This is a genomic window from Erythrobacter sp. R86502 (assembly GCF_042466465.1).
In the GTDB taxonomy this organism is placed as follows: Bacteria; Pseudomonadota; Alphaproteobacteria; order Sphingomonadales; family Sphingomonadaceae; genus Erythrobacter.
Genome location: NZ_JAXHCJ010000001.1, coordinates 401,629 through 458,275, shown reverse-complemented (window position 1 = coordinate 458,275; position 56,647 = coordinate 401,629). Strand labels below are relative to the sequence as shown.

The window sequence follows — 56,647 nt, the reverse complement described above, 5'->3', positions numbered from 1 at the left end:
TCGAACAGATGGCATGCACAAGGTTGTGATCGAGCCGCACGGCGTGCAGCCCGCTGGCCGGGCCGCGTGACAGAATGATCGCGGCATCCAGCGTATCGCCAACGCGGTCTTCCAGATGCGGTGCTGTGTCGATGTCGATGTGGAGCAACGGGTGCCGCTTGCGCAGTTCGCCAAGGCGCGGAAACAACCGCTGGCTGCCAAACATCGGCAATACGCCCAGCCGCAAACGCAGCAGCGCGATGTTGTCAGACTGGCTTTCCACCGCCCGCGCCAGCGCTTCCATATGCGGGTTCACAGCTTCGTAGAACGCCTGACCTTCATCGGTGAGCTGCATCGACTGGCGGGCGCGGGTGAACAGTTTCTTGCCGACGAATTCTTCCAGATTGCTGATCCGCCGCGACAAGGCCGACGGGCTCAAACCGATTTCTTCCGCCGCCGCACGCGCCGATCCAAGTCGAACGGTACGCATGAACGCTTCGAGCGCGCGCAAAGGGGGCAAACGGCGTGCGGGCATCACATCTCTCTCCTGTTGTGAAGGGAGATACGCCCCAAAAATCATTCGGATGCAAAAAATCGAAGAAAAAATGCGATTTGGAGTGAATGCTTGCGCTTATTGCACGTCGTTCGCAACTTCGGGGGGATGGAGGCGCAAGCGTGTCACGTGGGTTTCGTCGCCCGCTGTCACTTCAATCCGCCATCCGCTGGTATGTTCCAGCACCGTGCCTACGGGCGGCACCTGTTCGGCCAGCACAAAGGCAAGCCCGCCCAGCGTATCGACCGCCTCATCAACTTCAGCAAGGCGCGGATCGATACGGTCGGCAATGTCATCAAGTTCGGCGCGCGCGTCGCAATCCCACATGCCTTCGCCAATCGGAACAATCAGTTCCTGCGGTGCCTCGTCATGTTCGTCTTCAATATCGCCGACGATTTCTTCGACCAGATCTTCGATCGTGATAAGCCCGTCCGTGCCTGAAAATTCGTCGAGCACGATGGCCAGGTGAACGCGCTGTGTGCGCATGTCGGCCAGCACGTCGAGCGCGCCGCGCGCCTGCGGCACGTAAAGCGGCTGACGCATCAGCGTGGTCCAGTCCGCAGGCGGAGGGGTGCCGTTGGCAAGGAAGGGGAAGACATCCTTGATGTGGATCATGCCGACCACGCTATCGAGCGTTTCGCGAAACACGGGCATCCGCGAATGTCCGTGTTCGCTGAAGGCTGCGACCATATCGTTCCAGCTGATCCCGGCTTCGACCGCGATGATTTCTCCGCGGGGAACGGCCACGTCATCGGCATCGTGTTCGGAAAAGTGGAGCAGGTTGCGCAGCATCTGGCGTTCGACCCGCGACAGGTCCCCGCCATTGCCGGTGTTCCCCGAATCCGAGCCCGACGCGCCGTTTTCGTCCTCGTGCTCGTCAATGGCTTCCTCAAGCTGTTCGCGCAGCGAACGCGCCGCTTCAAGCCCGAGGATCTTGCGAAGCGCAGGCCAAAGCCCGCTGCTACTGTCCGCGTCTCCGGTTTGAGATGCGGGCGAATGGGAATCGGCCATGGCCTTCGAAACGGCTCCTAGTTGGTTTCAATCGCCATATGGGTCAGCGATACCCAGTTTGGCAAGTATCGCTGTCTCCAGCGCCTCCATCGCTTCGGCCTGCGCATCGGAATCGACATGATCGTGGCCGGCGAGATGGAGCAATCCGTGGACGATCAGGTGCGCGGCGTGGGCTTCCAGATCGACACCCTTGTCCGCCGCTTCACGCGTGCAGGTTTCCAGCGCCAGCGCAATATCGCCCAGCATCACCGGGGGGCCACCGGGAGAAAGGTCTGCCAGTTCTTCGCGTTCCAGCATCGGGAAGCTCAGGACATTGGTGGGCTTGTCGCGGTCGCGCCATTCGCGGTTCAGCGTATGGACTTCGGCGTCACTGGTGAACAGCAGGCTGGCGACCAGACGCGGGTTCGCCAGCAGCGGATCGCCCTGCGCAGCGGCGAGTGCTGCGCGGGTGGCCAGGGCCTCCCACGCGGCGTCCGGCCAGTCTTCGATGTCGATATCCAGATCCATGATGCCGCGCCCCTTAGCGCCAAACACGCGCCCGCGAAACGCCTGCCTGCACGCAGACGCCTATTCGTGGCGCAGCGCGTCGATCGGGTCGAGCCTTGAAGCGCGGCTTGCGGGGTAATAGCCGAACACGATCCCCATCCCGGCCGCAAAGCCGAAACTGACGATGTTGATCATGGGATCGAACCGGAAGGGCACATCGATCAGCGCCGCCAACCCGATTGATGCACCAAAACCCAGCGCGATCCCGACCAGCCCGCCCAGTGCGCACAGCACCACAGCCTCGGTCAGGAACTGCAGACGCACTTCGCGGGCAAGTGCGCCGATCGCAAGGCGGATACCGATTTCGCGGGTGCGCTCGGTCACGGAAACGAGCATGATATTCATGATTCCGATCCCGCCCACCAGCAGGCTGATCGACGCAATCACCGCCACCATCGCGGTCAGCGCTCCGGTCGCAGCGCCCAGCGCCTGATTGATCTGCGCGGTATCGATCACGTTGAAGTCGTTGGGTTCATCGCCCTGCAGCAACCGGCGTTCGCGCAGCAGGCTGACCAGCGAATCCTGAATTGCTGATGCCGCATAGGCCGCGTCGTATTTCACCACGAAGTAATCGAGGTTTTCATTGCCCCGGAAGCGCCGCTGTACGGTCTTCAGGGGCATGAACACCACATCGTCATCATCCGCGCCGCCCCCGCCCTGGCCGCGTTCTTCCATCACCCCGATGACCATGCAGGGCGTATCAGCCAGCCGCATCCGCGCGCCGACAGGGCTGGTGCCTGCGGGGAAAATGGCGTCGCGAACCTTGAGGCCGAGCAGGCAGACATTCTTGCCCGCTTCTTCTTCATCGCGGCTGAAGGGGCGCCCTTCGGCGATCGTGATCGATTGCGCGTCGAGCAGCGCATTGGTGCCGCCTTCGACGCGGGTGTCCCAGTCCTGCCCGTTGTGGAACGCAGTGGTCGCGGCGCCAACGCTGCCTGCGGCCAGCTGGACCCCGGCAATCTGTTGTTCCACCGCACGCACATCGGCCTCGACAAAGGGGCGGATCGTGTCACGCGTGGTGCGCACCGGGAAGACGATGAAGTTGCTCGCGCCAAGAGAGGAAATCTCTTCCTGAACCGATGCGGTCACGCCGTTGCCCAGCGTCACCATCGTCACCACTGCAGCCACACCGATGATGATGCCCAGCGTCGTCAGGATCGACCGCAAAATATGGCGGCGGATTTCGCGCAGCGCGAGCAGGATGGTGGTACCCAGCATCAGGCTACCCCGCCTTCAGGCATCAGCGCGCCGCGTTCGATGCGTTCCACCAACCCATCGCGGAACCGCACGATGGTTTTGGCGTAGGCGGCCATTTCCTCTTCATGCGTCACCATCAGCACGGTAATGCCCTCGCTATTCAAGCGTTGCAGCAATTGCATGATTTCGACCGATCGTTCGCTGTCGAGATTGCCGGTCGGCTCGTCCGCCAGCAGCACATCAGGCTGCGTGACCAGCGCCCGTGCGATCGCGACGCGCTGTTGCTGCCCGCCCGAAAGCTCTGCCGGACTGTGCGAAGCCCAGGGCACCAGCCCCACCTGGTCAAGCGCACGCATCGCGGATTCGCGGCGCTGGGTCTTGCTTTCGCCGCGATAGAGCAGCGGCAATTCGACGTTCTCGAGCGCGGTGGTGCGCGCCAGCAGGTTGAACCCCTGAAACACAAAGCCGAGATAGCGGCGGCGCAGCAGGCTGCGCTGATCGCGGTCGAGCTTCTGCACCTCTACCCCGCGGAATCGGAACACGCCGCCGCTGGGCACGTCCAGACAGCCAAGTATGTTCATCGTCGTGGACTTGCCCGATCCCGATGGCCCCATGATCGCGACAAATTCGCCGCGATCAATGGTGAGGTCGATCCCTTTGAGCGCCTGAAACGCAGCCGCTCCGTTGCCGAAGGTTTTGGTGATGCCTTCCAGCCGGATCAGGGGTTCTTGTGTCACTGCTCGGCCGCCTTGATCCCGGTGACGACCTTCATCCCCGGTTTGAGCGCGCTGGATCGCACCACGGTGCGGCGCCCGTCACTGCGCCCGGTGATGACATCGATTGCCTTGAGCGTGCCGTCCGCTTGCAACACCTGTACCTGCTGGCGGCTGCCTTCGCCGATGCTGGCTTGCTGTTTCTGATCCTCCAGCCCGATTTGTGGATCGAAGACACCGCCGCCCGCCTCCTCCTCGGTTTCGGGACGGAATCGCAGCGCGGCGTTGGGCACCAGCATCGCAGACCCGGTGTTCTGCGTGGCAATGGTGGCGGTTGCGGTCATGCCGGGGCGCAGCAGGCCATCAACGTTCTGCACATCCAGCCGCGCTTCGTAGCTGACCACCTGTCCGGCCACGCCAGCCGCAGCCGCGCCTGCGCCGGCTTGCGCCTGCACTGTGTTGCTCGACGCCAGATCGACCCGTTGCAACGTCGCGGGGAAACGGCGTCCGGGATAGGCATCGACGGTGAAGGTCGCCTGCTGACCAGCCTTCACCTGCCCCACGTCCGCTTCGTCGATCGAGACGCGCAGCTGCATTTCGGACAGGTCTTCGGCGATCACGAACAGCGTGACGGTGTTGAAGCTGGCGACCACGGTCTGCCCCGGTTCGACCCGGCGGGCGAGCACCACGCCGGTAACCGGTGCACGGATCACGGCGCGGGTGCGGGTGGTGAGGTTGCCCCTCAGCAACGCTTCGGCCGCCTCGATATTGGCGCGGGCTGACGCCACCGCCGCGCTATCGCGCTCAACCGCGGCTTCAGCCTGTTCGACTTCAATCTGCGATGGGACGCGCCCGCCGGACAGTCGCCGCACTTCCTGCAAGCGGGAAAGTTGCACCTTGTCGATATCCAGCACCGCCTGCGCCTGCGCCCGCGCTGCGCGTGCAGCGTTCAGGTTGGCGCGGGCCTGCGCGATCTGCTGGTCGATGATTTCGGTGTTGATGACGGCAATCACCTGCCCCTTAGTCACGCGGTCGTTCACATCGACGAGCACCGAATCGAGCGGACCGGTGACTTCGGCGCCGACTTCGACCTGATTCGTGGGGCGCAGGTTGCCCGTGGCGGTGACTGACAGCGATAGCGATTCCTGCGCGACGGGTGTAGTGATGTAATCGGGCTTGGGCCCATCCCCCGTGCATTGCACGACCGCCAGCACCAACAGCAGCAATAGCAGCGCAGGCAGCCAGTATTTCATCCACCGCCGCCAACGCGGGCGCGGCTTGGTGCCGAGGAACTCGTCCACGCTGGGCTGTTCGACCGGATTGTTCAATTCGCTCACTCGTCGGGCCCCCTTGCCGCAATGTCTTCGATGCCGGCGCCTTCGGGCACCGACCAGCCTCCGCCTAGCGCCCGCGCCAGGTTGATAAATGCAACCGCGCGCGATGCTTCTGCGTTGACCGCAGCCGTGCGCGTGTTGAGCAGCTGACTTTCAATCACCAGCAAAGTCTGAAAATCGATCAGGCCTGCCTGATACTGGCTGCGGGCCAGCAGCGCGGCGTTCTGCGCGCCATCGGCCGCTTCGTTCAGCGCCGCGACGCGCTGACCGCTAGTGTCGAGATCGACCGCCGAACTTTCCACCTCTTCCAGCGCGATCAGGATGCTTTGCCGCCAGGCGGCCAGCGAACCATCCGCGATCGCCTGCGCGCCTTCGATCTGGCCGCGCACGCGCCCGCCATCGAATATCAACTGGGTGAGACCGGCAAAGACATTGCCTGTGACGATATCAAGCAGGTTGCCGAAGTTGGTCGCATTGGTGCCGATCGTGCCGCTCAACCGCACCAGCGGGTAAAGCTGCGCACGGGCTATGCCCACTCTGTCGAGATCGGCCGCAAGCCGCGCTTCCGCGGCGCTGACATCAGGGCGGCGGCGCAGCATATCGGCCGGCACGGCCAGCGCGACATCAGCGGGCGGGGTCGGTACATCGCGGGGCGCTTCGACCAGCGCAGTGTAGACGCGGCCCGGCGGCTCTCCGATCAAGGTGGAGATGGCATTGGCCACGGCGACGAGATCGCCTTCCAGCAGCGGAATGGTGGCCGCTGTCTGCGCACGCTGGGTACGGGCCTGTTCGACATCGAGGCTGGCGACCAGACCGGCCTGATTGCGCCAGCGAGCAATCTGAAGATTATCTTCCTGATTGGCGAGCGTTTCGCGCGCGATGGCAAGCTGCGCGGACAGCGATCGTGCGGTGACAACCTGACTGGCGACCTGCGCCACGATCAAACGCTCAATATCCGCGACAGAATAGCCAGCGGCCTGAAGGTCGGCGCGTGCCGCATCGACCCCAGCGGCAAGCCGTCCGAACACATCGGCTTCCCACGCGGCATCCCCGCCAACCGAAAACACCACGTCGTCCCCGGCGAAGTCGCCAATATCGCGGCCTGCGCCGGCGCTGCCGGTAATTTGCGGCAAGCGGGCCGCGCGGGCCTGACGCAAACCGGCACGGGCTGCCCGCAGGCGCGTGACAGCCTGCGCCAGATCAAGGTTGCCGATCTGCGCATCGGAAACAAATCGCGCGACCAGCGGATCATCAAGCAAAAGCCAATATTGATCGAGCGGAATGTCCGCCCCAAGAGGTTCCGCAAGAACCCAGCGGTCCGGGATCGGCTGCACGCTGGCCATAGGCGGCGGCGTATCGCGGGGAATGGCACAGCCTGCCAGCATGGACGCAGCCAGCGACATCGGCAGAAGAACGTGACGAGCCGCCATCAGCCGCATGCTTTCGCAAACCGCCATGCCCAACCCGATTGATGTCGCTGTATCAACGCCCTGCCCCCTTGACCCGCACTTGCCCCGATTCGCGTTCGGGCGTTTTGCCCTGAATGCGTGCCGCGCCAAGCCCGGCATTAAAATCATTATGTTACTAGCAGTCCGTCCGATGCCGCACAACGCGGCTTCGTCGGGCGGACTGCAACGTTGATCGAGCAGATTATGCCGTGCGACGTCGTTCGTCAGGCATCCTCGCCGCCGCCTTCGTAAGCCTCGACGATGCGCCCCACGATCGGATGGCGCACCACGTCGGCGGCGGTGAAGCGGATCGTGCCGAAGCCGTCCACGCCTTCGAGCTTTTCCACAGCATCGTTCAGCCCGCTCATGCGCGGGCCGCCCGGAATATCGACCTGCCGCGGATCGCCGCAGATCACCATCCGGCTGTTCTGGCCAAAGCGGGTGAGAAACATCTTCATCTGCTCGCGGGTGGTGTTCTGCGCTTCATCGAGGATGATGAAACTATCCGCCAGCGTGCGCCCGCGCATGAAAGCGATCGGCGCGATTTCGATCTCGCCATTGGCCAGCCTGCGTTCGACCTGTTCGGGCGGCATGCAATCGTTCAGCGCATCGTAAAGCGGGCGAAGATAGGGATCGACCTTTTCCTTCATATCGCCCGGCAAGAAGCCGAGCTTCTCCCCCGCCTCCACCGCCGGGCGCGACAGGATCAGGCGCTGGACGCTGCCGGTGATAAGCTGGCTGACCGCCTGCGCCACCGCGATGTAGGTCTTGCCCGTGCCTGCCGGACCCAGCGCAAAGATGATGTCATCCTTGGCCAGGCTGCGCATGTATTCGATCTGCGTCGCCGAACGCGGAACGATGGTTTTCTTGCGCGTGCGGATCATGATCGGCGGGCCGTCCATGTCGCCCGAAATAATCCCTTCCAATGTCGGTTCGGCCGACATCGCGATCATCGATTCGATCGCGCCGCTGTCCAGCGCCTCTCCCCGGGCCAACCGGTCATACATGGTCTTCAGCGTTTCGCGGGCGCGCGCAACATCGTCTTCCGGGCCTTCGATGACCACCTGATGACCCCGCGCGTGGATATACACCCCGAGCCTGTTTTCGACCTGCACCAGATTGGCATCGAACTGACCGAACAGCGGACCCAGCAAGGACTGATTTTCGAAGGTCAGATCAACGCGCGCGCGCCGCTGTTCGGGAATACCGCGCGGATCGGGCGAGAGCGCCGGGTGTCCGGCACGAGAGGGTCTGCGGCCCATAGGTTCCTTTGGCTGCGGCCGAGGGACAATCCCGCGGCCCTGAGTCGGGAAAGTAAGGGTCGCCATGCGCAAAGCAAGAAGGGTGCGACGAGATGGTGGTGGAAAGTTGCGCAGCCCGCCTTGCGGCGCATCGCGCCCGGTCAGTCGAAAAGCACCTGTGTCCGTTCCCCGCGGAGCGAATTGGGCCCTGCATCGGCCAGCCGGACTTCGACCAGATCGCCAAGAGCATGATTGTGCCCATGCTCTTGGTCGAGCCATACCGATTGCAGCCAGGGCGACTTGCCGAGCCATTGTCCGGGATCACGACCGAGCCGATCGATCAGGATTTCGCAGGTTTGGCCCACGCTATCGCGGTTGAAGGCGAATTGATGCTGACCCAGACGCGCCTGAAGCCGTTGTAGCCGGTCATGCATCACTTCGGGATCGATCTGACCATCCATCGACGCAGCAGGCGTGCCGGGACGCGGCGAATATTTGAAGCTGAAGGCGTGGGCATAGCGCACCTCGTCCACGATGCGCAGCGTGTCTTCGAAGTCCGCTTCGGTTTCGCCGGGAAAACCAACGATGAAATCGCCCGACAGCGCAAGATCAGGGCGCACGGCGCGAAACCGTTCGATGATCCGCACATAGCTTTCGGCGCTGTGCTGGCGGTTCATCGCCTTGAGCACGCGGTCGCTGCCGCTTTGAACAGGCAGATGCAGATAGGGCATCAGCTTGGCCACCTCGCCATGCGCGGCGATCAGGCTGTCTTCCATGTCGTTGGGATGGCTGGTGGTGTAACGGATGCGCGCCAACCCATCGATTGCGGCCAGCGCATGGATAAGCCCGGCAAGTCCCGTCGCCCTGCCCTTGTGATCTTCCCCGCGCCACGCATTGACGTTCTGGCCCAGCAGCGTGATTTCCTTCGCCCCCGCCTCTACCAGCGTGTGCGCTTCTGTGATCAGGTGGGCAAAGGGCCGCGAAATTTCGGCGCCCCGCGTGTACGGCACCACGCAATAGGTGCAGAACTTGTCGCAGCCTTCCTGCACCGTCAAAAACGCGCTGGCCCCGCGTTTGCGACGTTGCGGGAGCGCATCGAACTTGGCGATGGCGGGCATGTCGGTATCAGCGGCGCGTTTGCCGCTGACCGCGGTGTCGAGCATGTCGGGCAAGCGGTGATAGGCTTGCGGACCCACGACGATGCTGACCGCAGGCGCGCGCCGCATGATCTCTTCACCTTCGGCCTGCGCAACGCAGCCAGCTACGGCGATCAGCGGCGTTTTGCCCGATCGCCGCCCTGTGGCTGCCAGGCGGCCAATGTCGGAATAGACCTTTTCGGCGGCCTTTTCTCGGATGTGGCAGGTGTTGAGTACGACAAGGTCGGCATCCTCCCCCTCCGGCGCGGGCACGATGCCGCGTTCGGCCAGCAGTTCGGCCATGCGTTCGCCATCATAGACGTTCATCTGGCAGCCGAAGCTTTTGACTCGGAAGGTTTTGGGAGGCGCAGCAGGTTCCATGAGGACCGCGCCTTTAGCGCGGGTGGCAGCCCGATTCAATCGCCGCTGCGCTTGTCCTTTTTGCTCTTGCGCAGACCGTTGTGCAGGCACGGCTCCCCTTTGGCCGCCACGGGGCCGGGATGCGTGCGATCATCCGGTCCGCATTCGACAAAGGGCTTGGGAATGGCGTTGGCCTTCACCACCTCGTGCGCGTCGGCGCTGGCGTAGGCGGCAATCCATGTCAGGCAATCGGCCAGCGGACGCACCGCATGCTTGGCCAGGGTGTTCTTGCGCGGTTCGCAGTTGAGGGTGAAGACATTGGCCGCCGGCGGTTCATCATAACGGGCAAAGCGGCGCAACACCTCTCCGCGTTCGTTGAACACCGTACGGCGCAGCGCGTTTTCACGAATCTCGCTGCGATAGAACGGCGATGTGTTGAAGAGATAGGCGCGCACATCGGGGTTCGCCACCGACACCTCGGTAGCAAGGGCACCGCCAAGCGAATGCCCCGTCACAACCCAGGGAATATCCGATCCCAGCCGCGATTTTTCGGCTTCGAAATAACGCAGCGCCAACTCGATCTGGTCATCGCGCAGCGTGCCGTAAAACACATCGCTCAGACTTTTCATGTCAGTCCCGCGAAAGGCGATGATCCGCGCCACCGGCTTGCGGTCCGCATTGCTGCCGCTGCCGCTTTCGTACTGATTGAAGATTTCGTAGCTGAAGCCTTTTTCAGCATCTTCCGGCGCGATCGGTATGTGGCTGACCCGCTGCAATACCCGGCCCGGTTTTTCAAACAGGTCATCATCGCCGGTGTAGGCGTTGGTCGAAGCCAGCGCATAGGGGAAAGCATCAACCGCGGCGTCGCGCACAAAGCTGCACCACCCACCAGGTTCAAGCTGGCAGGGGGAGCGCGATTGTGAGATATCGGGGAACGTGGCGCAGCCCGAAAGCAGCACCGCGCCCAAAGCCGCCGCAAACAATCTCATCGCTGCCCCCCTGTACCCTGCGCGTCTTAAGCGACGGTCGCCTTGACGATCTTGCCCGGATTCTTCGGCGGTTCGCCCTTGGGAAGAGCGTGGACATGTTCCATGCCGCTCGTCACCTGACCCCAGACGGTGTATTGCTTGTCAAGGAAGCGGGCATCGTCAAGGCAGATGAAGAACTGCGAATTCGCACTGTTCGGGTTCTGCGCGCGGGCCATCGAACACACGCCTTCGACGTGCGGTTCGGCGTTGAATTCCGCTGCAAGATCAGGCTTGTCGCTGCCGCCCATGCCGGTGCCGGTCGGATCGCCGCCCTGCGCCATGAAACCGTTGATTACGCGGTGGAAGATCACACCGTCGTAAAAGCCTTCGCTTGCCAGTTCAGCGATACGCGCAACGTGGCCGGGCGCCAGATCGGGGCGCAGCTTGATCACGACGTCCTTGGGTTCGCCATCGCCTGTATCGAGCGTGAAGGTAAGGGTATCGGCCATGTTCGTGTCTCCTGAAGGAATTTGCCCGCGCTTTTAGCAGGCAAAACCCGCCTGTCACCTCCCTGCTTGCTTTTCACCCCTCCGTGCCTAAACCGCCTCGTTATGGCCGATGAACGCATCTTCGATGATGACCTGCTGATCGCTGATCCCGGCGATGCCGAAGTGCGCCCGGATGACCGGGTCGATGATGAACGCCATGATGAGGAAAACCGCCTCAAACCCAGCTTCGTCAGCGCCGTTCACGATGCACTGTCCGCGCGTGACAAGGGCGCGGTCTACAATCTCGTCGAACCGCTTCACGCTGCCGATATTGCCGATCTGATCGAACTGCTCGACAAGTCGGAACGCGCGCTGCTGGCGTCGGCGATCAGCGACCTGATGACCAGCGATGTCATCGCCGAACTGAACGATTATGTCCGCGAAGACCTGATGGATTCGCTGTCGGCGCAGGCGGTTGCGGTTATCGCCGAACAGCTCGACACCGATGATGCGGTGCAGCTGATCGAGGATCTGGACGCGGCCGATCAGGCAGCCGTCATGGCCGAGCTTGAACCCGAAACCCGCGCTGCGGTGTCGAGCGCGCTCGCCTACCCCGAAGAAACCGCCGGCCGCTTGATGAGCCGTCATTTCGTGGCTGTTCCCGAACATATGACCGTGGGCGATCTGATCGATTACCTGCGCGAAAACGGCGATATCGACCACGATTTCTTCGAAGTCTTCGTGATTGACGAAAGGCATCATCCGGTCGGAACCTGCGCGCTGAACTGGATTCTTACCACACCGCGCAGCGTACGTCTGACCGACCTGATGAAGCGTGACCAGACCTTGATTCCGGTCACGATGGATCAGGAAGAAGCGGCGCTGATGTTCCAGAAATACGCACTGATCTCCGCGGCGGTGGTGGATGAAAGCGGACGGCTGGTCGGCCAGATGACGGTGGATGATGTCGTTCACATCATCTCCGAAGAGGCCGGTGAGGATGCGCTGCTGATGTCGGGCGCGGGTGATGGCGACATCAACGAACCGCTGCGCGAAGCCTATTCCAGCCGTGTGCGATGGCTGATCGCCAATCTGGGGACAGCCGTGGTCGCTTCTTCGATCATCGCTTTGTTCGGTGCGGCAATCGAAGAGCTGGTGGCGCTGGCCGTACTGATGCCGATTGTGGCGAGCATCGGCGGCAATGCGGGCACGCAGACCATGGCGGTGGCGGTGCGCGCGATTGCAACCAATCAGCTTACCCGGTCCAACACCAAGCGGATCCTGTGGCGCGAATTTCGCGTAGCCTTGATGAATGGCGGCACGATCGCATTGCTGATCGGCGCGGCGACATCGCTGCTGTTTTCCCCCATGATGGGACTGGTCATTGCCATTGCGATGGTCGTCAATATCGGGGTGGCCGGATTGGCCGGGGTACTGGTGCCGGTGATTTTCGAACGGCTTGATCAGGACCCCGCGGTCGCCAGCAGCGTCTTTGTCACGATGATCACCGATTCGATGGGTTTCTTTGCTTTTCTGGGTCTGGCGGTCGCCATGGGCCTCGCCCCCTTCTGATACCGGCCGCGGCGCGAAGGTTTGCGCCGGGTATCGCAATTGCTCGCGATGCCACCTAGATGCGTTCAATGCCGCTCAATCTTACCAAGATCGCCTTCGGGGCGAAAAGCTATGACGATCTGGCCCACAGATACGAAGGGCGGCGGGAAATCCGCCTGACGACGCGCAACCGTCCGACCCGGCATGAAGAATGTGTGGGCGGATCGCTGTACTGGATCATCAACCACGCCATCGTGGGGCGTTCGCGCATAACGGGCTTTGTAAAAACTGATGACGGGCGCTGGAATATCGTGCTGGAAGCGCGGCTGGTTCGCGTCCACCAGCAGGCCAAGCGCGCCCATCAAGGCTGGCGGTATCTGACAGAGGACAAGGCCCCTGGCGATGTGGCCGAAGGCGAAGACATCGGCGATGCACTGCCGGGCAAGCTGGCGATGAAACTGGAACGGCTGGGACTGGTGTAACCACACACAAAGCCATAAAGCCCTGCTGATTACAGGGGGAATATTGCACATGAAGCACAGGCCAATCCGCTTTACGCTGACCACGGCTTTCTTGCTGTTGACCGCGGCATGCGTGCCGGCCCCGGAATCGGCGGCGCAGCAGGATGCGCAGACCGCTGCACCCGCTACGCCCGCGCTTACCACCACGACCATATTGACAGCCCCCGATGGGCGGAAGATCGACATGACAGTGATTGCGCCTGCAAATCCACGCGGCGTCATCCTGTTTTCGCACGGTGGGAACAGCAATCCTCTGGCCACCAACGTGCTTCATCAAAGGCTGACGGCGCGCGGCTTTGCGGTGATCGCGCCAACGCATACCGATTCGCTGAGCTTGCCGCCCGAACGGCGCACCGACCTGCAATCCGCGCTCATCACCCGCGTAACCGACTTGAAGGTCGCAGCGGAATTGGCCGCTACCCGGTTTCCCGATCTGCCAACCGCGCAGGTAGGCTACAGCTATGGATCGCTGGTTTCGCTGATGGGTGTTGGCGCTTTTGCCGCGATGATCCCTGCCAGCAATCCGGATGTAAAGGCGGCGGTCATGTTCTCATCCCCTGGCCCCATTCCGCCGTTAACGGGCGCGCCGGGTGCTTTTGACGCCGTGACGAAACCCACCCTGCTTGTCACAGGCGATGCAGACATCGTGCCCGGCTTCGCTGAAGACCCGACCCAGCATCTCATCTATTGGGAAAAGCTACCTGCTGGCGATCACACCGCGGCGATCGTAGCGGGGGCCACCCATGAATTTGCTGGCGGCACGCAGCCCGGCTGGGATGCTGTTGCCGCGATGGTGGACGATTTTCTGGCAGGACGCGTATTCGGTGACGCGGCCGCTGACGCACGCTTCGATGCAGCCGCCAGCAACGATGTCGTCACGATCAGACGCAGGTAATCGGCGCAGTCAGGCGCGGATTTTTTCGGCCACGCGCCGCAAGGCGTTGACGTAAACTTCTGGTGCCTGCGCGCCGGGGATCAGAAACTTGTTTGCGACGATCATTGCCGGAACGCCTGAAATGTTCAGATCCCAGGCCTGCGCCTCTTCGGCGACGACGCGGGCTTCAAGTTCGGGGTCGGCGAGCGCGGCTTTGGCCGCTTCACGGTGCAGACCGACATCGGCGGCGATATTTAGCAGAACGGCGTGATCGGACAGATTGCGTCGTTCGTTGAAATGGGCGCGAAACAAGGCCAGCTTCAGCGCGGTCTGCACCGAAGGCCCAGCGTGTTCGAGCGCGAAGGTCAGCAATTTGTGGCAATCGCGCGTGTTCCACATCATCGCAGGTGGCGCATCGCCGCCTCCTTCATAGGCCAGAGACACCCCGGCCGCTTCGGCGATTGCCTTCATCTGGGCGCGAATGCCTGCGCCTTCCTGTGCCGATCGGCGATATTTGCGTTGCAGATGCGCTTCCTGCTCCTCACCACCGGCGGCCATGTCGGGATTGAGTTCGAACGGCCGCCAGCGAATCTCCGCCGCGATTTCGCCTTCGAGTTCGCCCAACGCCTTGGTCAACTGACCATAACCGATCAGGCACCAGGGGCACATGACATCGGAATAGATATCGATGGTGAGGGTCAAAGGAGCTTGCGCTGTCATCGGTCTAGCCACCATGTCACAAGGTGATGCGCAATCGCAAAGGGACGCGGGAAATACAGCAGTTCGGTGCCGTGCTCCCCTGCGGTGCGGGCGTCTTGCAGTTCGGCCCGGCTAAACCACCGCGCATCTTCCAGCTCGGTGCGATCAATGGTGATCTCCGGGTCATCAGCCACCGATGTGCAGCCAATCATCAGCTGGCTCGGAAACGGCCATGGCTGGCTGGCGATATAGCGCACATCGCGCACCCGCACGCCGGCTTCTTCGTGGATTTCGCGCGCCACGGCCTCTTCGATCGTTTCGCCGGGTTCGACGAAGCCGGCCAGCGCCGAATACATCTTGGGGGGGAACCGCGGCTGGCGTCCCAGCAGCAGCCTATCTTCATGTTCGACGAGCATGATCGTGACAGGATCGGTGCGCGGGAAATGGTCTGCACCGCATGCATCGCAATGCCGCTGCCAGCCGCCCTTGACCAGTCTCGTCGCGCCGCCGCACCGCGCGCAGAAACGGTGCCGGGCATGCCAATCGACAAGGCTGCGCGCCCCGCCATAAATCGCCAGGTCGGGGGGCGCGAGCAGTTGCATCAATTGCCACGCTGCGGGCTGGGCATAGGCCGGACCGTCAGCGCCAGCAGGTGGCACCGGCGCAAAATGCGCCTTGCCGTCAAGCATGCCCAAGAACACCAGTTCAGTCTCCGGAGTCACATCGGCAAGGCTGCCCCACACGAGGTTGCCCGCCTCTTCAACCCCCGGCAGCAACCCGTCGAGCAGCAGCACCCGAGCGCGCCAGTTCATCAGATCGGCCAAGGCCGCATCATCGGCGCGGATATTGTCGGCACGGTCCATTGGCGAACCGGAGAACGCCATCAGCACATCAGCGGCGGGCCCGTGCATCATGCTGCCTTCTTGCGCGCGCGCATCGCAGCCAGATCGGCCTCCATCGCGGCGAGGAATTCGTCGCGGATCGGATAGGCTTCAGATGGCATGTACTGCGTGAACAGACCTGTGCGCAGGTTGAGATCGAAGTCGACCGCGCCCAACGTCCCCGCAGCGCCGCCCCAGCCGAAGGTTGCGCCTTTCGAACGGCCGCCTGCTCCATGGCCCTCACCTTCGATCCAGCTGCCTGTCAGATCCACGCTTGAAGGCACCAGATCGGACACGCCCACCCGCACGGCATTTTCGCTCATCACAACGGTACCGTCGATAGTGCCGTAACCCAGCAGCATTCTGAGAAAGCGGTCATAATCCCGGGGGCTCGACACCAGCCCGCCGCCGCCTGCAGCCACTTCGGGCGCGTCGAGGAAGATCGAATTGGCCGCCGGATCAAGCGGGAAGACATTACCGCCCAACACGCCGTAATTGTCGGTCAGGCGGTGGGCCTCGCTCGCGGGAACCTGCATCCAGGTGCTCGTCATCCCGCACGGATCGAAGATGCGCGCCTTGAGAAACGCTTCAAATTCCATCCCGCTCACCACTTCGATCACGCGGCCCAGCAGATCGATCGAACACGAATAGCTCCATTTTGTGGCGGGCTGATACATCAGCGGCAATTCGGCCAGACGATCGGCCCAGACCGCCAGCCCGGGAGCAGGTGTCACCGCAGGGAACCCGGGGATCGCCATCCGGCTGACCCGGCCGCCGACAAGGCCCTGTTCGTTGTAGGCCGCCTGGAGCGGACCTTTGCTGATGATCTGATAGCCAAGACCCGATGTGTGCGTAAGCAACTGGCGAATGGTGATCGGGCGGTTTGCCGGAACCGTGTTGTCGAGCGACCCGGCAGGATCCACAAGCACCTGCATATCACGGAATGCCGGCAGAATTTCCGCAAGCGGCTGATCCAGCCCCAACTTTCCTTCATCGATCAGGATCATCGCCGCCATGCCAGTGATCGGCTTGGACATCGAATAAATGCGGTAGAGCGAGTTTTCGTCCACCCGATCCGGTTTGGCGAGCGACAGCGTTCCGCCGCCCACCGTGTGGGCGTGATCTTCCTGCGCCCAACCGAAGGTCAGGAACAGGTTCGCCAACTTGCGCTCCGACACGTAGCGATTGGCCATCGCTGCCACATTGGGCCAGTTTTCCGCAACATCGTGCGCCAGCAATTGCCGCCCGAACGGCAGACCTGTCATGGCGGCACCGCCAGCCAGAAGCGCGGTGCGGTGAAACAGCGAACGGCGCGACAAGGCAGGCGATGCGATTTCGTGGAAGGGCATGGGCGCAGAATCTCCAAAAAAGGTACGGCGCCATGTCTGCGGCAGCCGGCAGCGCGGGTCAATCGGCAGGCTTGCAATCGCAAGGTGTCTTGCCCATACAAGACACATGCTCAATATTCTTGCCTATCTCGTCGGCCTGCTCAGCCTGGTCATCGTCATCCCGGCACAGATCCCGCTGCTGGGATGGGCCAATTGGGTTGGCCTTGCCGCTGATCGTGGTGGGTATTGTTCTTGGCGCGCTGTCGCTGAAGAATGGCGGGCGCAACTTCTGCCTTGTCGTTTTGCTGGTTGCCTCGGTGCGTCTGGCACTGGGCGGCGGCATCATCTAACCAACGGCTATCGCAATCTGCGCAGCCTTGGCAAACAAGGTTGCAAGACCGGCTTCGCCAATATCGCTGACGGGCCACCATACGCCATCACCCACCATTTCAGGTGAGTTTTCGCCCCTGCTTTCCAGTCTGCGCACCTCCAGCGTAAGATGCGCATGGGTGAAACCATGCCGCACGGCTCCAACGGTGTGCCACGCGCCGGGCAACGGCGGCTGCCCTGACCCATCGCGGCGTGCGGTCCAGCCATCATCAGGCAAGGCGCGCATGCCGCCCAACATTCCTGTGTCCGGACGCGTGACCAGCCATACCTCGCGCCCTGCCTTGCGCGTAATCCAGAACGCTGCACCGTATCGTTCGGGGACTGCCTTGCGCGCTGGCTTGATCGGCAGACGTTCCGGTTCCCCCGACTTTCGCCCTTCGCAATCATCATGAAGCGGGCACAGCAGACATCGCGGTGCGCGACTGGTGCAGATGTGCGAACCGAGATCCATCAGCGCCTGCGCGAAATCTCCTGCGCGCTTGTTCGGGGTGATCGTGTCTGCGGCGGCACGGATCGCCTTGCGCGCCCCAGGCAGCGGCGTGTCGATGGCAAACAGGCGCGCCACCACCCGTTCGACATTCGCATCGACAACCACTGCGCGCTGACCAAACGCGATCGCGGCGACTGCGGCCGCTGTATAATCACCCAGACCGGGAAGCTGTCGAAGTTCGCTTTCGGTCTGCGGAAAGCCCCCGCGATCCGCCACCACGCGCGCGCACTTGATCAGATTGCGTGCGCGCGAATAATAGCCCAGCCCTGCCCAGGCCGCCAAGACGTCGTCGTCGGCTGCGGCGGCAAGTGCGTCGACCGTGGGCCACAACGTAAGGAATTTCGCAAAATAGGGCTTCACTGCAGCAACCGTGGTTTGCTGCAGCATCACTTCAGACAGCCACACCCGGTACGGCCATGCCGCATCATCGGGGCGCGCGCTGCCCGGCGCCTGCCGCCACGGCAGATCGCGGGCATGAATGTCATACCATGCAAGCAGATTGTTCGAGATGCTGGCGATCACTGGCCGCCTATGGCATGGGGCAGGCAATCATGGGAAGTGACAAGAAACCACCATCTGGCACAGGCAAGGCGCCCGGCAAACGAAGCGCGTCGCCTGCGACGGGCGCCTCCAAACCGTATTTCCGCCCTCGCGGGAAAGGTGCACGGGCGATCGGGGACCTGATGCCAGAGATTGGCCGGACCGCCTTCCGCCGTTTCGGCTTTGTACAAAGTTCGGTGGTGACGCGCTGGCCCGAGATTGTCGGGCCCCAACACGCCCGGGTCTGCTGTCCCGAAGCGATCCGCTTTCCCCCCGGCGAAAAGTCCGATGGGATACTCGAACTGGTGGTGGTTCCGGCCCATGCGCCGCTGATCAGTCAGGTCATTCCTGAAATCATCGAACGCGTGAATCGCTTCTTTGGGTATCGTGCGGTGGCAAGGGTGAAGCTACGGCAAGGTGTGGTTACTCCGCCCACCGATGGCCGGCCTGCGAAACCGCCGCCATCGCTGAAACCGATCCCGCTGGAATTGGGCGACAGCTTGCGCGATATCGGCGACCCGGAACTGCGTACCGTGCTCGAATCGCTCGCACGCAGTCTCGGCAATCGCGAACCAGCGCCCCTACAGGATGACGACCTGCCATGATCAAGTCCGTTCTTTTCGCCATGACTGCGACTGCCGCTGCGCTCATGGCCGCGTCGGCCCCCGCATCGGCCGGTCAGGATCTGTCGGATACCGGCAGCAGGCTAATGACGCTCGACAACCCCGAAAACTGGCAGGGCACGATCCTGCGAACAGAGCGGGGCCATCTGATCGGCAACCCCAAGGCCGATGCGCAGTTGATTGAATTCATCAGCTACACCTGCCCGCACTGCGCCGATTTCACGGCACGCGGCGAACCGGCGCTTGAACTTGCGCTGCTGATGCCCGGCAAGATGAGCCTTGAAGTGCGGCCTGTGATCCGCAACGCGCTTGATCTTACGGTGACGCTTCTGGCCCAATGCGGCGATCCTGATGGCTTCAAGGGACGCCATCAGGCGCTGATGCTGTCGCAGGGGGAATGGCTTGGCAAGGCGCAAGGTTCACCCGTAAGCCAGCGCGCCATCTGGAGCCGGGGTGACAAGGCGTCGCGCATGAATGTCGCCAGCGCGCTGGGCCTGACCCGCCTGCTCGCCGACCGCGGTCAGGCGCAGGTCGAACTGGATGCCTGCGTGAGTAATGATGCTGCTGCAAGAGCGCTGGTAAACAACGGCCGCGCTGATTTTGAGGAGTTCGGGGTTCAGGGCACTCCCAGTTTTGCGCTCGATGGCAAGCTGCTTGAAGGCGCGCACAATTGGGATTCGCTGTATCCTGCGCTTTCGGCGAGGTTCGCAGCAACCCCTGCGGTAAGTCTCGAGCAGGCCGATTAAGACCCTTTCTTCACAAGGCTGATGCACGGTGCTTGCCGCGCCGGTCTTTCACGCGCTAGGCTTTTGCTTCGATATGCCGAGGATTGATACACCGATGATGACTTCCCGCCTGTTTTCGCTTCCCCTGCTTGCGCTTGCCCCGCTGATGCTGATCGCCTGCGACGATGCGGCCACCACTGATGCGACCGGCGTTGCGTCGGGAGAAGCCTTGCCAGCCATGGCAGCACCCGCCGGAACCAACTGGACGGAAACCGTCACCGTGACGCCCGAAGGCGGGTACAAGATCGGCAACCCCGATGCGCCGATCAAGCTGGTGGAATATGCATCGCACACCTGCTCGCATTGCGCCGACTTTGCCAAGACGGGCAAGGCCCCGCTCAAGAACCAGTACGTGGCCAGCGGCAATGTCAGCTTTGAACAGCGCGAGGTGTTCCTCAACCCGTTCGACGTCGTGATCGCGGGGCTCACGCAATGCGGCGTCAAGGAAAGGATGCAGCCGCTGTCGGATGAAGTGTGGCAAAATCTGGATAGCGTTTTTGCCGGCCTTCAGGGCAACCCTCAAGCTGTTCAGGCTGCGGCGCAATTGCCGCTGAACCAGCGTTTTGCCGCTATCGCGGAGGCAACCGGCCTGCTTGAATTCTTCGCCGCCCGCGGTCTTTCCGCCGATCAGGCCCGAGCCTGTCTGGCCGATTCCGCCAAGATCGAAGAGCTGGTGAAAACCGCCGAAGCCAACAACGCACGCGATCAGATACAGGGCACACCCACCTTCTTCATCAACGGCACCAAGGTTGATGGCACGACGTGGGAAATGGTCGAACCTGCGCTCAAGCGCGCTGGCGCGCGCTAAGACAACGCGGGGGCGATCAGCCACCTGATGCAGATCCACCGGCTCAAGCTCAGCGGTTTCAAGAGCTTTGTGGAGCCGGCGGAACTGCGTATCGAGCCGGGGCTGACCGGCGTTGTCGGCCCCAACGGCTGCGGTAAATCCAACCTTCTCGAAGCGATACGCTGGGTCATGGGGGAAACCTCGGCCAAGTCGATGCGCTCGGGTGGGATGGAAGATGTCATCTTCGCAGGCACATCCACCCGGCCGCCGCGCGACTTTGCCGAGGTTGTTCTGCATGCGCAGGACGACAGCGGGGACGAACTGGTCGTCACCCGGCGGATCGAACGCGGTGCCGGAAGCGCCTATCGGGTCAATGGCCGCGATGTACGGGCCAAGGATGTGGCGCTGACCTTCGCGGATGCAGCCACAGGCGCGCATTCCCCCGCCCTCGTCAGCCAGGGTAAGATCGCGCAGGTCATTGCCGCCAAACCGGCCGAACGGCGCGCCATGTTGGAAGAAGCCGCGGGGATCGCTGGTCTGCACGTCCGCCGCCGTGATGCCGAAAGCAAACTGCGCGGAGCAGAGGCCAATCTGGCGCGGCTAGAAGACCTGATGGCAGGTCTTGATTCGCAGATTGCATCTCTCAAGCGGCAGGCCAAGCAAGCCGAACGTTACACCGAACTGACCAAGCTGATCCAATCGGCCGAAGCGCGGCTGCTTTATGCGCGTTGGCGCGAAGCAGCCGCGGCAGCAAAGTCGGCCCGCGCCGCTGCCGAAGCCGCCACGGCGGCCGTCGCTACAGCACAGGCGGCAGCCGCTATCGCCCAGCAGGAACAAGCCGCCGCCGCAACGGCGCTGACCGCTGCCCGTGATGAACTGGCGGATCGGCGCGATGATGCCAATGCGCATGGGCACCGCATGGCCGCACTTGCCGAAAAGCTGGAGGCGGCGGAAAATCGCCTCGCCGATCTGGTGCGCCAGCAACGCCGGCTGGAAGATGATCGCAGCGATGCCGACCGCCTGACAAGCGCAGCCGTAGAGGCGTTACAGCGTCTTACAGGCGAACTTGCCGCCAGCCGCAGCGCAGTGGCCGCTGCAGATGCCGCTCGCCCCGCTTTGGCTCGCACGGCTGAAGACCGCGAACGCGCCAGCCGCGCAGCTGAACTTGCGCTGGCAAAGGCGACCGCCGATCATGCCGGGGTCGAAGCGGAATGGCGTGTGGCGGAAGCCGCTGTCGAGCAGGCCGAACGCCGCCTCGCCCGGATTGAGGCTGACGCCGATCGTATCGCGCGGGCTCAGGCAGAACTGACCGCCAGCAGGGATGCGGAAGCTGAAGCAATGGCGGCAAGGGACGCCGCAAGGGGCGCCGCCAGTAACGTCGGCACAATGCGGGTGCAGCTTACCGAACAACAGGCGCGCAAGGCCGAATTGCAGTCTGCGCGGGATAACGTGGCCAGCGCGCTTGCAGCCGCACGGGCCGAACTTGCAGGGATTGAACGCGAACATGCCGCTCTTGCCCGCGACCGCGACGCCAGGGCTAAGCGCGAGGCCGGACGACAGGGTATGCCGACCGCGCTTGACCGGGTGCGGGTGGCGCCGGGATATGAACGCGCACTTGCCGCGGTATTGGGGCGCGATGGGAAATCGCCACTGGGCGCGCCCGCCGCTGTGCAGGATGGGCGGTTCTGGACGGGCGGTGCCGCACCGTCGCAACCTGTGCCCGACAGCCTGCTCGCCCATCTTTCCACTTACCCCGACGAACTGGCCCCGCGCCTTGCGCTTGTGCATTGTGTCGATGCCGATGACGGACGCAGACTTGCTGCGGGCGAATGGCTCGTCACGCTTGCGGGCCATTTGCGGCGTTGGGACGGTTTTGTGGCACGCGGAGAGGGCGCGGCTGAGGCTGCGCAGCTGGAAGCCGCGAACCGCTTAGCGGAGCTGGACGCAGCCCTTCCCCCTTTGCGCGACGCTGCGCGCCGCGCCGAAACCGAAGACAAGGCGGTTCGCGATGAACTTGCCGCGCTGCAAACCGCACTGATAGGGCAGGAACGCAGTCTTGCAGCAGCCATCGATGCCGAGCGTCAGGCGCTGCGCAGGCTTGATGCCGCTGAAGCCGCAAAGGACCGTCTCGCCGCTCGGCTTGCCGAACTGTCGGCCAGCGCCAGCGATATCGCATCGCAGATTGCCAGCGCCCGTGATGAGGTCGAAACGGCGCGGCTGACCCGTGATCGCTTGCCTGCCCGTGATGCTGAACGTGCGGCACTGGAAGCTGCGCAGGAACGGAACGCAGCAGCGCGCGCTGCAATGCAGGCCGCTTTTGCCGAACTTGCCGCGCAGGATCAGGCGCTGGCTGCTGCGCGTGAGAGGCTCGCCGCGCAAACAGCCGATCACGCCGGATGGCAGGCACGATCATCCGATGCCGAAAGACGAGTGGCCGAAACCTCGCGGCGCTTGGCGGAAATCGCCGAAGATCACGCGATCCACGCAGCCAAGCCCGCTGCGTTGACCACCGAAATCGAGGCAGGCGAAGAGGCGCGCACAAGGATCGCCGCCGATCTTGCGGCCGCCGACGCCTTAATGCGCGATGCCGAAGCCTGTCAGCGTGTCGCCAACACAAACCTGGCTGGGCTTACCGAAACGCTTGCGCAGGCGCGCGAAGCCCGTGCCAGCCTTGCCGCACGCGCCGAAAACGAAGAATTGCGCCGGACCGAAATGGCGCGTATTTCGGGTGAACGCTTCCAGTGCCCGCCGGCGTTGCTCGCTGATCGTTACGGGTTTGCAGAAGCGGACCTTGCCCCCGCGGCTGACGAATCCGCCGCACTGGAAAAGCTTACGGCAAGCCGCGAACGGATCGGTCCGGTCAACCTTGTTGCTGCCGATGATCTGGCCCGGATCGAAAGCGAACATGGAACCAGCGCCGAAGAGCAGGCCGAACTTGTCGAAGCCATTGCGCGTTTGCGGGGATCAATCGGCAGCCTCAACCGCGAAGGTCGCGAACGACTGCGCGCCGCTTTCGAGGAGGTGGACGGCCATTTTCGCGTCCTTTTCACCCGCCTGTTCGAAGGAGGGCAAGCCCATCTGGCCTTGGTTGACAGTGACGATCCGCTCGAAGCGGGTCTTGAAATCTACGCGCAACCGCCCGGCAAGCGGCTGCAGTCGCTTTCGCTGCTGTCGGGCGGAGAGCAGGCGCTAACCGCAACAGCTTTGATCTTTGCGTTGTTTCTCACCAACCCTGCGCCAATCTGCGTTCTGGACGAGGTTGATGCGCCGTTGGACGATGCCAACGTCGAACGCTTTTGCGATTTGCTCGAATCGATGGTGACAACGACGACGACCCGTTACCTGATCGTGACCCACAACGCCGTTACCATGAGCCGGATGCACCGCCTGTTCGGCGTGACGATGGCGGAAAAAGGGATTTCGCGCCTTGTGAGCGTTGATCTGGGTGAGGCTGCATTGCTTGCTGCGGAATAGAGCTCAAACGTCCAGAGCAGCAGCCAATTTTGCGCGGACGGCCTTTAACGCGGCGATAGCTTCATCCATTTCGGGATTGTTTCCCACGATCAGCGGTTCGCCTGCAGGGGTTTCTTGTGGTGGTTCTATGCGGCGATCTGTGCTGCGGCGATTGTCCTTGCGGCGATCGACATCGGATTTCGCAGCAGTGCGCAGGACAGCTTCCGCGCCTTTCAGCGTGTAGCCTTCGGCGTTGACCAGACGGTTGATGGTCTCAACCAACGCGACATCAGCCGGGCGGTAATAGCGCCGCCCGCCGCTGCGCTTCAAAGGCTTCAGCAGCGGAAACTGGGCTTCCCAGTAACGCAGGACATGCGGTTTGATGCCCAGCGCTTCGCTGACTTCGCCGATCGTGCGCAGCGCGCTGTCATCCTTGCCGTCATCGAAGGCGGTCATCAAACCTCACTTTGGCCTATCATCTGCGGCCATCACCAGTCGGCGCCATTACCCCTTGGTAATGCGCTCCTTGAGCAGTTGGCTCGCCCGGAATGTCATCACCCGGCGCGGTGTGATCGGCACCTCGATCCCCGTTTTGGGATTGCGGCCGATCCGTTCATTCTTGTCGCGCAGCACAAAACTGCCAAATCCCGAAATCTTGACATTTTCGCCCCGCGAGAGCGCATCGCTCATTTTGGCGAGGATTGCCTCGACCATGTCAAGCGACTCAGCCCGGCTGAAACCCATCTTGCGATTGATGGTTTCCGCCAAATCGGCGCGAGTCAAAGTACCAACCGAACGCATCATGGATATTCTCCTTCGCGGCGCGACCCGAAAGAAGACCTGCAGATTACAAATTTTCTGCGCTTTTGCAATGCGATGCTACATAAGTTAGGCAGTTTTCAGCAATTGCATCAGTAAACAAGGCAGCCCGCCCCCTGCACGGGTCACATCCTGATCAGGCTGGCACCCCATGTAAAGCCGCCACCCATGGCTTCCAGCATAACGAGATCGCCCGGTTTGATCCGGCCATCCTTGCGCGCCACATCAAGCGCCAGCGGGACCGAAGCGGCAGAAGTATTGGCATGGCGGTCCACCGTCACAACCACCTTGTCTGGCGAAATGCCAAGCTTTCGTGCCGTGGCGTCAAGGATCCGGGCATTGGCTTGGTGCGGTACGACCCAATCGATATCCGATACGGAAATTCCTGCATCGTCAATAACTTCGCGTAAAACTGATGCCAAGTTGACGACCGCATGACGGAACACCTCGGGCCCTTTCATGCGAAGATGCCCGACTGTTTGCGTGGTCGACGGCCCACCATCAACATACAGCAGATCATGGCATGCACCATCGGCATGAAGGCGGCTTCCCAGAATACCCGGGGCCATGCTCCCCTCATGATCAGCAGCAGGCGCTTCAAGCACGACAGCCCCTGCTCCATCGCCGAACAGCACGCAAGTCGTACGATCATCCCAATCAAGGATGCGGCTGAAGGTTTCAGCGCCGATAACCAGCGCGCGTTTGGCCATGCCCGTCTTCAACAGCGAATCAGCGACGCTCAGCGCGTAAAGAAAGCCCGAACACACCGCCGCGACATCGAACGCGACCCCGCCGTTGCAGCCCAGTGCGTGCTGGACCTTGGTGGCGGTGGCGGGAAAGGTATTGTCAGGCGTTGCCGTGGCCAGCACGATCAGGCCGATGCTGGCGGCATCTACGCCCGCATCATCCAGCGCTGCGCGTGCGGCGGCTGTTGCAAGGGTCGCCGTTGTTTCATCGGGATCGGCGATATGGCGCTGGCGAATACCCGTACGCGCGACAATCCATTCATCCGAGGTGTCCATCCGTTCGGCCAGCTCGGCATTGGTCACCACCCGGCGCGGTAGCGCCGATCCTGTGCCGAGCAACCGCGAACCGTTCACGTCGGCGTCTCGCTTCCCTTGGCGCTCACAGAGCGCTTGGTCTTTGTCAGCGCGCCTTCGCCGAGCTGCGCAAGATCATGCGCGATCCGTTCGGTCAGCTTGTTTTCCAAAAGTCGTGCGGTCACCGCCACAGCATGTGCAACCCCGGTCACCGTCGCGCTGCCGTGGCTTTTGACCACGACACCGTTCAGACCCAGGAAGACGGCACCGTTGTGATTGTTGGGATCAAGATGATGCTTGAGCAATTCGGTCGCGGGCCGCGACACCAGAAAACCGATCTTCGAACGCAGCGATGATGTGAAGGCCTGACGCAGCAGGTCTGTGACGAAGCGGGCTGAACCTTCGATCGCCTTTAATGCAATGTTGCCGGAGAAACCATCGGTCACCACCACATGGGTTTCACCGCGATTGATCTTGTCGCTTTCGACAAACCCATCAAACACGAGCGCCAGCCCGCCATCCTTCTGTGACGCTGCCGTCAACATCGCAGCGGCATCGCGCAGCTCTTCGGTGCCTTTGATTTCCTCGGTCCCGATATTGAGCAACCGGACAACCGGCTTTTCAAAACCGGTCACGATCCGTGAATAGGCAGCCCCCATCACCGCGTATTGCACAAGGTTGCGTGCATCGGCTTCGGTATTGGCACCAAGGTCCAGCATGACGACATCATGCGCCTGCAAGGTCGGCATGATCGCGGCAAGCGCCGGACGATCGATCCCAGGCATGGTGCGCAGCGCAAGCTTGCTCATCGCCATAAGCGCGCCGGTGTTGCCGGCACTGACAGCGGCGCCGGCATCGCCGGTTTTCACCGCGTTAACGGCAAGCCCCATGCTGGTGGTCTTTGCACGGCGGATGGCGCGGCTGGGCAGTTCATCACCGCCCACCACGTCATCGCAGTGCAGGATTTCGGACGCCGCACGCAGGTTCGGGTGATGTTCAAGCGCCGCTTCGATCCGCTTGCCATCACCGACAAGCAGAAAATTGAAGCTGTCATGGTTGCGACGCGCAAGCGCAGCGCCTTCTACCATGACACGGACGCCCTCATCGCCGCCCATCGCATCAATAGCGATACGCGGGAGGTTCATCGTGCGGAACTCCGGTCTAGGATATAAGCCACCGGCAATCAGCCGACGGCGACAACCTGACGTCCGTTGTAGTGGCCGCAATGGCCGCAGATGTTGTGCGGGCGCTTCAATTCGCCGCAGTTGCCGCATTCACCGAAGGCTTCAACCTTCAGCGAATCGTGCGACCGACGCATGCCACGACGGGAAGGCGATACTTTTCTCTTGGGGACAGCCATGGTGGCACCAATTCCTCAAATAAATGCAGTTGCTCGCGCCACCGGCACTCTGGATTGCGAAGGCGTGATTCTCGAAGGCCGCCCATAGGACAAGGAAGACGACCGCACAAGCGTTGCAGGTGCGCGTATTCCTTGGCCAGCAGCGGCGGGAAGGCGCGCGCTATACCGAAAAAATCGCGCGTTGCAACCCGCGCATCACCACCCTAGCACCGCGATCATATTATTGAGGGGATCTTTTCATGCTTGTTCTTCCGGTCACGCTCGCCGCTGCTGCAGCTGCCACCGTGCTCAATATCTGGCTGATGCTTCGCGTCGGAGCAGTGCGCCGTGCGTTGGGAATCAGTGTGGGCGATGGCGGCAGCGACGCCTTGCAGCGCCGCATGCGGGCGCAGCTCAACTATGTCGAAAACACCGCCTTTGTCCTGATCCTGATTGGCGTGATCGAGTTGTCGGGACGTGGCAGCTGGTGGCTGAGTGTTGTTGCCGCCGTCTATTTCCTTGGCCGCTTGCTGCACGGGTTCGGGATGGATGGCGGAAACCTGGGCTGGGCGCGCGTGATTGGCATTATCACCACGATGTTCACGCAACTCGCCCTTGCGGTGGTTGCAGCGATGGTGGCCGCAGGCGTGCTGTAGGTTCCCGCCTTGCCCGCCACATTCAGCTCAGGGCATAATCCGAAACAAACGCATTGGTCTTGCGCTCGCGTCCGAAGGTGCTGGTGGGGCCGTGGCCGGGGATGAACATCACGTCCTCGCCCAGCGGCCAAAGGCGCTGGGTGATCGAATCGATCAGATCCTCGTGATTGCCCCGCGGGAAATCGGTGCGGCCGATGCTCCCCTGGAACAGCACATCGCCGACGATCGCAAAACGGCTCGGTGCATGGAAGAATACCACATGGCCCGGCGTGTGGCCGGGGCAGTGGATCACATCGAGCGTCAGGTCACCCAACGTCACGGTGTCGCCGTGCTGGAGCCAGCGGGTCGGCACGAAGCTTTTCGCCACCATTCCATAACGTGCGCCATCGTTATCGAGCTGCTCGATCCAGAACAGGTCGTCTTCGTGCGGGCCTTCGATATCGAGGCCCAATTCGTCCGCCAGCATCCCTGCTTGACCGCAATGGTCAAGGTGCCCGTGGGTGATAAGAATCTTTTCCAGCGTCACGCCCGCCTTGGCGACGCCTTCTTTCAGCTTGTCGAGATCCCCGCCCGGATCGACCAACGCCCCGCGCATGGTGGCGGTGCACCAGATTAGTGAGCAGTTCTGCTGAAGCGGCGTCACCGGGATGATGGCGGCGCGCATGGGGGGCGTGGTTGTTTCGTTCATAGGGGGATAATTTAGACACGCCCCCCCTTCCACACAACCCGCCCGATGATGACAACTTCCTCGGCTGCAACCTCCACCGGCGGGTAGGCGAAGTTCTGCGAAAGCAGCGCAATCCGCCCCGGCCCGGCGCTCGCCACGCGTTTCACCATCAGGGTATCACCAAGGCGCACCACGTGGATACCGTCACGGAACGGACGAGGCGAGCAATCGACGAGGATTTCGTCGCCGTCGTTGAGCAACGGCTCCATTGAATCCCCCTCAACCCGGATCGCCGATAGCTGCGCGCGGGCAAGGCCCTGTTCTTGAAGCCACCGCTGCGAAAAACGGAAGATGTCGAACGCCGCCTCGCTGCCCGGCAGTCGCCCGGCGCCGGCCGCGGCCCCCAGATCGATCCTTGGTACTTCCACCCACTTGTCCGAGTTGCGTGGCTCGACGGGTGTTGCATAGGAATTATCCTGCGCTTCTCGCAACTCATCTTCCGTCGCACCCAGAAACCGGGCGAGTGTTGCCCGGTCCTGCTCCTCCAGCTTTCGCGGGCTTCCCTTGCGAATGAATTGCTGAAGATACGAGGGGTTTCGCCCCAATAGCTCCGATAGCGCAGCAAGGCTGACACCGCGTAATTGCGACAGTTCAAGCAGCCGTGCACGTGGTCCTGCTGGGACGTCGCGCTGAAAATGTTGGGTTTGCCTCATAGCCACTTCCTACACGAAGGATTTTTCCTAGACAAGAGAAAAGAAACATGGAACATTTTAGGAACATCGGGCGATTCGCCGGGTGTCACACCACTCGCAAGCTTCAACAGGGACGCAAACCATGCTGCTTCGGACCATCGAAACCTTCCTCAGTGAACACAACCTACCCGCGACGCGTTTCGGGCGCCTGGCCGCCCATGATCCGCGTTTCGTGCTTGACCTGCGCATGGGCCGAAACCCGCGCCGCGACACGGAATTGCGAACCCGGGCGTGGATGCAGGGCTACGCCGATTGCGCTGCCGTGCAAGTGAAGGAGATCGCATGATGCTGACCCTGTCCCTGCGCGATCCGTTCGCGCATATTTTCGCTGATTTTGATACGATCGAAGTGAAGTCCGCCACCAATGTCCGGCGCGCCTGCGTGCGCCCTCGCCGAACGCTGACAGACCGCGTGCGGTCTGCTCTTATGCAGATTACTGGCGGCGCAGGAACCGTTCTGAGCCACGAAGAAAAGGCGTGGGCTTCCATCACCTTTACGGGCACCCGGCACGAGATAGTGCTCGAATTTTGTGGAACGGATGCGGTTGCTGTCGGAGAGGAGCTGATCGAGCGGCTGCCCGATCACGAATTTGCTCTCCCAGGTCAGCTTGTCGCAGATGCGACGATCATCAAGGTCGATCACCGATTTGGCGCGATGGAGCGGCTCGAAGTGACGGCCGTGATGCTATTGCTGGAAGAAAGCTAGACGATTTGGCAGCGAGTGTCTCAAAGATGGCACCTTAATCACGAGGGGGGGCGTCGATGAGACATTCTGCTGCGGTCGCCGCCGATGCGAAACGGCAGTCCGCAGTGGTTGGCACAGACTATGCCGTGGAACTGAAGGGGCTCAACATGCCAGTGCAATGGGTTCGGTCAGGCCCGGGCGAAGTGCTGCTGTTCATCCCTTAGGAACTTACGGTCCGGCCGCGCTGACAAGATGCCAGTATCACCCCCGCCGGACGATCAAATTGCGAATCTCGCTCATATCCTCCATCGCAAAGCGGATACCTTCGCGGCCAAGCCCTGAATCCTTGACGCCGCCATAGGGCATGTTGTCGACCCGGTAGCTGGGCACGTCGTTGATGACGATCCCGCCGACATCAAGCCTGTCCCACGCATCGAACATCTGGAACAGATTGCGGGTGAAGATGCCGGCCTGCAGGCCGAACCTGGAATTGTTCACTTCATTCAGCACAGCGTCGAAATCGTCGAAGCGCCCAAGGATCGCAAGCGGGCCGAAGGCTTCCTCGTCGCGTGCTTTGGCGCCTTCCGGCACGTTTTCGAGCAAAGTTGCCTCCAGCATGTTGCCGCGCGACAAACCGCCGCCGCACAGCAGCGTTGCGCCTGCCTGCACCGCTTCATCGATCCAGCCTTTCAACCGTGTCGCTTCATCTTCGGAAATCATCGGGCCAATGAAGGTGTCGCGGTCCTTGGGATCGCCCGCCACGAGCGTTTTTGTTTTTTCGACCAGCATAGCCTTGAACCGGTCATAGATCGCGGCGTGGATCAGGATACGCTGCACCCCGATGCAGGACTGCCCCGATTGGTAGAAGGCGCCAAAAACCACCCGCTCCAGCGCATCGTCGAGATCGGCATCCTTGTCGATGACCACGGCCGCATTGCCGCCAAGTTCGAGGATCACCTTCTTCTTGCCAGCCTTGGCTTTCAGATCCCAACCTACGCCCGGTGAGCCGGTGAAGCTGAGCAGCTTGAGGCGTTCGTCTGTGGTGAACAGATCCGCGCCGTCGCGGCTGGCGGGCAGGATGCTGAACGCGCCTTCGGGCAGCACGTCGCATTCGGCCAGCACCTCGCCCATGATGATCGCGCCCAGCGGGGTCTTGCTCGCCGGTTTCATCACGAAGGGGCAGCCCATTGCAATTGCCGGTGCGATCTTGTGCGCGGCTAGGTTCAGCGGGAAGTTGAACGGCGAGATGAAGCTGCACGGCCCGATCGGCACGCGCTTCCACATCCCCATGTAGCCCTTGGCGCGCGCCGAGATGTCGAGCGGCTGGACCTCGCCATAATTGCGCACCAATTCCTCGGCCGCGATGCGGAAGGTGTCGATCAGCCGCGTGACTTCACCCTCGGCATCCTTGATCGGCTTCCCCGCCTCAACGCACAGGGCATAGGCCAGCTCATCGAAACGCTCCTTGAACCGCGCAACGCAGTGCAGCAGCACATCCTGTTTTTCATAGGATGCCAGCTTCGCCATCGGTTCGGTCGCACGCACCGCGCCCGCAATCGCCTCTTCAATCACGTCCGGTGTTGCCAGCGCAGTGCGGAATGCGATGTCGCCGGTGTATTTGTCCGTCACCGCAAGGTCGGTGTTCGGCTGCTCCGCCTTATTGTTCAGATAAAGCGGGTATGTGTCCTTGAGTTTCATCGGTTCCTCCCGGCGCGGGGCTTAGAGCTGCTGGCTCAATCGTTTGATATCGTGGTTCAGAATTTGGTCGTTCTCAGTGTAGTCAACCGGACAATCGATCAGATGCACCCCCGGCGTGACGAGGCAATGGGTCAGCAGATCGGTGAGATGTTCGGATGATGTCACGCGGTGCCCGTTGGCGCCGTAACTCTCGGCATATTTGACGAAATCGGGGTTGCCATAGGTCAGCCCGAAATCGGCAAAGCCCATGTTCGCCTGCTTCCAACGGATCATCCCGTAGGCATCGTCGCGCAGAATCAGAACCGTCAGATTAAGGCCCAATCGCACCGCGGTTTCCATTTCCTGCGAATTCATCATGAACCCGCCGTCGCCGCAAATCGCCATGACCTTGCGTTGCGGATACAGCATTGCGCTCATCATCGCAGACGGCAGGCCAGCCCCCATCGAAGCCAACGCGTTATCCAGCAGCACGGTGTTGGGCAGGTAGGCATCATAGCCACGCGCAAACCACAACTTGTACACCCCGTTATCGAGGCAAATGATCCCGTCTTCCGGCACCGCTGCGCGCACCTGCGACACAAGATGCGGGGGAAAAATCGGAAAACGCGTATCTGCGGCAAGCGGCTGATTGTGCGCCATATCGGCAGCGCGGTATTCCAGCATCCGCCGGAAATCCCACCGCCCCTGCGGCATCACGTCTTCCTTGATCTGCCAGATCGCGTTGGCAATGTCGCCGATCACTTCGACCTGCGGGAAATAGACTGGGTCGACTTCGGCCGTCCTGTTCGACACGTGGATCACGGTGGGCCCTCCTTGCTGCATGAAGAAGGGCGGCTTTTCGATCACGTCATGGCCGATATTGACGATGCAATCGGCATCGCAGATGGCGCGATGAACGAAATCGCCGGATGACAATGCTGCGCAACCCAGAAACAACGGATTGCGTTCATCAACAACACCCTTGCCCATTTGGGTGGTGACGAATGGTATGCCCGTCTTGTCGATGAACTGCCGCAGCATCCGGCTTGTCATCTTGCGATTTGCGCCTGCTCCAATGACGAGGATCGGTGCCTTTGCACCTTCGATCGCCAACACAGCCTGACGCACGGCCTTTGCCTCAGCCGATGGTCGCCGCGCGACACTGGCGGCGATAGGGCGGCTGGTGGTGCGTTCTTCGGCAATATCTTCAGGCAATTCGAGATGGACCGCGCCGGGCTTTTCCTCTTCGGCCATCCGGATCGCTTCTCGCACACGGCTGGGGATGTTGTCTGCGCTGGCCAGCTGGTGCGCATATTTGGTAATGGGGCCCATCATCGCCACCACATCGAGGATCTGGAACCGCCCCTGCTTCGATGTCTTGATTGGTTTTTGCCCGGTGATCGCCAGCGTTGGCATCCCGCCAAGCTGGGAATAGGCAACTGCGGTCACCATATTGGTCGCCCCCGGTCCCAACGTGGCAAGGAACACGCCGGTCTTGCCCGTGTGCCGCCCGTAAGTCGCCGCCATGAAACCAGCACCCTGTTCGTGTCGGGTGAGGATTAGCTTGATCTTGCCGGACTTCGACAGGCTTTCGAGAAAATCGAGATTTTCTTCACCCGGCACGCCGAAGATGTATTCGACCCCTTCGGCTTCGAGACATTCGATGAAAAGATCTGAAGCCTTTTGAGGTTCGCTCATGCTCGCACGTGCCCCTGTCGCTGCCTATGCCGCTGCACGGCTTTGGCGTGATGCCGGACCATAGCTGCCGTGTGTGGCAAAACAATGCCATGCGCTACCCGGGTCGGATCAGTAGCCCAGCGTCGGATCAAAGATCGGCGCAACAGGTGCGCCGCGCAGATATTTCTCAAGATTGTCGAGGAATCGGTCACCGCTGCGACGGAACATCAGCGATTGCGCGCGGCCCGACAGGTGCATCGACACATGCGCATTGTCGAGGCTCCACAATTCATGATCGGCGGGCAAGGGTTCCGGTGTGGTGACATCGAGAAAGGCACCGCCAATCGTCTTGTTCTTCAACGCATCTACCAACGCTGGTTGGTCGATGACGCTACCGCGCGCGATGTTGACGATCACGGCGTCGGGCTTCATCGCGGCCAGTTCCTGCGCGCCAATCATGCCTTCGGTTTCGGCCGTCGCGGGCACGGCAAGGATGATCCAGTCGAAATTGCCCAGACGATCACGCCATTCATCGGGGCCGAGTATGTTCTCGCCAGCACTACGGCGGACCACGCTGACATCGACATCGAAGGCAGAAAGGCGCGGTTCGATCAGCTTGCCGATCGCGCCGTAGCCGAGCAGCAACGCCTTCGATCCCGCAAGCTCGCGCTTGCCGGGGCTATCGAGCAGCCAATCATGCCGATCCTGCGCACGCACCACCTCGCGGTAACCCTTTGCGATGTTGAGCATCCCCATCACGACATATTCGGCGATGGTGATCGCGTTGATCCCCGCCCCATTGGTCACGGTGATGTCGCGTTCGATCAGCACATCCATCGGCAGGAAATCGAGACCCGCGTAGATCGAATTGAGCCATTTCAGCTTCTTGGCCTCACGCAGGGTTTCGGCCATCGCGGCCTGATCGTTCATGTCGAACCAACCGATTTCAGCATCCGCCACAGCCGCTTTCGCTTCGTCGGCGGACATGAACCAGCGCACATCCAGTCCAGCGGGCAAGCGTGTTTCCAGCATCGGGCGGATCATGCCGGAGATAGCCAATATCGTTGGGCGTGTGGTCATGGTGTGTCCTCAATTCCCCGCCCAGGTCTTGCCCCCGGGGTTCAGCATCATCGGCTACCGGAGTGAAGCCAGCGGGGTTTGGGGTCAAGCCCATGGCCAGAAAGGTTAGCCGAGGCGCCACTCCCAGCCGAGCGGATCGCCGTCCATCACCTCGACGCCCTGCGCGCCAAGTTCATCGCGGATCGCGTCTGAGGCGGCGAAGTCCTTGGCGGCGCGTGCATCCTTGCGGCGGTCGAGCGCGGCTTCGATTTCGGCTTCGGTGATGGTGGCGGACGCGGGCCGGATACGCAGATCAGCGCGGGAAAGGCCAAACAGCCCCAGACCCAGAACGGCGTCCATATCCTCGATCACCGCGCGCTTGATGCCGGCATCGACCTTCTTCATCGCCAGTGCCTCGTCGAGCGCGGTGAGCGCGACCGCGGTGTTGAGGTCATCCGCCATCGCTGCATCGAACCTGGCCAGCACGGGCGCAAACTTCTGGTGCTCCGCTTCGGGCTGCGGAGCGACATCGGCGAGCGGCCCCACTGCCATCACCATCCGCTTCAACCGCGTCAGCGCCGCGCCAAGGCCTTCCCAACTGAACTCCAGCTCGCTGCGGTAATGCGCCTGCAGGCACATCAAGCGGTAGGCGAGCGGGTGATAGCCCCGGTCGATCAGCAATTGCAGCCGCAGGAACTCGCCCGACGACTTGCTCATCTTGCCGCTGCGTTCGACCAGAAAGTTGTTGTGCATCCAGATGCGTGCGCCCGAATTCCTGGGTTCGTCGAGGCCATTCGTGCAGCAATGCGCCTGGTTCTGCGCGATTTCATTCGGGTGGTGAATTTCGCGGTGGTCGATCCCGCCGGTGTGGATGTCGAACGGAAAGCCGAGCACTTCGCCGCTCATCACCGAGCATTCGAGATGCCAGCCCGGCGCGCCGCGGCCCCACGGCGAATCCCACTCCATCTGCCGCGTCTCGCCCGCCGGGGTCTTGCGCCAGATCGCAAAGTCGGCGGCGTTGCGCTTGCCTTCGACGGCCTCGATCCGCCCCTCGCCGTCTTCGGTATTGGCGCGCGCCAACCGCCCGTAATCCGCCACGGTCGAAACGTCGAAATAGAGCCCGCTATCCAATTCGTAGCAGTGCTTGTCCGCAATGCCCTTCGCGAATGCGATCATCTGCGGGACGTAATCGGTGGCGACCGTCCATTGCGCCGGCTGGCGGATGCCCAGCGCGCGCACATCGGCCCAGAAGGCCTGCTTGTAATGCTCGGCAATGTCCCAGATCGACTGCTTCTGCGCCGCCGCCATCCGCTCCATCTTGTCCTCGCCCGCGTCGGCGTCGTCGGTCAGATGGCCGACATCGGTGATGTTGATGACGTGGGTGAGCTTGAGGCCCTTCGAGCTCAGCGTCCGCCCCAGCACGTCGGCGAAGACATAGGCGCGCATGTTGCCGATATGGGGGTAGTTGTAGACCGTCGGCCCGCAGGTATAGACGCGCGCCTCACCGGGGTGAACGGGCGCGAACACCTCGGTCTGGCGGGTAAGCGAATTGAACAGCTTGAGGGGCGCATCGGTCATGGGCGCAGCCTTTGCCCCAATCGGTCACTCCTGCGCAAGCCGGGTCACTCGAACCCGATGAACTTCACATGCTCGTCCAGCGGCACGCGCTGGCGTTCGAAATTGTTCACCGGCGCTTCCGGGTCGCGGTAGCCGATCGCCATGCCGCAGAAGAACATGTAGCGTTCGTGATCGAGGCCGAGGAACTCGCGGATCGTGTTGGCATAAAGCGCCATGTATTCCTGCCAGCAAGAATCCACCCCCTCTTCGCGCAGCAGCAGCGCAACCGTTTGCAGCCACATGCCGACATCGGACCACTGCGGCTCCTTCATCAGGCGCGGGAAATAGACGAACATCACCGCGGGCGCATCGAAGCTGACGGCATTGCGCATCATCGCCGCCATCCGGCCGGCACCATCATCGCGGGCAATCCCCATCGCGCCGAACATGCCGGCAGACACGCGGTTGAGGCGTTCCTTGTAGGAGTCCTCGGTGCCCGGCGCGGCCCAGTCATATTCGGCGGCCTGTGGCCCATCGGCGACGATCTTGGCCTGCAGATCCTTGAGCGGCTGGCCGGTCAGGATGCTGGCTTCCCACGGCTGGTAATTGCACCCCGACGCCGCCCAGCGCGCCGTGTCCATCACCCGGCGGATCGTGGCAAGATCGACCGGCTTGTCGAGGTAGTTTCGGATCGAGCGGCGGGTGGTGACGGCTTCGGTGACGTTCATTCAGAGTTCCCCAATTCGAGAGCTTTGCGCTGTTGATTGTAAGCGAGGAGTATGTCCGACGACCGTTCATGCTCAGTCACATCGAGAATTGTCACGAGCTCGAGATCCAGCATCGGGTGCCAAGCACACATCTGGTTGAAAAAGAAGACCTCGGACAATGGCTCATCGGCGTGCCAAGTCGTCATTACATGGTTCTCGTCTGTAAGCTCAGCCTCGCCGATGCGGTCGCGGTTCGCCCAGTCGACGCTGTCGTCCCACGACGAGCAGTCGCGGCCCCAAGCCATCATATAAAGGCAGCCGGTATCGACGATCCATTTGCTGACCTCGTCCTGCCAATCGCTGGAAACGTCCTGTTCAACGATCACGATGACACGGCGGGGGGTGGGCTCAAGCGAAGGCAGAGGCGAACCGGTAGGCAGGTGGATATACTCCACACGTTCCTCGCGCAGGCTCACCGCTTCTTCACGCCCTTCTCGTCCTCGAACAGTTCCGCGAGCTGCTCCATGATCGTGCCGCCCAGTTGCTCAACGTCCATGATCGTCACCGCGCGGCGATAATAGCGGGTCACGTCGTGGCCGATCCCGATCGCCACCAGCTGCACCGGCGAGACCTTCTCGATCCACTCGATCACGCTGCGCAAATGTGCTTCGAGATAGCCCGCGCTGTTCACGCTAAGCGTCGAATCGTCCACCGGCGCGCCGTCGCTGATCACCATCAGGATGCGGCGCTCCTCGGGGCGGTAGAGCAGGCGGCTGTGCGCCCAGATCAGCGCCTCGCCGTCGATGTTCTCTTTCAGCAGGCCTTCACGCATCATCAGCCCGAGATTGCGGCGCGCGCGGCGCCACGGCTCGTCGGCCTGCTTGTAGATGATGTGGCGAAGATCGTTGAGGCGGCCGGGGTTCTGCGGCTTGCCATCGGCGAGCCAGGCTTCGCGACTCTGCCCGCCCTTCCACGCGCGGGTGGTGAAGCCGAGGATCTCGGTCTTGACCCCGCAGCGTTCGAGCGTGCGCGCCAGAATGTCGGCGCTGATCGCAGCGATGCTGATCGGGCGGCCGCGCATTGAGCCTGAATTGTCAATCAGCAGAGTGACGATCGTGTCCTTGAACTCGACATCGCGTTCGACCTTGTAGCTGAGCGCCGTGCCGGGCGAGATAATTACGCGGGCAAGCCGCGCCGCATCAAGCACGCCTTCTTCCTGATCGAAGTCCCAGCTGCGGTTCTGCTGCGCCATCAGGCGCCGTTGCAGGCGGTTGGCGAGCCGCGTCACCACGCCCTGAAGGCCGGTCAGTTGGCTGTCGAGATAGGCACGCAGCCGGTCCAGTTCTTCTGCATCACACAGCTCGGGGGCGGACACCTCCTCGTCAAAACGGTTGGTGAAGTATTTGTAGTCGACACTGGCGGGAATGTCGGCTTGCGGGCGGTTGGGGCGGACCGGTGCATTGGAGGCATCGCCTTCTTCGCCCGGTTCGCCTTCGGACATCTCGCCGTCGGTGTCGGCATCGGACGACTGTTCTCCATCGCCTTCACCCTCGGCCATTTCGCCCGCCATTTCAGCGGACTGCGGATCGCCATCGCCCTGATTTTCGTCTTCGCCCTGATCCTCGTCGCTGGGCGCATCGTCGTCGTCAGCGTCGTCAGTGTCGCTTTGATCGGGGTTTTCGGTAGGACGGGTCAGATCGAGTTCGCGCAGCATGTCCAGCGCCAGCTTCTGAAACGCTTCCTGATCGGCGACGGTATCCGCCAAGGCGGCAAAATCACCGCCGACCTTTTCGGTCAGGAAATCGCGCACCAGCTCGATCCCGCCCTGCGCACGTGCCGGAACCGCTTCCCCCGTCAGCGCCTCGCGTACCAGCAAGGCCAGCGCCGTCTGCAACGGCACTTCGGACGAATTTTGCGCACGCACAATCTTGTCGCTGGCGGTGCGCAGTTCGGTTGCCGCGTCCAGATTGGCGCGCATCCCGCCAAAACGGTTGGCGCCCAGAGCCTCGTATCGCACCTGCTCGATCGCGTCATAGCACGCTCGCGCAATCGGTTCAGGCGGGGCGGACTTTGCGTGCAGCGCCGCATTGTGGTGCCGCAATTTCAGCGCAAAGCTATCGGCAAAGCCGCGCGCCTCCGTCACCTGATCGGCTGGCAGATCGCGTCCGGGCAGCGGCACCCGGAAGCGATTGCCCGCTGCGCCCGGCACGTCCGCGCTCCACGCCACCTCGACCTCAGCGTCGCGTGCGATCGCACGCGACGCGCCGGTCAGCGCCTGCTTGAACAGATCGAGCGGGGACTGGTCTGCCATTACTTGAGGATCGTCTGCCCAGTCTTGGCCCAGTCGGCCATGAAGCCTTCGATGCCCTTGTCGGTCAGCACGTGCTTGAACAGGTCATGGATGACCTTGGGCGGCGCGGTCATCACGTCGGCGCCGATCTTGGCGGCCTGCAACACGTGGGTGGTGTGGCGCACGGAAGCGACGAGGATTTCGGTGGCGAAGTTGTAGTTGTCGTAGATCAGGCGGATGTCCTCGATCAGGTCCATCCCGTCAAAGCCGTTGTCGTCGTGGCGGCCGACGAAAGGCGAGATGAAGCTCGCCCCCGCCTTGGCCGCCAGCAGCGCCTGGTTGGCCGAGAAACACAGCGTCACGTTGACCATCGTGCCTTCGCCCGTCAGCGCCTTGCAGGTCTTGAGGCCATCGACCGTCAGCGGCACCTTGATGCAGACATTGTCCGCGATCTTGCGCAGCACTTCGGCTTCTTTCATCATGGTCGCATGATCCAGCGCCACCACTTCGGCGCTGACCGGACCGTCGACCAGCCCGCAGATTTCCTTGGTCACTTCCATGAAATCGCGGCCCGACTTGGCGATCAGCGAAGGGTTGGTTGTCACCCCGTCGAGCAATCCGGTGGCGGCGAGTTCGCGGATCGGTTCGATCTCAGCTGTGTCGACGAAAAATTTCACAAGAGTCTCCTGGTATAAGTTTGCCTGCCGGAAGGGCGGCGCATAAGCGGCAGTCATGATTCCCGCTGCTGCCCGGTATTTGCTGCTGCTTGCCGCCACGTGCGCGGCTTGGCAACCATCCAAAGCAGTTGCAGCCGAAGAAGATACGCAATTCTGGCTCAATGCCGTGGCAACAGGCGAAATGGTCGAAGGCACCACCGTCACGATCGATACAAGTCAGCGATGGCGCGGGAATGCTGTCGGTGGTGATCTGCAGAATGTTCGTGTGACGCTGGAACGCGCGCTCGATGATGATACCCGGATCGGGGGAGGCATTGGCCTTTTTGAAGCCGAAAACGGCTTCAGCGAGGTACGGGTACATCAGCAAGCCGTATTTACCCCGGGCCGCTTCGAACTGCGAAGCCGACTAGAAGAGCGGTTTTTCGATTCCGCCGACCGCGTCGAGCTTCGTCTGCGCCAGCGGATACTTTATCGACAACCGCTTGGACGCAACTGGCGCGCCGCGGCGGGCGGCGAATGGCTCGTTCTGTTGCAAGCGCGAAGCCACGGACGCAACTTTTCCACCGATCAGTGGCGGGCACAGGTGGGCATCACGCACACCTTAAATGCCAATCTGGAGGTTGGCGCGATCTATTGGCTTGTCCTCTCGCCCAATGGAATCCGGCGCGACCGAATAAACCATATCCCACAGGCGACAGTGACTTACCGGTTCTAGATTTGCCCCAGCCCGCCGAATACGCCGATCAGCACCGGATCGCGAGTGCCTTGCGGATTGGCGCGAATGGCGGCTTCCTCGCGCGCAATTTCGCCCCAGATCGCATCCTCCACCTCCCGGCCGAGCCGATCGGCGACACCGATGGTGTCCACCCCGGTCAGCGCCGAGAGGGTTTGTCCGATCAACGGATCGCGGCTTAACCGAATGGCCTCTCCCAGTTCGGGGATGACGGCATCGATCAACGCAGTGCCGACTTCTCCGCGCAAGTATGTGCTGGCTGCGGTGGGCCCACCGCGCACCAATGCAACCGCATTCTCGAAACCGATCATCTGGATCGCATCGGTCACAACCGGCGCCGCACGGAAGCTGGCATCAATGGCAAGCGTAGCGAAACGCTCCTCCAAGCGATCTTTCACGAACGCCGAGGTGAGGATGCGCGACAAAACGTCGCCGCGGGTACCCATCAGGTTGGCAAGGCCCAACTGTGCGACCTGTTCGTCCCAGAAGCCACCGGGCTCCGTCAGGCGCGCAAAGGCGTTTTCCGAAGCGAGCAGCAGCATCCGTCGTACCGCCTCGACGATGCTGAACCCGCCTGTGCTGGCGCAAGCGGGCAGCAGCAGCAACGCGCCGCCGCCTGCGGCCCCTGCCAGAAGCGTGCGGCGGGTCGGACGAGCCGTTTTCACGAGAGATGCGGTCATTTGTGAAGTCTCCATGCTTGCCCTTGCCCTATGGCAATCTCCATATAGCGCCAAGATGAACCGTATTCGCTTGCTCGTTTTGAACGCTGCGCTTGGCCCGCTTGACTACCGCCTGCCTGAAGGCGTGGCTGCGCCTGCGGGAAGCGTGGTGATTGCGCCGCTGGGGCCGCGGAAGGTCACAGGTATCGTGTGGGACGAAGGCCGGCTTCCGGGAAACGAGATCGCCTTCGAACGGTTGCGCCCGATCATCGAAGTGCTGCCAGTTCCCCCACTGCCTGCGCCCCTGCGCCGTCTGATCGAATGGACGGCCGATTATTACTGTGCCCCGCTCGCCAGCGTTGCGCGTATGGCGCTTTCCAGCGGCGGCGCGCTGGGCGGCCCGGCGACGATGACCGAATACCGGCTGACCGGGGCGCCGGTGTCGGGACGGCTGACTGCGCAGCGCAAGACTGCGCTGGAAACGCTCACGGGCAGGCAAGGGACGATGCGCGAACTTGCTGCGCTGGCCGGCGTGTCCGAAGGCGTGCTGCGCGGCATGGCGGGCGCTGGCTTGGTGGAGCCGGTGACCGTCAATATCGACCGTCCCTACCCGCGCGCCGATCCCGATCATCACCAGCCCGACCTTTCGCCGATGCAGTCCGATGTTGCCGGGACGCTGACCGCCGCAGTGACCGCTTGCGCGTTTGCCCCCTTCCTTCTCGACGGCGTCACCGGATCGGGCAAGACCGAAACCTATTTTGAACCTGTGGCACAGGCGCTTCGGATGGGACGGCAGGTTTTGGTGCTGCTGCCTGAAATTGCGCTGACCGAGAATTTTCTGAGCCGCTTTGCCAGTCGTTTCGGTGCCGCACCGGTGCTGTGGCATTCCTCCTTACGTTCGACCGAGCGGCGGCGCGCGTGGCGGGCGGTCGCAGATGGGACGGCGCAGGTGGTGGTCGGTGCGCGATCGGCGCTGTTCCTGCCCTATGCCAACCTTGGCCTCATCGTGGTTGATGAAGCGCACGAGATCAGCTTCAAGCAGGATGACGGCGTGCGGTACAACGCTCGCGACGTATCGGTAATGCGCGCCCGATTTGAAGCTGTGCCCGTGATCCTGGCCAGCGCAACGCCGGCGCTTGAAAGCCTGCACATGGCGGACATCGGCGTTTACACAAAGCTGGATTTGCCGAGCCGTTTTGGCGGCGCCAGCTTGCCCACGGTGCAACTTGTCAATCTCACCGAAGAAAAGCCCGGTAGTCAGCGGTGGCTGGCCGGCCCGCTGGTCGAAGGCTTGCGTGATCGGCTGGAGAAGGGCGAACAATCGCTGCTGTTCCTCAACCGCCGCGGCTATGCCCCGCTGACGCTGTGCCGCAATTGCGGGCACCGGTTCAAATGCCCGTCATGCAGCGCATGGCTGGTCGAACACCGCCTGTCCGCCCGGCTTGCCTGCCACCATTGCGGGTTCGAGACGCGGGTGCCTGATGCCTGCCCCGAATGTGGTGAGACCGATTGCCTCGTCGCGTGCGGTCCGGGGGTGGAACGGATAGCCGCCGAAGTCGCCGATCTGTTTCCCGAAGCACGGGTCGCTGTCGCCACATCCGACACGCTGAACACCCCTGACCGAGCCGCAGAATTCATCGCCATGGCAGAAGCGCGGGCCATCGACATCATTATCGGCACGCAGCTTGTCACCAAGGGGTTCCACTTCCCCGAACTGACGCTGGTGGGCGTGGTCGATGCCGATCTGGGCCTGGAAGGCGGAGATTTGCGTGCGGGCGAACGCACCTTCAGCCAGATCGCGCAGGTCGCAGGCCGCGCCGGGCGCGGGGCCAAGCCGGGCGAAGTGCTGATCCAGACCCGCCACCCCGATGCGCCCGTGATCGCGGCGCTGGCCGATGGCGATCGAGACGCCTTTTATGCCGCAGAAACGCAAGGTCGTCGCGATGCGGGCGCGCCGCCATTCGGGCGATGGGCTGCGATCATCCTCAGCTCCGAAGATGAAAAGGAAGCGCGTCAGGCCGCCGTACAACTGGGCGATGCGCGACCCCGGCTGGAAGATGTCCAGATCCTTGGTCCTGCGCCTGCCCCATTGGCGCTGCTACGAGGACGTTATCGGTTCCGCTTTCTGGTGAACGCCAGGCGCAGTGCGCATGTGCAAGCCGTATTGCGCGACTGGATCGCCGCCGTCGCCTTTGCACCGGGTGTGCGGGTCGGGGTGGATATTGATCCATATAGCTTTGTCTGACGAAACAAATGGCGCGCCCCCGCGTATGGCACCCATGACCCGTCCTGTTCTTGTACCGATCCTTGGCGATCAATTGTCCCGCAACCTCTCCAGTCTCGAAGGCCTTTCCCCCAGCGACGCTGTAATCTTGATGATGGAGGTGTGGGACGAGGCGACCTACGTCAAACATCACAAGCAGAAGATCGTGCTCATTTTTTCGGCAATGCGCCATTTCGCCGAGGAATTGCGGGCCGAAGGGTGGCAGGTCGATTACATTGCGCTTGGTGATGATGCCAACAGTGGCAGCTTCACAGGCGAAGTTGCCCGCGCCTGCGAACGCCATGATGTGTGCGAAGTACGCGTGACAGAAAGCGGCGAATGGCGGGTGCAGCAGGCGATGCTCGAATGGGAAGACCGCCTGCCCTGCCCCGTGAACATTTGCGCCGACACCCGCTTCATCGCCACCCATGCCGATTTTCGCAGTTTCGCCGACGGCCGCAAGCATCTGACGATGGAGTATTTCTACCGCGAGATGCGCAAGAAAACCGGGCTTTTGATGCGAACTGACGTCAAGCCCGAAGGCGATCAGTGGAACCTCGACGCCGAAAACCGCGAGCCGCCAAAGGACGGCATGTCACCGCCCCCTACGCCTAAATTTGCGCCTGACGATATTACCCGCGAAGTGATCGAACTTGTCGGCAAACGATTCCCCGACCACTTCGGCGATCTTGAGCCTTTCGGCTGGCCTGTCACGCGTGCCGAGGCACAAAAGGCCGCCGAAGCCTTCTTTGCCCGCCGCCTCTGCCTGTTCGGGCCCTATCAAGACGCGATGGTTCACGGCTCGGACGATCTGTATCATTCGATGCTGTCGACCAGCATCAATATCGGCCTGCTCGATCCGCTTGAACTGTGCCGCGATGCCGAAGCTGCCTATAAATCGGGCAGCGCCCCGTTAAACTCCGTAGAAGGCTTTATCCGCCAGATCATCGGGTGGCGCGAATATGTGCGCGGGTTCTACTGGTACACAATGCCCGGCCTTGCCGATGCCAATGAATTGGGCGCGCACCGGCCTCTGCCTGAATTCTTCTGGACCGGCAAAACCGACATGCGCTGCCTTTCGGACTGCATCCGCACCACGCGGGAAGATGCGCATGCGCACCACATCCAGCGACTGATGGTGCTCGGCAATTTCTGCCTGATCGCCGGAATTGATCCCCGCCAAGTCGCCGACTGGTATCTGGTGGTCTATGCCGACGCGTACGATTGGGTGGAACTGCCCAATGTGGCGGGCATGATCCTGTATGCCGATGGCGGCAGGCTGGCGACCAAGCCTTATGCGGCGAGCGGCAATTACATCAACAAGATGTCCGATTACTGCAAGGGCTGCCGTTACAAGGTGTCGAAAAAGACCGGTCCCGATGCCTGCCCCTTCAACCCGCTGTACTGGCATTTCATGGAAGCGAACCGCACGCGGCTGGAAAACAATCACCGGATCGGCCGCATCTACGCCACATGGGACCGTATGGGCGCGGACAAGCAGTCGGAATATCTGGAAAGTGCCCAGAAATTCCTCGACTCGCTTGCCCCTGCCCGCAAAGGATGGGCGCGGAACGATTAAGGAGAGAGCCGTGCTGACCATCCACCACCTGCGCCTGTCGCAGTCCGAACGCATCGTCTGGCTGGCCGAGGAACTGGGGCTGGATTACGAATGCAAGCTCTACACCCGCCGCGCCGACAACCGTCTGGCACCCGATGACTTCAAGGCGCTGCATCCCATGGGCATCGCGCCTGTCATTGAGGATGACGACAGGGTGCTTGGCGAAAGCGGCGCCATTATGGACTACATCGTTGCGAAATACGCCCCCGATACGCCGCTTGTACCGCGCGCCGACCATCCGGATTTTGCCGATCACCTGTTCTATTACCACTGGGCCAACGCCACCTTTATGACCAACGGCATGATGGCGCTGGTCGCGCAGGCAATGGGCGCAAAGGAAATGCCGCCTTTTGTTGCGGACCGGATGCGCAAAAGCTGGGCAATCATCGAAAAACGGCTGGGCGAAGCCGATTATTTCGGCGGATCGCAGCTGACCACTGCGGACATCATGATGGGCTTTCAACTGACCACCAGCCGCGCCATGAGCGGGACGGCGATCGACGGCATGCCAAACCTGCAAGCCTATCTGCAACGGATCGGCGCCCGTCCTGCCTACCAGCGCGCCATGGCCAAGTGCGAACCAGGAATGCCGCCCAAACTGGATTGACCTGAACTCCACCGCGAACCATCGCGCCTGCCGCTCGTCTCGCCGCGCGATACGGAACAGCGGGGTGACGGACCCGGTTGACCCGATAACCCGCCGTCAATGTTCGCTATTCTGAAGCGACATCGGCTTTTCTTATCGGAACAACAGGAAATCTGACATGGTCGATCAACACCTGAAGCCAACCCGTACAAAGTGGATCTGGGTCGCGATACTCGTGGTCTTTGCCGTTATTGCCGTAGCAATCGTATGGGACCCATCAGGAAGCGATGATGGGACAGTATCCGATCCCATCGTGATGGACGATACTGGCGAAGGCGTTGGCGTCGGCCAGACCCCGCCAAGCGAAGGCCCCGCGCCTGAACCCTTCGCTCCGGGTGGTGATCCCGAAGGCTAATCCAAGATGGTATAGGCGGGACAAGCGTGATATTGTCCCGCCTTATCGATTGGCGCGGCCATAGTTGAAGTCTACGTTTGTTCGCGTTTGAGCAGCTCTGCCTTGATTTCCAACCCATAGGCGTAACCGCCCAGTGTGCCGTCGCCCGCGATCACGCGGTGGCAGGGGATCAGCACCGCGACATGGTTCGCGCCGTTGGCTCCGCCGACAGCCCGACTTGCCTTCGGATTTCCCAGCGCTGCGGCGAGCTGTCCGTAGCTTCGCGTTTCACCCTTGGGGATGCGGCGCAATTCAGCCCAGACGCGCTGCTGAAACGCGGTACCTTTGACATCCAGTGGAATCGCCGCAGACCCAGGTCCGGGCTGTTCGACGGCGTCCACCACCTGTGCGAACAAATCACGCAGATCATCGCCGGCAGGGGCAAGCTCGGCGCGGGGAAAGCGCAGCCGCAGTTCCGCCTCGCCTTCATTAAATGCCAGACAGCACACGCCCTTGTCCGTTGCGGCGACCAGCATGGGGCCTAGCGTTGTTGGCAAAACGGCCCAGTTGACCCTTATGCCTGCCCCGCCCTTGGTCCAGCCGCTTGCGTTCATTCCCAGCTTGTCCTTTGTTTCTGCATAGAACTGTTTTGGCCCTGCGTAGCCAGCTTTGGCGAGAGCTTCCGTAACAGGCAGCCCCTCACTCAAAGCCACCCGCACCCGGTCTTCCCGCAGCGCCTTGGCAAAGGCGGCAGGTGACATTCCCACGGTTCGTTTGAACAGGCGTTGAAAATGGGTGGGGGTGTAGCCCGTCAGATCGCTCAATGCCTCCAAGGTGCATGACCCTTGCGCCCGGATCGTGGCAATGGCGGCCAACACGCAGGCTTCCTCGGCGCTTTGGGTATGAGGAGAGCAGCGTTTGCATGGCCGTAGCCCAGCGGCCACAGCGTCTGCCGGCATCGCGTAAAACCGTACGTTTTTTCGCAAGGGTGCGCGGGCCGGACAGCTGGGGCGGCAAAAGATGCCGGTGGAATGCACACCGGTGACAAACACACCATCAAACCGGCGGTCTTTCGCCAGCACCCGCTGCCAGCGTTCGTCATCAGAAACGTTCTCGAAATGTTTCACGTGGAACATCTTTCCGCAGCGCCGGCTCAAGTTCGCTCAATCCGCGCAGCAAAGCAGCCATGCATCGCGTTGTGCGCATCAATATAGGCGATCGCGGGATCGTCGAGCAACGTCCGTACGTGCGCATCGACATCATCGGCAAGCGCCATCGTAGCGCGGTTCAGATCTCCGCCTGTGTCATACGCGCGCAGCGCAATGGGACGGGCACGCAGGATCGGCGGAATGGCGTCGATATATTCTGCCGCTATTTGGGCTGCCTGTCGCACATACACTGCAAAAGCGTTGCGGTATGGCGAGGCGATATTGTGATTTGTATAATGCACCAACAACAACGCCTCGCCCGGTGCGGCGTCTTTCAGGCTAACGCGGCACGGATAATATCCCTGCGGCCCCGCCACTTCACGCCGGGCCAGCTTGCTGTTGAGGACTTCAGGATCGGCAGAAAACAGGTGAGCAAAGATAGCGGGATCGAGCCCGCGAATTCGATAGGTCATATCAGGCTCCTTGAACGCTTTCGGCAGCGCCCTGTGTGTTTGAGCCAAGCCGTGCCGCAGCGCAGCCCCGAGCCTTGCGTTCAATGTCGCGCAGACGGAAAATGCGGCTATAGACGCGGCCATGATCCGATTGCTTTGCGCCCTTGCCCTTTCTTTTCTCGTCTGTGTTTTAACCCCCTTGCGGGCCGATCCCGGCGATGTCGATGCGGCAGCGCGCGGTGTGGTGCGGGTGGTGCTGATCGGAGAAGAGGACGGGCAGCCCGTTCCTGTCAGCCACGGCACGGGCTTTGCTGTATCAGCCACACGGATCGTCACCAATGCGCACGTCGTCAGCGAAGCGGCGCAGGATGATACACTGCGGATCGGGATTGTCCCGTCAGAGGGTGAAGGCGGCGCCTTTGCGCGGGTGATCGCGATCAGCCCGCGCAATGATCTGGCCCTGTTGGAAATCGCCGCCAACAGCTTGCGTTTGCCGCCACTGGCGCTGGCCGGGGGTACGGGCACAAACCAGGGCGAGGTTGCCGCCGTTGGCTATCCCATGAATGTCGATCTGGCGCAGGGCCTCGACATGAGCGATATTTTCCGTGCCCAGCCTCCGGTAAAATCGCGCGGCTTTCTGTCGGGCGAACGGCCTTCGCGCCAATTTGATACCATCTTGCACACGGCTCCCATCGCGCGCGGCAATTCGGGCGGCCCCCTGCTTGATCCGTGCGGGCGCGTGATCGGTGTGAACAGCTTCAGCGCGGATTCCGCCAGCGGCGAGGCGGAATTCTATTTTGCCGTATCCTTGCGCGAATTGCTGCCCTTCTTGCGCGGTAACGGGGTCGAACCTGTCACCAACGCCCTTCCCTGCCGCTCCATCGACGAATTGAACGCCGAAGAACGCCAGCGGCTCGACGCCAAACGGGAACAGGCGCGTGAACGCCTCGCCAACCGGGCTGACAATCTGCGCGAGGTGCGCGAGACCGCGCGGCTAAGCGCGCAGATGGCCGTGCTTGAAATGCGCGAAAACCGGATGGCGTTGGCTCTGATCGCGCTGCTTGCCGCGATCGGTTGCGGTTATGCGGCCGTGGTATGGCGTGCAAATACCGCGAGGCGCAAACACAGCCTTATCGCAGGCGCGGTGTCGGTCTTTACGCTTGTGATCGCAGGGATGGTGTGGGTCACGCGCCCCGGCCTTGCCGAAATCGAAGACCGGGTCGCCGCCGCAGTTGCCAAGGCGCAAGGTCTGCCTGCGAGTAATGCAGAAACCAGCAACGGCACGGAAGGCGCCTTGATCTGCACGCTGATCCCCGAACGTAGCCGCGTGACCGTATCGCGCACCGATGACATCGCGCTTGGCTGGTCTGCCGATGGCTGCGTCAATGGCCGGACGCAATATGGGCTTGGTCAGGGTGGAGAATGGCAAAGGGTGTTTGCAGCCCGTAATGATGATGCGATCGCAGTGAATACATATGATCCGGCGACGCGCACGCTGCGCACCGATCGCTACCTATTGGGACAACAGGCGCTGGCCGATGCCCGCGAAGCGCGCTCGGCCTACACGCCGCCTTCATGCGGGGTGAGCGACGCCGCGCGCGTTCTGGGGCAGCAGCAATCCGCGTTGATTGCGCAGTTGCCGGGACGCCCCAACGAACGGCTGGTCTATGCCTGCACGGCAAAGGAGCGGGTGCGCTAACCTCGTATTGCGTTCGCACCTGCACAATTCCACACCCTCCCGGCTTGCACCAACCGGAATCAATTGCTAGGCGCGCGCCAACCTTGAAGGCAGCCCTTGCGCATGCCCCATACCCAAGGCCCTGAGCACATTTACCCTTTGACGCTTCGCAAGAGGATTGCACACGCGTGGATATTTCCGCCGGTATCAAGGCTAGCCTGGCTGGACGCTATGCCTCGGCTCTGTTCGATCTCGCCGCCGAAAACGGCAAGGTGACCGCGGTTGAGAGCGATCTCGGCACGCTGGGCACGGCGCTGTCCGAATCGGATGATCTGGCTGCGCTCACCACCAACCCCGAACTTCCCCGCGAAACGCAGGGCAAGGCGATGGCTGCGGTGGCGCAGGAACTGAAGCTCAGCGACCTCACCGTCAATTTCCTCGGTGTGCTGGCGGCCAACCGCCGCCTTGCCAAGCTGCCTGCGATTATCAGCGCCTTCCGGGCGATTGCCGCAGCTCAGCGCGGCGAAGTCACGGCGACCGTAACCAGCGCACATCCGCTGTCGGACGATCAGCTTGCCACTCTCAAGTCCAAGCTGACAGCGCGCGAAGGCCGCACTGTCATGCTTACCGCCTCGGTCGATCCCGATCTTCTGGGCGGACTTGTCGTCACCATCGGTTCGCAGCGCATTGATGCCTCGATCCGCACCCGTCTCAACTCGCTTGCCCAGGCCATGAAGGCTTAAAGGAAGAACCATGGAAATCCGCGCCGCAGAAATCTCGAAGGTCATCAAGGACCAGATCGCCAATTTCGGCACCGAGGCCGAAGTCAGCGAAACCGGCACCGTGCTGTCGGTGGGTGATGGGATCGCCCGTATCCACGGCCTCGATCAGGTGCAGGCCGGCGAGATGGTCGAATTCTCGAATGGCGTGCAGGGCATGGCGTTGAACCTCGAAGCCGACAATGTCGGCGTCGTGATCTTCGGCTCGGACGCCGAAATCAAGGAAGGCGATGTCGTCAAGCGCACCGGCACCATCGTCGACGTGCCCGTCGGCAAGGGATTGCTCGGCCGCGTCGTTGACGCGCTCGGCAACCCGATTGACGGCAAGGGCCCGATCATCGCTGACAAGCGCAGCCGCGTCGAGGTAAAGGCACCCGGCATCATCCCGCGCGAATCCGTGTCGGAGCCTGTGCAAACCGGCCTCAAGGCGGTTGACGCACTGGTGCCCGTGGGCCGCGGTCAGCGCGAACTGATCATCGGTGACCGTCAGACTGGCAAGACGGCTGTCGCGATCGACACCTTCATCAACCAGAAGGAAGCCAACGCGGGCGATGACGAAAGCAAGAAGCTGTACTGCGTCTATGTCGCCGTTGGCCAGAAGCGTTCGACCGTCGCGCAGATCGTCAAGCAGCTCGAAGAAAACGGCGCGATGGAATACTCCATCGTCGTCGCCGCGACCGCTTCGGAGCCTGCCCCGCTGCAGTATCTCGCGCCCTACACCGGCTGCGCCATGGGCGAATTCTTCCGCGACAACGGCATGCACGCCGTGATCGTGTATGACGACCTTTCCAAGCAGGCCGTGGCTTACCGCCAGATGTCGCTGTTGCTGCGTCGTCCTCCGGGCCGCGAAGCTTACCCCGGCGACGTGTTCTACCTCCACAGCCGCTTGCTTGAGCGTGCGGCGAAGATGAACGAAGAAAACGGCCACGGTTCACTGACCGCTCTGCCGATCATCGAAACGCAGGCGGGCGACGTGTCGGCCTATATTCCGACCAACGTGATTTCGATCACCGATGGCCAGATCTTCCTCGAAACCGGCCTGTTCTATCAGGGCATCCGTCCTGCGATTAACGTTGGCCTGTCGGTGAGCCGCGTTGGCGGTGCCGCTCAGACAAAGGCGATGAAGAAGGTTTCGGGTTCGATGAAGCTGGACCTTGCGCAGTACCGCGAAATGGCGGCCTTCGCGCAGTTCGGCTCGGATCTCGACGCCTCGACCCAGAAGCTGCTGAACCGCGGTGCGCGTCTGACGGAACTGCTCAAGCAGAAGCAGTTCAACCCGATGCCGTTCGAAGAACAGACCGTATCGATCTACGCGGGTACCAACGGCTATCTCGATGCCGTGCCGGTGAATCGTGTCGGTGATTACGAAACCCAGATGCTCGATTTCATGCGCCGCGAACACGGCAGCGTGCTGAACGAAATCCGCACCACCAAGAAGTTCGAAGGCGAAGTCGCGGACAAGACCAAGGCCGCACTGCAAGCCTTCGCCAAGCAGTTCGCGTAAGGACCCCGCCCAGTGCCCTCATTGAAGGAACTCAAAGGTCGGATCAACTCGGTCAAATCGACCCAGAAGATCACCAAGGCCAAGCAGATGGTCGCAGCCGCCAAGCTGCGCCGTGCGCAGGCCGCGGCTGAGGCCGGGCGTCCCTATGCCACGCGGCTTGCCGCGGTCATGGCATCGCTGGCGGGCAAGGTTGCGGGCGACAGCGCCCCCAAGCTGCTCGGCGGCACCGGGTCGGATCAGCGCCATCTTCTGGTGGTGGTGAACACCGACAAGGGCCTGTGCGGCGGCCTCAACTCCAACCTCGTCAAGGCCGCGAAGGTCAAAGCGAAGGAGCTGATGGCTGCAGGCAAGACGGTGGAATTTTACCTGGTCGGCAAGAAGGGTCGCGCCCCGCTCAAGCGCGAGTTTCCGACGCTGATTGGCGGCGGGTTTGACACCAGCATTGCCAAGACCCCGGGCTTCACCGAAGCCGAAGCCATCGCCGATGAACTTATCGCGATGTTCGACGCAGGCCAGTTCGATGTCGCGCACCTTGTCTACCCGACCTTCAAGTCGGCGCTGGCGCAGGACCCGACGATCAACCAGTTGATTCCCGTCCCTGCCCCAACTGAAACGACAGTGCAGGATTCGGTGGTCGAGTACGAGCCGAGCGAGGAAGACATCCTCGAAGAGCTGCTGCCGCGTTACGTGCGTACGCAGCTGTTCGGCGCGCTGCTGGAGCGAGAGGCATCGGAACAAGGTGCCTCGATGACCGCGATGGACAACGCCACGCGCAACGCGGGCGAACTGATCCAGAAGCTCACGATCATTTACAACCGCCAGCGTCAGGCGGCGATTACCACCGAACTCATCGAAATTATCGCGGGCGCTGAAGCGCTCTAATTGAAGGCTAAGGAACGAAAAATGGCCACCGCCCCCGCTCTCAACCAGACCACCAACGGCACCATCAGCCAGGTCATCGGCGCCGTTGTCGACGTGCAGTTCCCCGGTGAACTCCCGGCGATCCTGACCGCGCTTGAAACCCGCAATGGTGACAAGACGCTGGTGCTCGAAGTCGCCCAGCACCTCGGCGAAAACACCGTGCGCACCATTGCGATGGACGCCACAGAAGGCCTCGTTCGCGGTGCCGAAGTGATCAACACCGGCGCGCAGATCTCGGTTCCGGTCGGCCCCAAGGTCCTGGGCCGTATCATGAACGTGATTGGCGAAGCGATCGACGAACGCGGCCCTATCGGTGCCGAAATGACCGCCCCGATCCACGCTGAAGCCCCCGCCTTCATCGATCAGTCGACCGATGCCGCAATCCTTGTCACCGGCATCAAGGTGATCGACCTGCTCGCCCCCTATGCACGCGGCGGCAAGATCGGCCTGTTCGGCGGCGCCGGCGTCGGCAAGACCGTGCTGATTCAGGAACTCATCAACAACATCGCCAAGGGCCACGGCGGCGTGTCGGTGTTTGCAGGCGTGGGTGAGCGCACCCGCGAAGGCAACGACCTTTACCACGAATTCCTCGACGCCGGCGTTATCGCCAAGGACGCCGATGGCAATGCAACCTCGGAAGGCTCCAAGGTGGCGCTCGTGTTCGGCCAGATGAACGAGCCCCCGGGTGCCCGCGCCCGCGTCGCGCTGTCGGGTCTGACGATGGCGGAGTACTTCCGCGACGTCGAAGGCCAGGACGTGCTGTTCTTCGTCGACAACATCTTCCGCTTCACGCAGGCCGGTTCGGAAGTGTCGGCACTGCTCGGCCGTATTCCTTCGGCGGTGGGCTACCAGCCGACGCTGGCAACCGACATGGGCAAGCTACAGGAACGCATTACCTCGACCAACAAGGGTTCGATTACCTCGGTGCAGGCAATCTACGTTCCCGCGGACGATTTGACCGACCCGGCGCCTGCTGCTTCGTTCGCTCACTTGGACGCGACCACCACGCTGAACCGAGCAATTTCGGAACTCGGCATCTACCCGGCGGTTGACCCGCTCGATTCCACGTCGCGCGTTCTTGAGCCTCGCGTTGTCGGTGCCGAGCACTACGAAACCGCTCGCCGCGTTCAGGAAACTTTGCAGAAGTACAAGAGCCTGCAGGACATCATCGCCATTCTCGGGATGGATGAACTGTCGGAAGAGGACAAGCTGATCGTCGCCCGCGCGCGCAAGATCCAGAAGTTCCTGTCGCAGCCGTTCCACGTGGCGGAAGTCTTCACCGGCATTTCGGGCGTGTTCGTGCAGATCGAAGACACCGTGAAGAGCTTCAAGGCGGTGGTTGACGGCGAATATGACCACCTGCCCGAACAGGCCTTCTACATGGTCGGCGGGATCGAGGATGTGGTAGCCAAAGCCAAGAAGATGGCTGAAGAGGTCTAAGGCGCGATGCCCCTTCACTTCGAACTCGTCACCCCTGCCAAGCTCGTCCGGTCGGAGGACGTCCACATGGTGGTCGTCCCCGGCACCGAAGGCGAATTCGGCGTGCTGGAGGGCCATGCGCCCTTCATGTCCACCATCCGTGACGGGGCCGTGCAGGTCTTCGTAACCGCAAATGCTGCGCCGCAGATTATTCAGGTGCGCGGCGGCTTTGCCGAGGTGAACGAAAAGGGCCTGACCGTCCTTGCAGAACACGTCGAAGACTAAAGCGTTTTCGCCTAACTGAATATTTCCAAGGGCGGGCCAATGGCTCGCCCTTGTTGTTTGTGGGGAAAGCAGCGGAAAATTAACCATGTGCGTGCTTAAAACCCACGCATGACAGCCATTCTCGCCAAAAGTTTCCCTCGCGCTGGTTTCGCACCCGAATTGTGGGTGGGAGTTGCGCTTGCCCTCTTCACGGTCATCATACGCGCCGCGTGGTTTGGCGATCACAACGCTGATACCGATGAACAGCTTTACTCGCTCATCGGGAACGCGATGCTGGAGGGGCGCCTGGTGTTTGTCGATCTTTGGGATCGCAAGCCCTTCGGCCTGTTTGCGCTGTTTGCGCTGGCCCATGCTATCGGTGGTCCGGGACCCGAAGCCTATCAGGTGATGGGCGGACTGTTCACCTTTGGCGGGGCCTGGCTTACCTATCGGTTGGCACGCCATATGGTGAACCCGTCGACGGCCGCGGGCGCGGGGCTGCTGTATATCGTGCTGACCGCGATCTACGGTGCCTATTCGGGCAATTCCGAGGTGTTCTTCATCCCCATGATGCTGGCGACGGCCGTCCTTGTGCGCGACCCGGCGCATCCGCGTGCGGTGATGCGGATGCTGGCGGCCATGCTGATCGGCGGGGCAGCATTGCAGGTGAAATACACCGTCCTGCCGCAATGCGTGTTTTTCGGGCTGTGGGGCCTGTGGGGCCAGTATCGGCAGGGCGCCGCACCCGTGCGGCTGGTGCTGCTGGCTGCGGTGTCGGCGGCGCTGGGGTTGCTGCCCACCGCTTTGGTAGCGGCCTATTATGCGGCCTTGGGCCATCTGGATGCCTTCGTCTTTGCCAATTTCCTGTCGTTCTTCGATCGCATCCCATCGGGCAGCGGACGGCTGCGCCAGACCATTGCGGTGTTCCTCGTGCCGCTCGCAGGGTTGGCGCTGGGGGGGATCAATGCAGCGCGCCGCAGCGGGCGTACGGGTTTTTCGCAGACCTATGTATTTTCGCTGCTGTGGCTTGCCGCATCCTTGGCCAGCGTGTTTCTGCCAGCGGACATCTATCGATATTATCTGGCGGCTTTGGTGCCCGCCACCATTCTGGTAAGCCTTCCGCTGTTCGCACCGTCGCCCCCTGGCACGCAGATCAATCTGCCCATGCTTCTACTGGTAGCGTTGTATCTGTTGCTGATGCCCTCGCAATATGCGGCCACGCAGGAAAGCCGCGCGGCGACAGAGCGGCTGGCAGGGGCGATTGCTCCGCATATCGATCCGGCGGCGGGGCGGTGTCTGCTGGTGTTTGACGGTCCGACATCGCTGTACCGGCTGACGAACAGCTGCCTGCCAAGCCGGCTGGTCTATCCCGACCATCTCAACAACGCGCTGGAACGAAAGGCGCTGGGTGTTTCGCAGGAGGGCGAAGTGGCCCGGCTTCTCGCCACCCGCCCGCCGGTGATCGTGACTGCGGATCGGCCCTTCACGCCGCAAAATCGTGATGCCAAGCGGCTGGTCGATGATGCGATTGCACGCGATTATCAAGCGATCGCGCAAGAGACGCTGGATCGCCGTGTCATCACGGCCTGGCAATTGCGCCGCTGACCGGCCAAGCGTGCCCTTGCAATCCAGGCGCGCTCCCGGCACGTTTGGATCATGGTTCTGCGCCTTTTGTCGCAGCACCATGATCCACAGCGGGAGAGTCGCACTTGAAACTCGTATCGAGGCTGGCCATGGCGCTGGCCATGAGCACATCCACTATCGCCGTCGCACAGGACGGTATTCCCGGCCCAGACCAAGATCCCTTCATCTGGCTTGAAGAAGCCCGCAGCCCCGAAGCGCTGGATTGGGTGGCTGCCGAAAATGCGCGCACGCTTGCCGCGTTCGAAGCCGATCCGCGTTATGCGCAGCTCAAGGCCGAGGCGCTGGCAATCTTCAATTCGGACGAACGCGTGCCGGGTGTCGGGTTTACGCCTTACGGTATGGTCAATTTCTGGCAGGACGCGAAGAATCCCAAGGGTATCCTGCGCCGCACCACGCTGGAAAGCTGGCGTTCGGACAAGCCCGAATGGGAAACGATCCTTGATATTGATGCGCTGGCCGCAGCGGAGGGCAAAGAGTGGGTTTACGGCGGCATGTCCTGCCTGCCCCCTGAAGGCACGCGTTGCATGGTGTACCTGTCGGATGGCGGCAAGGATGCCAGCCTTGGGCGCGAATTCGATGTTACCACCAAAAGCTTTATCGCAGATGGCTTTGTCCTGCCCGAAAGTCAGGGCAGCGCGCAGTGGGTTGATGCAGACACGCTGTTGATCAGCCGCAATTTCTCCCCCGAAACCACCACGGAAAGCGAATATCCCTTCACGACCCGCGTGTGGAAGCGTGGAACCGCGATCGAGGATGCGCCTGAAATCTTCCGCGGTGAAAAGACCGATGTGTCGTCCGGGGCCTCGGTGCTGCTCGATGGCAACTTTGTCGTTCACGGGCGCACGGCCTATCGCGGCATCTCGTTCCATGAACGGCAATATTTCTTCGAGAAGGACGGCGCATGGCTGCCGCTGGATCTGCCGACCAAGGCGGGGCCTTACGGCATCATCGATGGCCAGATCCTGTTTTCGACCGATGTGGAATGGACGCGCGGTGATGATGTCTTCCCTGCAGACTCCCTTGTCTCGGCCGATCTGGAAGCATGGAAGGCCGACCCCAATGGAGTGAAGATGACGCTGGTATGGGCG

At 62.0% G+C, this 56,647-nt stretch carries 58 protein-coding genes (2 of these 58 running past the window's edge); 25 read left to right on the top strand and 33 right to left on the bottom strand.

Translation table 11 applies throughout. The features are described from left to right. From SJY33_RS02175 to SJY33_RS02125, 11 genes are all read right to left on the bottom strand, one after another. A protein-coding gene (locus SJY33_RS02175; protein WP_379920884.1) for a LysR family transcriptional regulator crosses the window boundary here: on the bottom strand, nt 1–514 show its 5' portion. 371 nt of this gene lie to the left of the window's left edge; 514 of the gene's 885 nt are visible here — the first part of the coding sequence; its start codon is at nt 512–514; its stop codon lies off the left edge, out of view. Between the two features lie 96 nt (nt 515–610). Next, the gene (locus SJY33_RS02170) at nt 611–1,543 is read right to left on the bottom strand and encodes a hemolysin family protein (RefSeq protein ID WP_379920883.1); all 933 of its coding nucleotides are present in this window, start codon (nt 1,541–1,543) and stop codon (nt 611–613) included. A gap of 27 nt (nt 1,544–1,570) precedes the next feature. Continuing rightward, nucleotides 1,571–2,050 (bottom strand): rRNA maturation RNase YbeY, encoded by a 480-nt coding sequence (gene ybeY / locus SJY33_RS02165; protein WP_379920882.1) that lies wholly within the window; start codon nt 2,048–2,050, stop codon nt 1,571–1,573. A gap of 60 nt (nt 2,051–2,110) precedes the next feature. Then, nucleotides 2,111–3,307, bottom strand: a complete 1,197-nt coding sequence (locus SJY33_RS02160; protein ID WP_379920881.1) for an ABC transporter permease — start codon at nt 3,305–3,307, stop codon at nt 2,111–2,113. Next, entirely contained in the window at nt 3,307–4,023 is a 717-nt protein-coding gene (locus SJY33_RS02155; protein WP_379920880.1) for an ABC transporter ATP-binding protein, read from the bottom strand. The genes SJY33_RS02160 and SJY33_RS02155 overlap by 1 nt, the downstream gene beginning before the upstream one ends. Continuing rightward, complete coding sequence (locus SJY33_RS02150; RefSeq protein WP_379920879.1) at nt 4,020–5,336, bottom strand: efflux RND transporter periplasmic adaptor subunit; 1,317 nt, start codon at nt 5,334–5,336, stop codon at nt 4,020–4,022. Before SJY33_RS02150 ends, SJY33_RS02155 begins: the two co-directional genes overlap by 4 nt. Further along, complete coding sequence (locus SJY33_RS02145; protein WP_379920878.1) at nt 5,333–6,763, bottom strand: efflux transporter outer membrane subunit; 1,431 nt, start codon at nt 6,761–6,763, stop codon at nt 5,333–5,335. The genes SJY33_RS02150 and SJY33_RS02145 overlap by 4 nt, the downstream gene beginning before the upstream one ends. A gap of 242 nt (nt 6,764–7,005) precedes the next feature. Further along, a complete protein-coding gene (locus SJY33_RS02140; protein WP_379920877.1) occupies nt 7,006–8,043 on the bottom strand; it encodes a PhoH family protein in 1,038 nt (345 codons plus the stop codon). Nucleotides 8,044–8,183: 140 nt separating this feature from the next. Further along, on the bottom strand, nt 8,184–9,539 hold the full coding sequence (gene miaB, locus SJY33_RS02135) for a tRNA (N6-isopentenyl adenosine(37)-C2)-methylthiotransferase MiaB (protein WP_379920876.1): 1,356 nt from the start codon (nt 9,537–9,539) through the stop codon (nt 8,184–8,186). Between the two features lie 35 nt (nt 9,540–9,574). After that, nucleotides 9,575–10,507 carry a hypothetical protein gene (locus tag SJY33_RS02130; protein WP_379920875.1) on the bottom strand — a complete coding sequence of 311 codons (933 nt, stop codon included), beginning with the start codon at nt 10,505–10,507 and terminating at the stop codon, nt 9,575–9,577. 26 nt (nt 10,508–10,533) lie between these two features. Then, nucleotides 10,534–10,995, bottom strand: a complete 462-nt coding sequence (locus SJY33_RS02125) for a peptidylprolyl isomerase (RefSeq protein WP_379920874.1) — start codon at nt 10,993–10,995, stop codon at nt 10,534–10,536. A 102-nt stretch (nt 10,996–11,097) separates the two neighbouring features. Here SJY33_RS02125 and mgtE point away from each other — a divergent pair, with 102 nt between their 5' ends. The 3 genes from mgtE (at nt 11,098) to SJY33_RS02110 (ending at nt 13,941) form a co-directional block, all read left to right on the top strand. Further along, entirely contained in the window at nt 11,098–12,546 is a 1,449-nt protein-coding gene (mgtE, locus tag SJY33_RS02120) for a magnesium transporter (protein ID WP_379920873.1), read from the top strand. Between the two features lie 68 nt (nt 12,547–12,614). Next, entirely contained in the window at nt 12,615–13,007 is a 393-nt protein-coding gene (locus SJY33_RS02115) for a DUF1489 family protein (protein ID WP_379920872.1), read from the top strand. Between the two features lie 49 nt (nt 13,008–13,056). After that, a complete protein-coding gene (locus SJY33_RS02110) occupies nt 13,057–13,941 on the top strand; it encodes a hypothetical protein (protein ID WP_379920871.1) in 885 nt (294 codons plus the stop codon). Between the two features lie 9 nt (nt 13,942–13,950). Here the strand turns inward: SJY33_RS02110 and SJY33_RS02105 are convergent, their stop codons facing one another. The 3 genes from SJY33_RS02105 to SJY33_RS02095 are packed head-to-tail and all read right to left on the bottom strand — an operon-like array spanning nt 13,951 to nt 16,849. After that, nucleotides 13,951–14,640, bottom strand: coding sequence for a DsbA family oxidoreductase (locus tag SJY33_RS02105; RefSeq protein ID WP_379920870.1), 690 nt, complete (start codon nt 14,638–14,640; stop codon nt 13,951–13,953). After that, entirely contained in the window at nt 14,637–15,530 is an 894-nt protein-coding gene (gene nudC, locus SJY33_RS02100; protein ID WP_379923502.1) for an NAD(+) diphosphatase, read from the bottom strand. Before nudC ends, SJY33_RS02105 begins: the two co-directional genes overlap by 4 nt. Beyond that, nucleotides 15,530–16,849 carry a serine hydrolase domain-containing protein gene (locus SJY33_RS02095; RefSeq protein ID WP_379920868.1) on the bottom strand — a complete coding sequence of 440 codons (1,320 nt, stop codon included), beginning with the start codon at nt 16,847–16,849 and terminating at the stop codon, nt 15,530–15,532. The genes nudC and SJY33_RS02095 overlap by 1 nt, the downstream gene beginning before the upstream one ends. A 197-nt stretch (nt 16,850–17,046) precedes the next feature. Between SJY33_RS02095 and SJY33_RS02090 the strand changes: the two genes are divergently transcribed. Then, nucleotides 17,047–17,178 (top strand): hypothetical protein, encoded by a 132-nt coding sequence (locus tag SJY33_RS02090; protein ID WP_379920867.1) that lies wholly within the window; start codon nt 17,047–17,049, stop codon nt 17,176–17,178. On the opposite strand, the gene SJY33_RS02085 is transcribed toward SJY33_RS02090, so the two are convergent. Beyond that, on the bottom strand, nt 17,175–18,230 hold the full coding sequence (locus tag SJY33_RS02085) for an A/G-specific adenine glycosylase (RefSeq protein WP_379920866.1): 1,056 nt from the start codon (nt 18,228–18,230) through the stop codon (nt 17,175–17,177). The two genes, SJY33_RS02090 and SJY33_RS02085, sit on opposite strands and share 4 nt — an antisense overlap. Nucleotides 18,231–18,244: 14 nt before the next feature. On the opposite strand from SJY33_RS02085, the gene SJY33_RS02080 reads away from it, so the two are divergent. From SJY33_RS02080 to SJY33_RS02065, 4 genes are all read left to right on the top strand, one after another. Further along, nucleotides 18,245–18,853 carry a DUF721 domain-containing protein gene (locus SJY33_RS02080; protein ID WP_379920865.1) on the top strand — a complete coding sequence of 203 codons (609 nt, stop codon included), beginning with the start codon at nt 18,245–18,247 and terminating at the stop codon, nt 18,851–18,853. Continuing rightward, on the top strand, nt 18,850–19,617 hold the full coding sequence (locus SJY33_RS02075; protein ID WP_379920864.1) for a DsbA family protein: 768 nt from the start codon (nt 18,850–18,852) through the stop codon (nt 19,615–19,617). Before SJY33_RS02080 ends, SJY33_RS02075 begins: the two co-directional genes overlap by 4 nt. A 94-nt stretch (nt 19,618–19,711) precedes the next feature. Further along, entirely contained in the window at nt 19,712–20,464 is a 753-nt protein-coding gene (locus SJY33_RS02070; RefSeq protein WP_379920863.1) for a thioredoxin domain-containing protein, read from the top strand. Nucleotides 20,465–20,491: 27 nt separating this feature from the next. Continuing rightward, a complete protein-coding gene (locus SJY33_RS02065; protein ID WP_379920862.1) occupies nt 20,492–23,917 on the top strand; it encodes a chromosome segregation SMC family protein in 3,426 nt (1,141 codons plus the stop codon). 3 nt (nt 23,918–23,920) lie between these two features. Here SJY33_RS02065 and SJY33_RS02060 read toward each other — a convergent pair whose 3' ends face one another. The 5 genes from SJY33_RS02060 to rpmF all read right to left on the bottom strand — a co-directional run bounded on the left by SJY33_RS02060 (nt 23,921) and on the right by rpmF (nt 27,115). Next, nucleotides 23,921–24,352 (bottom strand): MerR family transcriptional regulator, encoded by a 432-nt coding sequence (locus SJY33_RS02060; protein ID WP_379920861.1) that lies wholly within the window; start codon nt 24,350–24,352, stop codon nt 23,921–23,923. A 48-nt stretch (nt 24,353–24,400) separates the two neighbouring features. Then, nucleotides 24,401–24,700, bottom strand: a complete 300-nt coding sequence (locus tag SJY33_RS02055) for an integration host factor subunit alpha (RefSeq protein ID WP_379920860.1) — start codon at nt 24,698–24,700, stop codon at nt 24,401–24,403. A gap of 140 nt (nt 24,701–24,840) precedes the next feature. Beyond that, nucleotides 24,841–25,815: a beta-ketoacyl-ACP synthase III gene (locus SJY33_RS02050; protein WP_379920859.1), complete on the bottom strand. Its 975-nt coding sequence runs from the start codon at nt 25,813–25,815 to the stop codon at nt 24,841–24,843. Then, a complete protein-coding gene (gene plsX / locus SJY33_RS02045; RefSeq protein WP_379920858.1) occupies nt 25,812–26,900 on the bottom strand; it encodes a phosphate acyltransferase PlsX in 1,089 nt (362 codons plus the stop codon). The genes SJY33_RS02050 and plsX overlap by 4 nt, the downstream gene beginning before the upstream one ends. A 38-nt stretch (nt 26,901–26,938) precedes the next feature. Beyond that, nucleotides 26,939–27,115: a 50S ribosomal protein L32 gene (rpmF, locus tag SJY33_RS02040; protein ID WP_379920857.1), complete on the bottom strand. Its 177-nt coding sequence runs from the start codon at nt 27,113–27,115 to the stop codon at nt 26,939–26,941. 239 nt (nt 27,116–27,354) lie between these two features. On the opposite strand from rpmF, the gene SJY33_RS02035 reads away from it, so the two are divergent. Continuing rightward, nucleotides 27,355–27,750, top strand: coding sequence for an MAPEG family protein (locus SJY33_RS02035; protein ID WP_379920856.1), 396 nt, complete (start codon nt 27,355–27,357; stop codon nt 27,748–27,750). 22 nt (nt 27,751–27,772) lie between these two features. Here SJY33_RS02035 and SJY33_RS02030 read toward each other — a convergent pair whose 3' ends face one another. Both SJY33_RS02030 and SJY33_RS02025 read right to left on the bottom strand, forming a co-directional pair. After that, a complete protein-coding gene (locus tag SJY33_RS02030) occupies nt 27,773–28,438 on the bottom strand; it encodes an MBL fold metallo-hydrolase (RefSeq protein WP_379920854.1) in 666 nt (221 codons plus the stop codon). 11 nt (nt 28,439–28,449) lie between these two features. Next, nucleotides 28,450–29,130, bottom strand: coding sequence for a helix-turn-helix transcriptional regulator (locus SJY33_RS02025; protein ID WP_379920853.1), 681 nt, complete (start codon nt 29,128–29,130; stop codon nt 28,450–28,452). 121 nt (nt 29,131–29,251) lie between these two features. On the opposite strand from SJY33_RS02025, the gene SJY33_RS02020 reads away from it, so the two are divergent. From SJY33_RS02020 to SJY33_RS02010, 3 genes are read left to right on the top strand one after another with little or no spacing between them, the layout of a single operon-like run. Then, the gene (locus tag SJY33_RS02020; protein ID WP_379920852.1) at nt 29,252–29,455 is read left to right on the top strand and encodes a hypothetical protein; all 204 of its coding nucleotides are present in this window, start codon (nt 29,252–29,254) and stop codon (nt 29,453–29,455) included. Continuing rightward, nucleotides 29,452–29,874 (top strand): hypothetical protein, encoded by a 423-nt coding sequence (locus SJY33_RS02015; protein WP_379920851.1) that lies wholly within the window; start codon nt 29,452–29,454, stop codon nt 29,872–29,874. Before SJY33_RS02020 ends, SJY33_RS02015 begins: the two co-directional genes overlap by 4 nt. Before the next feature lie 56 nt (nt 29,875–29,930). After that, nucleotides 29,931–30,077, top strand: a complete 147-nt coding sequence (locus SJY33_RS02010) for a hypothetical protein (RefSeq protein WP_379920849.1) — start codon at nt 29,931–29,933, stop codon at nt 30,075–30,077. A gap of 37 nt (nt 30,078–30,114) precedes the next feature. On the opposite strand, the gene SJY33_RS02005 is transcribed toward SJY33_RS02010, so the two are convergent. From SJY33_RS02005 to fsa, 8 genes are all read right to left on the bottom strand, one after another. After that, a complete protein-coding gene (locus SJY33_RS02005; protein ID WP_379920848.1) occupies nt 30,115–31,551 on the bottom strand; it encodes an aldehyde dehydrogenase family protein in 1,437 nt (478 codons plus the stop codon). Between the two features lie 21 nt (nt 31,552–31,572). After that, the gene (locus SJY33_RS02000; RefSeq protein WP_379920847.1) at nt 31,573–33,228 is read right to left on the bottom strand and encodes an acetolactate synthase large subunit; all 1,656 of its coding nucleotides are present in this window, start codon (nt 33,226–33,228) and stop codon (nt 31,573–31,575) included. Nucleotides 33,229–33,336: 108 nt separating this feature from the next. Beyond that, the gene (locus SJY33_RS01995; RefSeq protein WP_379920846.1) at nt 33,337–34,287 is read right to left on the bottom strand and encodes a D-2-hydroxyacid dehydrogenase; all 951 of its coding nucleotides are present in this window, start codon (nt 34,285–34,287) and stop codon (nt 33,337–33,339) included. Nucleotides 34,288–34,392: 105 nt separating this feature from the next. Further along, entirely contained in the window at nt 34,393–35,844 is a 1,452-nt protein-coding gene (gene cysS / locus SJY33_RS01990; RefSeq protein WP_379920845.1) for a cysteine--tRNA ligase, read from the bottom strand. Between the two features lie 44 nt (nt 35,845–35,888). Further along, entirely contained in the window at nt 35,889–36,551 is a 663-nt protein-coding gene (locus SJY33_RS01985) for a nitroreductase (protein WP_379920843.1), read from the bottom strand. Then, complete coding sequence (locus SJY33_RS01980) at nt 36,548–37,006, bottom strand: hypothetical protein (RefSeq protein WP_379920842.1); 459 nt, start codon at nt 37,004–37,006, stop codon at nt 36,548–36,550. The genes SJY33_RS01985 and SJY33_RS01980 overlap by 4 nt, the downstream gene beginning before the upstream one ends. Beyond that, a complete protein-coding gene (gene cobT / locus SJY33_RS01975) occupies nt 37,003–38,841 on the bottom strand; it encodes a cobaltochelatase subunit CobT (protein ID WP_379920840.1) in 1,839 nt (612 codons plus the stop codon). Before cobT ends, SJY33_RS01980 begins: the two co-directional genes overlap by 4 nt. Then, complete coding sequence (gene fsa, locus SJY33_RS01970) at nt 38,841–39,497, bottom strand: fructose-6-phosphate aldolase (RefSeq protein WP_379920839.1); 657 nt, start codon at nt 39,495–39,497, stop codon at nt 38,841–38,843. The genes cobT and fsa overlap by 1 nt, the downstream gene beginning before the upstream one ends. A 55-nt stretch (nt 39,498–39,552) precedes the next feature. Between fsa and SJY33_RS01965 the strand changes: the two genes are divergently transcribed. Continuing rightward, complete coding sequence (locus SJY33_RS01965; RefSeq protein WP_379920837.1) at nt 39,553–40,212, top strand: DUF2490 domain-containing protein; 660 nt, start codon at nt 39,553–39,555, stop codon at nt 40,210–40,212. On the opposite strand, the gene SJY33_RS01960 is transcribed toward SJY33_RS01965, so the two are convergent. Then, complete coding sequence (locus SJY33_RS01960) at nt 40,209–40,910, bottom strand: DUF4197 domain-containing protein (protein ID WP_379920836.1); 702 nt, start codon at nt 40,908–40,910, stop codon at nt 40,209–40,211. The genes SJY33_RS01965 and SJY33_RS01960 overlap by 4 nt on opposite strands. Nucleotides 40,911–40,965: 55 nt before the next feature. Between SJY33_RS01960 and SJY33_RS01955 the strand changes: the two genes are divergently transcribed. The 4 genes from SJY33_RS01955 to SJY33_RS01940 all read left to right on the top strand — a co-directional run bounded on the left by SJY33_RS01955 (nt 40,966) and on the right by SJY33_RS01940 (nt 45,771). Next, entirely contained in the window at nt 40,966–43,134 is a 2,169-nt protein-coding gene (locus SJY33_RS01955) for a primosomal protein N' (RefSeq protein ID WP_379920835.1), read from the top strand. A 34-nt stretch (nt 43,135–43,168) separates the two neighbouring features. Then, a complete protein-coding gene (locus tag SJY33_RS01950; protein ID WP_379923501.1) occupies nt 43,169–44,731 on the top strand; it encodes a cryptochrome/photolyase family protein in 1,563 nt (520 codons plus the stop codon). A gap of 10 nt (nt 44,732–44,741) precedes the next feature. Further along, entirely contained in the window at nt 44,742–45,377 is a 636-nt protein-coding gene (locus tag SJY33_RS01945; protein ID WP_379920834.1) for a glutathione S-transferase family protein, read from the top strand. 157 nt (nt 45,378–45,534) lie between these two features. Beyond that, nucleotides 45,535–45,771, top strand: a complete 237-nt coding sequence (locus SJY33_RS01940) for a hypothetical protein (protein ID WP_379920833.1) — start codon at nt 45,535–45,537, stop codon at nt 45,769–45,771. A 71-nt stretch (nt 45,772–45,842) separates the two neighbouring features. Here SJY33_RS01940 and ada read toward each other — a convergent pair whose 3' ends face one another. Together ada and SJY33_RS01930 are read right to left on the bottom strand one after the other, a co-directional pair. Continuing rightward, nucleotides 45,843–46,877, bottom strand: a complete 1,035-nt coding sequence (ada, locus tag SJY33_RS01935; RefSeq protein WP_379920832.1) for a bifunctional DNA-binding transcriptional regulator/O6-methylguanine-DNA methyltransferase Ada — start codon at nt 46,875–46,877, stop codon at nt 45,843–45,845. A 26-nt stretch (nt 46,878–46,903) separates the two neighbouring features. Then, nucleotides 46,904–47,371 carry a DUF1203 domain-containing protein gene (locus tag SJY33_RS01930; RefSeq protein WP_379920830.1) on the bottom strand — a complete coding sequence of 156 codons (468 nt, stop codon included), beginning with the start codon at nt 47,369–47,371 and terminating at the stop codon, nt 46,904–46,906. 121 nt (nt 47,372–47,492) lie between these two features. Between SJY33_RS01930 and SJY33_RS01925 the strand changes: the two genes are divergently transcribed. The 8 genes from SJY33_RS01925 to SJY33_RS01890 form a co-directional block, all read left to right on the top strand. Then, nucleotides 47,493–49,049, top strand: coding sequence for a serine protease (locus SJY33_RS01925; RefSeq protein ID WP_379920829.1), 1,557 nt, complete (start codon nt 47,493–47,495; stop codon nt 49,047–49,049). A 167-nt stretch (nt 49,050–49,216) separates the two neighbouring features. Beyond that, nucleotides 49,217–49,771, top strand: a complete 555-nt coding sequence (locus tag SJY33_RS01920; RefSeq protein ID WP_379920828.1) for a F0F1 ATP synthase subunit delta — start codon at nt 49,217–49,219, stop codon at nt 49,769–49,771. 10 nt (nt 49,772–49,781) lie between these two features. Next, complete coding sequence (atpA, locus tag SJY33_RS01915; protein ID WP_379920827.1) at nt 49,782–51,311, top strand: F0F1 ATP synthase subunit alpha; 1,530 nt, start codon at nt 49,782–49,784, stop codon at nt 51,309–51,311. Between the two features lie 12 nt (nt 51,312–51,323). Further along, nucleotides 51,324–52,193 (top strand): F0F1 ATP synthase subunit gamma, encoded by an 870-nt coding sequence (locus SJY33_RS01910; RefSeq protein ID WP_379920826.1) that lies wholly within the window; start codon nt 51,324–51,326, stop codon nt 52,191–52,193. 21 nt (nt 52,194–52,214) lie between these two features. Then, complete coding sequence (gene atpD / locus SJY33_RS01905) at nt 52,215–53,672, top strand: F0F1 ATP synthase subunit beta (protein WP_379920825.1); 1,458 nt, start codon at nt 52,215–52,217, stop codon at nt 53,670–53,672. Nucleotides 53,673–53,678: 6 nt separating this feature from the next. Next, nucleotides 53,679–53,936: an ATP synthase F1 subunit epsilon gene (locus SJY33_RS01900; RefSeq protein ID WP_379920824.1), complete on the top strand. Its 258-nt coding sequence runs from the start codon at nt 53,679–53,681 to the stop codon at nt 53,934–53,936. Between the two features lie 108 nt (nt 53,937–54,044). Continuing rightward, a complete protein-coding gene (locus SJY33_RS01895) occupies nt 54,045–55,520 on the top strand; it encodes an ArnT family glycosyltransferase (protein ID WP_379920822.1) in 1,476 nt (491 codons plus the stop codon). Between the two features lie 140 nt (nt 55,521–55,660). After that, nucleotides 55,661–56,647, top strand: partial view of a prolyl oligopeptidase family protein gene (locus SJY33_RS01890; RefSeq protein WP_379920821.1) — the start only. Its footprint extends 1,110 nt past the window's final position; 987 of the gene's 2,097 nt are visible here — the first part of the coding sequence; its start codon is at nt 55,661–55,663; its stop codon lies off the right edge, out of view.

Coding starts and splice junctions, on each gene's coding strand:
- SJY33_RS02170 (WP_379920883.1), bottom strand. CDS start 1,543: ATGGCCGATTCCCATTCGCCCGCATCTCAAACCGGAGACGCGGACAGT.
- ybeY (WP_379920882.1), bottom strand. CDS start 2,050: ATGGATCTGGATATCGACATCGAAGACTGGCCGGACGCCGCGTGGGAG.
- SJY33_RS02160 (WP_379920881.1), bottom strand. CDS start 3,307: ATGCTGGGTACCACCATCCTGCTCGCGCTGCGCGAAATCCGCCGCCAT.
- SJY33_RS02145 (WP_379920878.1), bottom strand. CDS start 6,763: ATGGCGGCTCGTCACGTTCTTCTGCCGATGTCGCTGGCTGCGTCCATG.
- SJY33_RS02140 (WP_379920877.1), bottom strand. CDS start 8,043: ATGGGCCGCAGACCCTCTCGTGCCGGACACCCGGCGCTCTCGCCCGAT.
- miaB (WP_379920876.1), bottom strand. CDS start 9,539: ATGGAACCTGCTGCGCCTCCCAAAACCTTCCGAGTCAAAAGCTTCGGC.
- SJY33_RS02130 (WP_379920875.1), bottom strand. CDS start 10,507: ATGAGATTGTTTGCGGCGGCTTTGGGCGCGGTGCTGCTTTCGGGCTGC.
- SJY33_RS02125 (WP_379920874.1), bottom strand. CDS start 10,995: ATGGCCGATACCCTTACCTTCACGCTCGATACAGGCGATGGCGAACCC.
- mgtE (WP_379920873.1), top strand. CDS start 11,098: ATGGCCGATGAACGCATCTTCGATGATGACCTGCTGATCGCTGATCCC.
- SJY33_RS02115 (WP_379920872.1), top strand. CDS start 12,615: ATGCCGCTCAATCTTACCAAGATCGCCTTCGGGGCGAAAAGCTATGAC.
- SJY33_RS02110 (WP_379920871.1), top strand. CDS start 13,057: ATGAAGCACAGGCCAATCCGCTTTACGCTGACCACGGCTTTCTTGCTG.
- SJY33_RS02105 (WP_379920870.1), bottom strand. CDS start 14,640: ATGACAGCGCAAGCTCCTTTGACCCTCACCATCGATATCTATTCCGAT.
- nudC (WP_379923502.1), bottom strand. CDS start 15,530: ATGCACGGGCCCGCCGCTGATGTGCTGATGGCGTTCTCCGGTTCGCCA.
- SJY33_RS02095 (WP_379920868.1), bottom strand. CDS start 16,849: ATGCCCTTCCACGAAATCGCATCGCCTGCCTTGTCGCGCCGTTCGCTG.
- SJY33_RS02080 (WP_379920865.1), top strand. CDS start 18,245: ATGGGGCAGGCAATCATGGGAAGTGACAAGAAACCACCATCTGGCACA.
- SJY33_RS02075 (WP_379920864.1), top strand. CDS start 18,850: ATGATCAAGTCCGTTCTTTTCGCCATGACTGCGACTGCCGCTGCGCTC.
- SJY33_RS02070 (WP_379920863.1), top strand. CDS start 19,712: ATGATGACTTCCCGCCTGTTTTCGCTTCCCCTGCTTGCGCTTGCCCCG.
- SJY33_RS02065 (WP_379920862.1), top strand. CDS start 20,492: ATGCAGATCCACCGGCTCAAGCTCAGCGGTTTCAAGAGCTTTGTGGAG.
- SJY33_RS02060 (WP_379920861.1), bottom strand. CDS start 24,352: ATGACCGCCTTCGATGACGGCAAGGATGACAGCGCGCTGCGCACGATC.
- SJY33_RS02055 (WP_379920860.1), bottom strand. CDS start 24,700: ATGATGCGTTCGGTTGGTACTTTGACTCGCGCCGATTTGGCGGAAACC.
- plsX (WP_379920858.1), bottom strand. CDS start 26,900: ATGAACCTCCCGCGTATCGCTATTGATGCGATGGGCGGCGATGAGGGC.
- rpmF (WP_379920857.1), bottom strand. CDS start 27,115: ATGGCTGTCCCCAAGAGAAAAGTATCGCCTTCCCGTCGTGGCATGCGT.
- SJY33_RS02035 (WP_379920856.1), top strand. CDS start 27,355: ATGCTTGTTCTTCCGGTCACGCTCGCCGCTGCTGCAGCTGCCACCGTG.
- SJY33_RS02030 (WP_379920854.1), bottom strand. CDS start 28,438: ATGAACGAAACAACCACGCCCCCCATGCGCGCCGCCATCATCCCGGTG.
- SJY33_RS02025 (WP_379920853.1), bottom strand. CDS start 29,130: ATGAGGCAAACCCAACATTTTCAGCGCGACGTCCCAGCAGGACCACGT.
- SJY33_RS02020 (WP_379920852.1), top strand. CDS start 29,252: ATGCTGCTTCGGACCATCGAAACCTTCCTCAGTGAACACAACCTACCC.
- SJY33_RS02015 (WP_379920851.1), top strand. CDS start 29,452: ATGATGCTGACCCTGTCCCTGCGCGATCCGTTCGCGCATATTTTCGCT.
- SJY33_RS02010 (WP_379920849.1), top strand. CDS start 29,931: ATGAGACATTCTGCTGCGGTCGCCGCCGATGCGAAACGGCAGTCCGCA.
- SJY33_RS02005 (WP_379920848.1), bottom strand. CDS start 31,551: ATGAAACTCAAGGACACATACCCGCTTTATCTGAACAATAAGGCGGAG.
- SJY33_RS02000 (WP_379920847.1), bottom strand. CDS start 33,228: ATGAGCGAACCTCAAAAGGCTTCAGATCTTTTCATCGAATGTCTCGAA.
- SJY33_RS01995 (WP_379920846.1), bottom strand. CDS start 34,287: ATGACCACACGCCCAACGATATTGGCTATCTCCGGCATGATCCGCCCG.
- cysS (WP_379920845.1), bottom strand. CDS start 35,844: ATGACCGATGCGCCCCTCAAGCTGTTCAATTCGCTTACCCGCCAGACC.
- SJY33_RS01985 (WP_379920843.1), bottom strand. CDS start 36,551: ATGAACGTCACCGAAGCCGTCACCACCCGCCGCTCGATCCGAAACTAC.
- cobT (WP_379920840.1), bottom strand. CDS start 38,841: ATGGCAGACCAGTCCCCGCTCGATCTGTTCAAGCAGGCGCTGACCGGC.
- SJY33_RS01965 (WP_379920837.1), top strand. CDS start 39,553: ATGATTCCCGCTGCTGCCCGGTATTTGCTGCTGCTTGCCGCCACGTGC.
- SJY33_RS01960 (WP_379920836.1), bottom strand. CDS start 40,910: ATGACCGCATCTCTCGTGAAAACGGCTCGTCCGACCCGCCGCACGCTT.
- SJY33_RS01955 (WP_379920835.1), top strand. CDS start 40,966: ATGAACCGTATTCGCTTGCTCGTTTTGAACGCTGCGCTTGGCCCGCTT.
- SJY33_RS01950 (WP_379923501.1), top strand. CDS start 43,169: ATGACCCGTCCTGTTCTTGTACCGATCCTTGGCGATCAATTGTCCCGC.
- SJY33_RS01940 (WP_379920833.1), top strand. CDS start 45,535: ATGGTCGATCAACACCTGAAGCCAACCCGTACAAAGTGGATCTGGGTC.
- SJY33_RS01930 (WP_379920830.1), bottom strand. CDS start 47,371: ATGACCTATCGAATTCGCGGGCTCGATCCCGCTATCTTTGCTCACCTG.
- SJY33_RS01925 (WP_379920829.1), top strand. CDS start 47,493: ATGATCCGATTGCTTTGCGCCCTTGCCCTTTCTTTTCTCGTCTGTGTT.
- atpA (WP_379920827.1), top strand. CDS start 49,782: ATGGAAATCCGCGCCGCAGAAATCTCGAAGGTCATCAAGGACCAGATC.
- atpD (WP_379920825.1), top strand. CDS start 52,215: ATGGCCACCGCCCCCGCTCTCAACCAGACCACCAACGGCACCATCAGC.
- SJY33_RS01900 (WP_379920824.1), top strand. CDS start 53,679: ATGCCCCTTCACTTCGAACTCGTCACCCCTGCCAAGCTCGTCCGGTCG.
- SJY33_RS01895 (WP_379920822.1), top strand. CDS start 54,045: ATGACAGCCATTCTCGCCAAAAGTTTCCCTCGCGCTGGTTTCGCACCC.